The 57,671-nt window shown below is 27.5% G+C and carries 49 protein-coding genes and 1 pseudogene (1 of these 50 cut by a window edge); 6 read left to right on the top strand and 44 right to left on the bottom strand.

Annotated features, from left to right (window positions below):
• Window positions 1-669: 669 nt before the first annotated feature.
• The 3 genes and pseudogenes from AACH12_RS10375 to AACH12_RS10385 form a co-directional block, all read right to left on the bottom strand.
• A complete protein-coding gene (locus tag AACH12_RS10375; protein WP_338535344.1) occupies window positions 670-2,475 on the bottom strand; it encodes a B12-binding domain-containing radical SAM protein in 1,806 nt (601 codons plus the stop codon).
• A gap of 806 nt (window positions 2,476-3,281) precedes the next feature.
• Window positions 3,282-3,553, bottom strand: a pseudogene (locus tag AACH12_RS10380) (cysteine peptidase family C39 domain-containing protein); the annotation flags it as partial.
• Between the two features lie 507 nt (window positions 3,554-4,060).
• Window positions 4,061-4,216: a hypothetical protein gene (locus AACH12_RS10385; RefSeq protein ID WP_338535345.1), complete on the bottom strand. Its 156-nt coding sequence runs from the start codon at window positions 4,214-4,216 to the stop codon at window positions 4,061-4,063.
• A 153-nt stretch (window positions 4,217-4,369) separates the two neighbouring features.
• Between AACH12_RS10385 and AACH12_RS10390 the strand changes: the two genes are divergently transcribed.
• Together AACH12_RS10390 and AACH12_RS10395 are read left to right on the top strand one after the other, a co-directional pair.
• Window positions 4,370-5,818 carry a transposase gene (locus AACH12_RS10390; RefSeq protein ID WP_338535346.1) on the top strand — a complete coding sequence of 483 codons (1,449 nt, stop codon included), beginning with the start codon at window positions 4,370-4,372 and terminating at the stop codon, window positions 5,816-5,818.
• A gap of 205 nt (window positions 5,819-6,023) precedes the next feature.
• Entirely contained in the window at window positions 6,024-6,998 is a 975-nt protein-coding gene (locus AACH12_RS10395; RefSeq protein WP_338535347.1) for a helix-turn-helix domain-containing protein, read from the top strand.
• Window positions 6,999-7,163: 165 nt separating this feature from the next.
• Here AACH12_RS10395 and AACH12_RS10400 read toward each other — a convergent pair whose 3' ends face one another.
• The 19 genes from AACH12_RS10400 to AACH12_RS10490 all read right to left on the bottom strand — a co-directional run bounded on the left by AACH12_RS10400 (window position 7,164) and on the right by AACH12_RS10490 (window position 30,588).
• On the bottom strand, window positions 7,164-7,412 hold the full coding sequence (locus tag AACH12_RS10400; protein WP_338535348.1) for a hypothetical protein: 249 nt from the start codon (window positions 7,410-7,412) through the stop codon (window positions 7,164-7,166).
• A gap of 225 nt (window positions 7,413-7,637) precedes the next feature.
• Window positions 7,638-8,054 (bottom strand): bacteriohemerythrin, encoded by a 417-nt coding sequence (locus AACH12_RS10405; RefSeq protein ID WP_338535349.1) that lies wholly within the window; start codon window positions 8,052-8,054, stop codon window positions 7,638-7,640.
• A 121-nt stretch (window positions 8,055-8,175) separates the two neighbouring features.
• The gene (ptsP, locus tag AACH12_RS10410; RefSeq protein ID WP_338535350.1) at window positions 8,176-9,870 is read right to left on the bottom strand and encodes a phosphoenolpyruvate--protein phosphotransferase; all 1,695 of its coding nucleotides are present in this window, start codon (window positions 9,868-9,870) and stop codon (window positions 8,176-8,178) included.
• 12 nt (window positions 9,871-9,882) lie between these two features.
• Entirely contained in the window at window positions 9,883-10,650 is a 768-nt protein-coding gene (gene nagB / locus AACH12_RS10415) for a glucosamine-6-phosphate deaminase (RefSeq protein WP_338535351.1), read from the bottom strand.
• A 72-nt stretch (window positions 10,651-10,722) separates the two neighbouring features.
• Window positions 10,723-11,871 (bottom strand): N-acetylglucosamine-6-phosphate deacetylase, encoded by a 1,149-nt coding sequence (nagA, locus tag AACH12_RS10420; RefSeq protein WP_338535352.1) that lies wholly within the window; start codon window positions 11,869-11,871, stop codon window positions 10,723-10,725.
• Window positions 11,872-11,887: 16 nt separating this feature from the next.
• Window positions 11,888-12,970 carry a DUF871 domain-containing protein gene (locus AACH12_RS10425; RefSeq protein ID WP_338535353.1) on the bottom strand — a complete coding sequence of 361 codons (1,083 nt, stop codon included), beginning with the start codon at window positions 12,968-12,970 and terminating at the stop codon, window positions 11,888-11,890.
• Between the two features lie 124 nt (window positions 12,971-13,094).
• Window positions 13,095-13,406 (bottom strand): PTS lactose/cellobiose transporter subunit IIA, encoded by a 312-nt coding sequence (locus tag AACH12_RS10430; protein WP_338535354.1) that lies wholly within the window; start codon window positions 13,404-13,406, stop codon window positions 13,095-13,097.
• Window positions 13,407-13,433: 27 nt separating this feature from the next.
• A complete protein-coding gene (gene celB / locus AACH12_RS10435) occupies window positions 13,434-14,759 on the bottom strand; it encodes a PTS cellobiose transporter subunit IIC (protein ID WP_338535355.1) in 1,326 nt (441 codons plus the stop codon).
• 38 nt (window positions 14,760-14,797) lie between these two features.
• Window positions 14,798-15,103 carry a PTS sugar transporter subunit IIB gene (locus AACH12_RS10440; protein WP_338535356.1) on the bottom strand — a complete coding sequence of 102 codons (306 nt, stop codon included), beginning with the start codon at window positions 15,101-15,103 and terminating at the stop codon, window positions 14,798-14,800.
• Between the two features lie 25 nt (window positions 15,104-15,128).
• Window positions 15,129-15,398 carry an HPr family phosphocarrier protein gene (locus AACH12_RS10445; protein ID WP_338535357.1) on the bottom strand — a complete coding sequence of 90 codons (270 nt, stop codon included), beginning with the start codon at window positions 15,396-15,398 and terminating at the stop codon, window positions 15,129-15,131.
• 226 nt (window positions 15,399-15,624) lie between these two features.
• Window positions 15,625-18,297, bottom strand: coding sequence for a sigma-54-dependent transcriptional regulator (locus AACH12_RS10450; protein ID WP_338535358.1), 2,673 nt, complete (start codon window positions 18,295-18,297; stop codon window positions 15,625-15,627).
• A 39-nt stretch (window positions 18,298-18,336) separates the two neighbouring features.
• Window positions 18,337-18,750, bottom strand: a complete 414-nt coding sequence (locus AACH12_RS10455) for an acyl-CoA thioesterase (RefSeq protein ID WP_338535359.1) — start codon at window positions 18,748-18,750, stop codon at window positions 18,337-18,339.
• A gap of 171 nt (window positions 18,751-18,921) precedes the next feature.
• On the bottom strand, window positions 18,922-20,682 hold the full coding sequence (gene pyk, locus AACH12_RS10460; RefSeq protein ID WP_338535360.1) for a pyruvate kinase: 1,761 nt from the start codon (window positions 20,680-20,682) through the stop codon (window positions 18,922-18,924).
• A 34-nt stretch (window positions 20,683-20,716) separates the two neighbouring features.
• Window positions 20,717-21,676 carry a 6-phosphofructokinase gene (gene pfkA / locus AACH12_RS10465; protein WP_338535361.1) on the bottom strand — a complete coding sequence of 320 codons (960 nt, stop codon included), beginning with the start codon at window positions 21,674-21,676 and terminating at the stop codon, window positions 20,717-20,719.
• 343 nt (window positions 21,677-22,019) lie between these two features.
• Entirely contained in the window at window positions 22,020-25,493 is a 3,474-nt protein-coding gene (locus AACH12_RS10470) for a DNA polymerase III subunit alpha (RefSeq protein WP_338535362.1), read from the bottom strand.
• 39 nt (window positions 25,494-25,532) lie between these two features.
• Complete coding sequence (locus AACH12_RS10475; RefSeq protein ID WP_338535363.1) at window positions 25,533-26,756, bottom strand: ABC transporter substrate-binding protein; 1,224 nt, start codon at window positions 26,754-26,756, stop codon at window positions 25,533-25,535.
• Window positions 26,757-26,903: 147 nt separating this feature from the next.
• Complete coding sequence (locus AACH12_RS10480; protein ID WP_338535364.1) at window positions 26,904-28,010, bottom strand: HD-GYP domain-containing protein; 1,107 nt, start codon at window positions 28,008-28,010, stop codon at window positions 26,904-26,906.
• A complete protein-coding gene (gene whiA / locus AACH12_RS10485; protein WP_338535365.1) occupies window positions 27,995-28,972 on the bottom strand; it encodes a DNA-binding protein WhiA in 978 nt (325 codons plus the stop codon). Before whiA ends, AACH12_RS10480 begins: the two co-directional genes overlap by 16 nt.
• Before the next feature lie 233 nt (window positions 28,973-29,205).
• Window positions 29,206-30,588, bottom strand: a complete 1,383-nt coding sequence (locus tag AACH12_RS10490) for a tryptophanase (protein WP_463671021.1) — start codon at window positions 30,586-30,588, stop codon at window positions 29,206-29,208.
• Between the two features lie 195 nt (window positions 30,589-30,783).
• Here AACH12_RS10490 and AACH12_RS10495 point away from each other — a divergent pair, with 195 nt between their 5' ends.
• Complete coding sequence (locus AACH12_RS10495) at window positions 30,784-32,109, top strand: HTH domain-containing protein (RefSeq protein WP_338535367.1); 1,326 nt, start codon at window positions 30,784-30,786, stop codon at window positions 32,107-32,109.
• Between the two features lie 24 nt (window positions 32,110-32,133).
• On the opposite strand, the gene AACH12_RS10500 is transcribed toward AACH12_RS10495, so the two are convergent.
• From AACH12_RS10500 to AACH12_RS10550, 11 genes are all read right to left on the bottom strand, one after another.
• Window positions 32,134-33,132: a gluconeogenesis factor YvcK family protein gene (locus tag AACH12_RS10500; protein ID WP_338535368.1), complete on the bottom strand. Its 999-nt coding sequence runs from the start codon at window positions 33,130-33,132 to the stop codon at window positions 32,134-32,136.
• 10 nt (window positions 33,133-33,142) lie between these two features.
• A complete protein-coding gene (gene rapZ, locus AACH12_RS10505) occupies window positions 33,143-34,006 on the bottom strand; it encodes an RNase adapter RapZ (protein ID WP_338535369.1) in 864 nt (287 codons plus the stop codon).
• Between the two features lie 63 nt (window positions 34,007-34,069).
• Window positions 34,070-34,801 (bottom strand): PHP domain-containing protein, encoded by a 732-nt coding sequence (locus AACH12_RS10510; RefSeq protein ID WP_338535370.1) that lies wholly within the window; start codon window positions 34,799-34,801, stop codon window positions 34,070-34,072.
• 2 nt (window positions 34,802-34,803) lie between these two features.
• The gene (murB, locus tag AACH12_RS10515) at window positions 34,804-35,718 is read right to left on the bottom strand and encodes a UDP-N-acetylmuramate dehydrogenase (RefSeq protein ID WP_338535371.1); all 915 of its coding nucleotides are present in this window, start codon (window positions 35,716-35,718) and stop codon (window positions 34,804-34,806) included.
• Window positions 35,719-35,744: 26 nt separating this feature from the next.
• Window positions 35,745-36,218, bottom strand: a complete 474-nt coding sequence (gene moaC, locus AACH12_RS10520; RefSeq protein WP_338535372.1) for a cyclic pyranopterin monophosphate synthase MoaC — start codon at window positions 36,216-36,218, stop codon at window positions 35,745-35,747.
• Between the two features lies 1 nt (window position 36,219).
• Window positions 36,220-37,182 (bottom strand): GTP 3',8-cyclase MoaA, encoded by a 963-nt coding sequence (moaA, locus tag AACH12_RS10525; protein ID WP_338535373.1) that lies wholly within the window; start codon window positions 37,180-37,182, stop codon window positions 36,220-36,222.
• Window positions 37,179-39,110 (bottom strand): molybdopterin biosynthesis protein, encoded by a 1,932-nt coding sequence (locus tag AACH12_RS10530; protein ID WP_338535374.1) that lies wholly within the window; start codon window positions 39,108-39,110, stop codon window positions 37,179-37,181. The genes moaA and AACH12_RS10530 overlap by 4 nt, the downstream gene beginning before the upstream one ends.
• Before the next feature lie 24 nt (window positions 39,111-39,134).
• On the bottom strand, window positions 39,135-40,361 hold the full coding sequence (locus AACH12_RS10535) for a molybdopterin molybdotransferase MoeA (RefSeq protein ID WP_338535375.1): 1,227 nt from the start codon (window positions 40,359-40,361) through the stop codon (window positions 39,135-39,137).
• Window positions 40,362-40,380: 19 nt separating this feature from the next.
• Complete coding sequence (locus AACH12_RS10540; RefSeq protein ID WP_338535376.1) at window positions 40,381-41,466, bottom strand: NAD(P)H-dependent oxidoreductase; 1,086 nt, start codon at window positions 41,464-41,466, stop codon at window positions 40,381-40,383.
• The gene (locus tag AACH12_RS10545) at window positions 41,459-42,718 is read right to left on the bottom strand and encodes a lactate/malate family dehydrogenase (protein WP_338535377.1); all 1,260 of its coding nucleotides are present in this window, start codon (window positions 42,716-42,718) and stop codon (window positions 41,459-41,461) included. Before AACH12_RS10545 ends, AACH12_RS10540 begins: the two co-directional genes overlap by 8 nt.
• Entirely contained in the window at window positions 42,715-47,616 is a 4,902-nt protein-coding gene (locus tag AACH12_RS10550; protein ID WP_338535378.1) for a nicotinate-nicotinamide nucleotide adenylyltransferase, read from the bottom strand. The genes AACH12_RS10545 and AACH12_RS10550 overlap by 4 nt, the downstream gene beginning before the upstream one ends.
• Before the next feature lie 160 nt (window positions 47,617-47,776).
• On the opposite strand from AACH12_RS10550, the gene AACH12_RS10555 reads away from it, so the two are divergent.
• Both AACH12_RS10555 and AACH12_RS10560 read left to right on the top strand, forming a co-directional pair.
• A complete protein-coding gene (locus tag AACH12_RS10555; RefSeq protein WP_338535379.1) occupies window positions 47,777-48,421 on the top strand; it encodes a hypothetical protein in 645 nt (214 codons plus the stop codon).
• Window positions 48,422-48,506: 85 nt separating this feature from the next.
• Window positions 48,507-48,782: a hypothetical protein gene (locus tag AACH12_RS10560; RefSeq protein WP_338535380.1), complete on the top strand. Its 276-nt coding sequence runs from the start codon at window positions 48,507-48,509 to the stop codon at window positions 48,780-48,782.
• Window positions 48,783-48,827: 45 nt separating this feature from the next.
• Here the strand turns inward: AACH12_RS10560 and AACH12_RS10565 are convergent, their stop codons facing one another.
• The 10 genes from AACH12_RS10565 to AACH12_RS10610 all read right to left on the bottom strand — a co-directional run bounded on the left by AACH12_RS10565 (window position 48,828) and on the right by AACH12_RS10610 (window position 56,428).
• Window positions 48,828-49,655 (bottom strand): YihY/virulence factor BrkB family protein, encoded by an 828-nt coding sequence (locus AACH12_RS10565; protein WP_338535381.1) that lies wholly within the window; start codon window positions 49,653-49,655, stop codon window positions 48,828-48,830.
• A gap of 31 nt (window positions 49,656-49,686) precedes the next feature.
• Window positions 49,687-50,502 (bottom strand): 3-deoxy-7-phosphoheptulonate synthase, encoded by an 816-nt coding sequence (gene aroF / locus AACH12_RS10570; RefSeq protein WP_338535382.1) that lies wholly within the window; start codon window positions 50,500-50,502, stop codon window positions 49,687-49,689.
• A 27-nt stretch (window positions 50,503-50,529) separates the two neighbouring features.
• Complete coding sequence (gene folK / locus AACH12_RS10575) at window positions 50,530-51,009, bottom strand: 2-amino-4-hydroxy-6-hydroxymethyldihydropteridine diphosphokinase (protein ID WP_338535383.1); 480 nt, start codon at window positions 51,007-51,009, stop codon at window positions 50,530-50,532.
• Complete coding sequence (gene folB, locus AACH12_RS10580) at window positions 51,006-51,365, bottom strand: dihydroneopterin aldolase (protein ID WP_338535384.1); 360 nt, start codon at window positions 51,363-51,365, stop codon at window positions 51,006-51,008. Before folB ends, folK begins: the two co-directional genes overlap by 4 nt.
• Window positions 51,358-52,218: a dihydropteroate synthase gene (gene folP / locus AACH12_RS10585; protein ID WP_463670987.1), complete on the bottom strand. Its 861-nt coding sequence runs from the start codon at window positions 52,216-52,218 to the stop codon at window positions 51,358-51,360. The genes folB and folP overlap by 8 nt, the downstream gene beginning before the upstream one ends.
• Window positions 52,219-52,303: 85 nt before the next feature.
• Window positions 52,304-52,870 carry a GTP cyclohydrolase I FolE gene (gene folE, locus AACH12_RS10590; RefSeq protein ID WP_338535385.1) on the bottom strand — a complete coding sequence of 189 codons (567 nt, stop codon included), beginning with the start codon at window positions 52,868-52,870 and terminating at the stop codon, window positions 52,304-52,306.
• A gap of 76 nt (window positions 52,871-52,946) precedes the next feature.
• Window positions 52,947-53,654 (bottom strand): hypothetical protein, encoded by a 708-nt coding sequence (locus AACH12_RS10595; protein ID WP_338535386.1) that lies wholly within the window; start codon window positions 53,652-53,654, stop codon window positions 52,947-52,949.
• A complete protein-coding gene (locus tag AACH12_RS10600) occupies window positions 53,654-54,466 on the bottom strand; it encodes an aminotransferase class IV (RefSeq protein WP_338535387.1) in 813 nt (270 codons plus the stop codon). The genes AACH12_RS10595 and AACH12_RS10600 overlap by 1 nt, the downstream gene beginning before the upstream one ends.
• Window positions 54,459-55,826, bottom strand: coding sequence for an aminodeoxychorismate synthase component I (gene pabB, locus AACH12_RS10605; protein ID WP_338535388.1), 1,368 nt, complete (start codon window positions 55,824-55,826; stop codon window positions 54,459-54,461). Before pabB ends, AACH12_RS10600 begins: the two co-directional genes overlap by 8 nt.
• Window positions 55,823-56,428, bottom strand: a complete 606-nt coding sequence (locus AACH12_RS10610; RefSeq protein ID WP_338537379.1) for an anthranilate synthase component II — start codon at window positions 56,426-56,428, stop codon at window positions 55,823-55,825. The genes pabB and AACH12_RS10610 overlap by 4 nt, the downstream gene beginning before the upstream one ends.
• A gap of 200 nt (window positions 56,429-56,628) precedes the next feature.
• Here AACH12_RS10610 and AACH12_RS10615 point away from each other — a divergent pair, with 200 nt between their 5' ends.
• Window positions 56,629-57,474 carry a TIM barrel protein gene (locus AACH12_RS10615; RefSeq protein ID WP_338535389.1) on the top strand — a complete coding sequence of 282 codons (846 nt, stop codon included), beginning with the start codon at window positions 56,629-56,631 and terminating at the stop codon, window positions 57,472-57,474.
• A gap of 121 nt (window positions 57,475-57,595) precedes the next feature.
• On the opposite strand, the gene AACH12_RS10620 is transcribed toward AACH12_RS10615, so the two are convergent.
• Window positions 57,596-57,671, bottom strand: the 3' end of a protein-coding gene (locus tag AACH12_RS10620; RefSeq protein ID WP_338535390.1) for a DUF2179 domain-containing protein. The gene runs 443 nt beyond the window's last position; only the last 76 of its 519 coding nucleotides appear in the window; its start codon lies beyond the right edge, outside the window; the stop codon is at window positions 57,596-57,598.

Here is a 57,671-nt window from a genome sequence, read left to right on the forward strand (position 1 = left end):
TCTAAGTGATTCTTAAAATTTTATAGTTCCTTTTAATTCCATTAAATTTCTTTGAATATTTTGAACAAAATCATAAGCGATACACAGCATAAGAATAACTATTATCTAATCAGATCATCATTTCCGTTTTGAGCAAGCGTACTTCCGATTGACAGTATAATTGTTTTATAAGTTTCACTTGAATCTCTTTACATTTATCGTTTAATGTTAAATGTACCCCTTGATAATCAAGCTAAATTGTGGACAATTCTATCCACAATAGTGTGAGCATGAAACACTCCACCTAAACTAGTATGGCATGCAACTACGCGAACCTCCTAACTTGTAGTGTAGATGATTCATAAGTCATTCACTATATAGTTTTCAGCATAGTCTTTGATGAACATGTGTAACACATAAAGAGTTTCAATTGATATGCACGAAAATCCTTGTATTTATTCACAGAAACTCTAAGTTACACCTGTATACTTTAATTCAGCATGATTGAAACAGTAATTTGAAAATTCACAGAGCAATTCATCAATTTTGCAGACAAGACATCACCTAATAAATATTGGAACTATTATATTTGAAAGTGTAATAACACAATTTGCCTAATCTATGATTCTCGATTGAATATCAATTTTACTATAAAAACAAAATAACATCTACAAAATTAATTCAATCAATCTACTTTGAGTATTGTATTGAAATCTGATGCTGATTTTTCCTTTTTAACAAGATCTTAATTTCATTTAGTAAAAGTTTGTCCTTATACAATTTTAAATCTTCTAAGGATAAATTAATTTTTTTAATTATGTGTCCATCATGCGATGTGTTAACTATTGTTTCAAAAATATTAATATTAGTTTTGAACTCATACATTTTCATTTCTAAAGTGTATACACTCAAAAAAATATCAGTATATTCTTTGAAATTATATGTTTTCATGAATTTACCAATACTGCTTAGCATAATTTTTTGTAATAGTTTAGATCGATCAAAGTACTCTTCTTCTGTTTTGAATATTGATCCATCAAATATATCATTCGATAAATTTTCAAATGTAATATTAAAAGCATTATAAAATCTTAGTAAATCTCCTCCAAAATAATCAAATAACAACTCTAACGTCTTTTTAAATATCATTTTATTACCAACGATGAAATAATTTATAAACAAGCTCAAATTGTTATACTGAGTTGAAATATCAGTTTTGATATAGTAGAATTGCGAAAACAAACTTGGATATTCTAGTATTTTTTTACTTGCAGCCTCACAAAAATGAGTATAGCTACATGTGTTTTGTGAATTTCTAAGTATTAATTCATCTTTGTGTTCATTGTAAATTTCTGTTCCTACAAATGGCAAGAGTGAATGAATTCGAATATCACTATAACCTATTTTCAAAGAGGTACTAATTAGATCTAAAGTGTCTTTTAAGTCTTCTTCTGTTTCGGCTGGGAAGCAATAAACGAATGACAATTTAATCACCATGTCTTTATACTTACTTAAGTAACATAAGGTATCCTTAACATCATCTAGCTTAAGATTTTTATTTGTGATTTTTTGCATTTTTGCCGAACCAGTTTCTATGCCCAGAAATATCTCTCTGCAACCAGATTCATACATTAGATCTATTAACTCTTCATCAAGTGTGTCTATTCTAGCACTACAACTCCATTGAATTTTCAAATCTTCTTTAAGTAATCTATTACAAAACTCTACTGTTTTAATTCTACTCGCGGTAAATAAATCATGTACAAATTCAAACATATAAATCCCATAATTATGTATTGCGTTTTCAATCTCAAGCAATATACGATCTATACTTTTCAACCGAAATTTTCTTTTCCAAAACTCTTGAGTTGAACAAAATGTGCAATTAAAAGGGCAACCTCTTCCAGCTTCTATACTAAGTTTTAAATAATCCATATTATTTAATAGTTTATAATTCGGCAATAGCAAATCATCAAGTTCTGGTAACAATTCATGCTGCTCATTAACAATAATATTATCCAAACATTTGTATGCAATTCCTTTAATTTGCCTATACTCTTTATTTCCCAACAAGCCTTCTATAATATCAACAATACTCAACTCGCCTTCTCCTATGGCTATTAAATCTATATGTAAGAACGCTTTCAATGTGTCTATAGCGGTTACACTTGCTTGAGGTCCTCCAAAAAATATTTTAACCTTAGGATTTCGGGCTTTGATTATTTCAGAAACCATTATATGAATATGATAATCATTACACATACAGCTAAATCCAATAATTTCAGGTGATTTCGACATTATAAAATTAACAATATTTTCTATACAGTCACTGACTAATTTTGATTTCCTTATTGATCCTGTTTCAATCAAATAATTCAATTCAAGTATTTCTACATCATAATTATCATGGTGTAGTATTGTCGCTAAATTAAGAATCCCATTTGGAATTGTGTGTTCGTTAAAGTCAATAGGTGCTATTAATAGTATTTTTGACATTTTCATCTCCTCCTATAAGGTTGTTCTACTCTTAAACTATCATATGTGCTTTATACTTTTATTCTGGTATGTCAATTTAATATTGATATAAATAAAGAATTTAAAAAGGCTCTAAACCATGCTAACACTAGAGTTTCTAGATTGTAATCAACCAATATTATTTGAAAAACTCATCATCAAAATCTGATTTAAAATTGCTACATAACTATCATACATTGGCTGCTCTTCAAAATTCTAAATTTAACCAACTATTTATCGATATATACCATTTACACTTGTTGACTCTATTATCAACGTCTGTAAGTACATCTTTAATAAACGTTCTATCGTGAATTGTTAAATATTTACCTTTATTTTTTTATTATCTAACATAGTATGCCTCATATTCATTCAGGATAGATATCTACATTAGTATGTATAATTTAAATGCAATAATAACTTCCTTATCGCAATACTAATTTCCGTTATAGAATTAAAAACGGAAATTACAATTTCGTTTAAGATTTTCAAATATATTCGTCCAAAACAGTTGTTGATAATTTGAATAAATTAATTTGTTCAATTGACATTTATACAATACTACGCCCCACGAGTTTGTCAGTAAATAAATGTACTTTTATATATTTTTTCTTCAAAAGGTTATAAATGAAAAAAATTAATTTTTAATCATTTTCACTTTTATTGTTATATGTATTCATTAATCAAGTTATTACATATATTATTTCAAAACAACTCTTTTGTAGCGCTGATAATATTAATTATTTAAAGAAATATGCAAACTTAGTAAAACCTTTTGCAGGTTTACTAACTACAACGTGTACAATAGCCGGAAGTAGAAACTCATAAAAAAAGTTTCTTTATCTCTTTTTACTCCTTTAGCAGAAAGCCCAATTTTTTCAGCCGATTTTTTCATGCCAAATACATTAGTTCCTTTTTTATCAGTTCCTGCTACTTCTCTTATTTTTGTTATTGGAATTTTAAGTCCATATTGTTTTGAAATAGTAGTAAGACACGCTACTCCGCAATCCACTATATCATGTTGTTTTATGCAGTAGTATTTTTTTAAAAATTTTGATATCCTTTCTGTGTACGAAGTTATTAGATATATACTAACTTTATTTTTTTATTTGCTTTTAGCCACTATTCTAGAGTCTTTTATTCTATCTATTAGATTTCTTAATATTGCATGTCGTAAAAATAAACATGTCAACTTTCATGTCAACTTTTGTTGAATCCAACAATACAATAATTACCACAATGATGAAAGTTTCAACAATTTTTCTGGTTTTTCTCTTTCTGTATTTTGGTAGAAAAAAATTATTCTCCAGAAGCTTTTTTATTAGCTTTTATTATTAAAAACGTTCTTGATATTAATTCTATAGGTATTCCCGTTTGCTATTTAATCCCTTATTTAGCAATTAAATACTATAGCATCATTAGAGAAGAGGTCGTGCCGATAGAATTAAATACTTTGTCCTGAAAGTAAAAAAATTAATATTAAAGGTAAAACTTCTTATCTATTTAGTTATAGTTATATTTTATCAAAACAATTGACTTGATTAACAATAATTAAACATATGAAACTTTATTCTAGTAACTTAATTTGATCTTCATTAATTTGAATTCCAACAGAAAAAATTCTTGGAATATCTTCATTTCCAGCAAAAGTTATAACATTATTACAAAAAACAATTGATAAAATCACAATAAATGTAATTATTTTCGCATTATTTTTTTTCATTTCAACTCCTTATTTATACAATATATAGGTGATTGCACAACTCTGAAAACATTGCAATCACTTTGTTTCTAAGCTCTATTTTGAATAGTTTTCTCCATTTTGGGTATATATTTAATGCCAAACCAAACACAAACCCTAAAAAAGGAGAAAACTATGTCAAACTATTATCAACTTTCTTTACTCGATTTAAACAAGGAATTCTCTGATTTCCTCACTGATACTTCTAGTAACTACTTTGAATTATTCAGAAATTACATTTCTTTTTCTGAAATTATTCCTTTCTCTTTTTACAATACTTATTATAAAAATATGGGGCGTACTCGTGAATTCCCACTTGAATCTATGCTTATGTTTTTTATCTATAAAAATTTTAGATCTATTTCTAGAGACACTACGCTTCTAAGGATTCTTCACGATTCTCCCGATTTAAGAAAATCTCTTGGTTTTTACAACTTACCTCATCCTTCTCAGCTTTCTAGATTTAAAATTAATTTTCTAGATCAAATTCATTTAACTTTAGATAAGCTTGTTTCCTTAGTTAATGATGAACTTAAATCAATTTCGCCTTCTACATCTAAAATACTTATTGCTGATACTACTGGTTTTGAATCATATGTCACCGAAAATAATCCCAAATTCTTTGAAGAAAAACTTGCCTCATCTAAAAGGTTTGAAAAGTCTGGTAAGGCTCCTGATAATTTTAATCCCGTTAAACATGCTCAAGGTAACATGCCTAAAAAAGCTAACGCTAATAGTGATATATCTTTAGCTTACCTAAACGGTCATTTTGGTTATTACCTAAAATCAATGATTATTACTGATGGTTTAGGCGTTATTCAAGACATTCAATTTCCCGATGCTATACAAGAATTTTATAACGATAAAATGCCTAAAGAAGTTAAAGATGAATATGATTCAACTACTCTTATTCCATCATTAGAGCTCTTTTTTACTAAGCATTCTTCAATTAATTTTAATTTCTTTTTAGGTGATTCTGGTTTTGATGGTTACGATAATTATAAATATATTTCAAAGAAAAACATTATACCTATTATTCCATTAAACAAAAGAAATAGTGGCTCTAAATGTTCTACTTATCGTTATTCTAGTGATAATGAAAATAATAAATTCTTCTTTAATTCTGATGGTAATTTAATCTGTCGTAGTACTAAGTTAGCAATGAAATCCCTTGGTCCAATCATAAGTAAACACAGAGCTGACAGATTTTCTTATGGATGTCCTTTAATTAAAACTCATATGGTAAAGGGCAAAATTATTTATGCGAATGACTGTAAAAATCCATGCTCTAATGCAATATATGGTCGTAAAGTTAATATTGCTTTAGATGAAGAATATAGGTTTAATTCAACATACTCAAGAGATTCTGATATTTGGAAAAACCTTTATAAAACAAGAACTGTATGTGAACGTTCAATTGGACAACTTAAAGATTTTATAAATATTAGAGGTTCACAAATTCAAAATACAACATCTCTTAAATCAACAATTTTACTTGCTGGTGTTACACAATTAATTGGAGTCCTTATAATGACAAGGTCAAAATTTACAAAAAATTTACGTGCTTTTAAAACAGTAGCTTAAAATATTTAATCATAAATTTTCAACAGAGTATCTTACCTTTATTAAGGTTGCCTTTTTTTTACTTTTGTTTGTCATTTTATTAACAGTTTTTCTTTACTTCATTTCGCAATCATCTATATACAATATATTCTAGTTATAATCTGTTTTCTAGTATATACTAATTATATAAATTGAAAACCCACTTTAAGGTGGGGAAGGAGGAAAAATGTTCTCAGTTTACAATTTAGAGTATTTCGGAGATAATTTAAGAAAAATTAGAAAGAATAACAGATTAACCCAAAAACAAGTAAAAAATATTTCTGGAATAAATGAAGAAACTTTGAGAAGAATTGAAAATGGGTTAGTAATTCCAAAATATGAAACTCTAAAAATATTATCACATGTATATAAAGAAAATTTGCTGCATATTTTAAATGAAAGTATGAAGCAAAATCAGATTTCAATTTTTTATAATCAATTTGACAACTTAATTAATTGTTATAACCTTGAAGATATTAAGACTGCAATGTGTAAACTTGAAAATACGCTTTCTGACTTTACTAGTCTTAATTCTTTAGAACCAACAGATATCGCCCAATTAAAAGCATTTGTAAGTTGTACATCAAAGTATTTTAATAATAATACTAATATAAAAGTACTAATACAATCACTTGAATCGTCAATCAAACTTTCCCTTATAAATTTTGATTTAGCTAATTTTTCAAAATACAATTATAACTCTTTAGAGATAAGATGTTTATTATTAATTGGATTGTTATTAATTAAAGATAAAAATATACTAAAAAGTCTTGAAGTTTTAAAATTTTGTTTAACATATCTAATTAATCAAAATGTAAAGTCGTTAGATTCAAAAAAAGTACTCATAAAACTATATTTTAACATTTCCTACAATTATCATATAATAGATAATCATTATGAAGCACTAAAATATGCAAATATTGGTATACAGTATTCATTATCTCAACATCTCATATATTGTTTATCACATCTATATTTTAGAAAAGGAATTGCTGAGATGTATTCAGATATAAAAACATTCAAAACTTCTTTAATAAAATCTATAGAGTTATTTTTAATTCAAGATGATATTGAATCTGCAAAACTATATTATAAGGTTTTACTTAGTCAATACAAGATTGATCTTGATAGTTCTATTTCATATTCAGATATTCTCAAATAAATTGTAATTCTAAATATTTTTCAAATGAAAATTGAATTTGATAAAGAACGGTGATCATCGCACATGTTTATATCATCATTTGCGCTAGTTATAATTCAACACAAACTCTGTGAATCCATTTTGAAATATTTTGGAATAATTAATTAATTTATTTTGGAATTTAGTTTAGTGGAGTATGAGAGCTAACATTGCTCCCATAAATGTTTCATTGCTGGGTGAACGATTAATATAGTCAAGTTCAATTGCTACTGCAAATACTATAGCATATTCAAATCTATACTCAATTACATCACCATAATTATAATTTTTTTTACTAAACCCTCGAAAAGTATATAGATCTTCCTTTTCAACTCTTGCTATACCAACAACATCAATACCCGATAATCTTAGGAATTCTTTAACCGCTTTTGTCATTGTGTCTTTTGAAATATTTCTAACCTTAGAACTTTTCGTTTGTGGTGTTATTCACACAAATATCAAATGGATTAAAGAGGGTTTTATAGAAAAGCCAGATGTAATTGAAAAAATTCTTAACGATAATATACCTGAGTGCATAAAACATACTTAATCTTTAAATTCAAAAAAGCAATTAAATCTTCACTTAAGATTAATTGCTTTTTTACTTTCTATTTTTTAATTCTAAATCATATTAATTTTCAAAAAATCTACATACTTAAAATCAACAGTACTAATATGTTTAAAAATCCACTTAGAAATATACATCATAATTTCATATAAATATTCCTTTGGATATTTTTCTAATCTTTTGGGATCAATATCTTCAAGATAATTTATAAATAAATCGTGCTGTATCAAATGGTTTTCTAACTCCATATAATTATATTTTTTTAAAAGTTCTTCTTCTGTAGTAAAATGATATACAGTGTACTGCTTTAATTCTTCCAAAACTTTTAATGCTTCTACTAAACATTCATCTTCTTCACAAGAATCTTTAATAATTTTATCGTGAATCTCTTCTCCTATAGCAAAAAGTTTTTTATGCTGCTGATCTATCACTTCAATTCCAACTGAATATTTTTCATCCCAAGTAAACATAGCTTCCTCCATTCTTATATACTATACTGTATCATACCTACCCTATTTATTAAAAGTAATTCAATTTTTTTATTAAATTTGTATAATAAGTACATAAGCGCCATATTAATTTTGGTTAATGTTACAATATATTTTTAAGCGTATTTCTAAGTTCAAATGCATCAGAAATATTTAATATCTCATCAATTTTTTCGTTAATAAATCCTGCATCTGTTTTTGAAATTATCTTTCTTGAATTTAATACTTTTGAAGGATTCATAGAAAATTCATCTAATCCCATGCCTAATAATAATGGAATTAATTCTGGATTTCCTGAAACAGAACCACACATTCCCACCCAAATATTATTTTTATGTCCATTTTCTATAATAAGTTTAATTAATCTTAATACTGCTGGATGAAATGGTGTATATAATTCAGATATAGTTTGATTCATTCTATCAACAGCACTAGTATACTGAATCAAGTCATTTGTTCCAATACTAAAAAAATCTACTTCTTTAGCTAATAAATCCGAAATAATGGCTGCGGATGGGATTTCTATCATTATTCCAACTTCGTATTTATTTTTTAAAATAATACCTTCATTTTCAAGTTCTTTTTTACACTCTTCAATTATTGTTTTAGCTTGTCTTATTTCTCCAATAGAAGATATCATAGGAAACATAATTTTTAAATTTCCATAATTACTTGCTCTTAAAAGTGCTCGTATTTGAACCTTAAAAATATCCGGATTTTTAAGACAGTACCTAATCGCCCTATATCCTAGAAACGGATTATCTTCTTTAGGAATTTTAATATAGGAAATATTTTTATCTCCACCAACATCAAGAGTTCTTATAACCACCGGTTTTCCATTCATTTTTTCAAGAACTGTTTTATAAGATAGAAATTGTTCCTCTTCATTTGGGAATTTTTTTCTATCCATAAATAAAAATTCACTTCTATATAGTCCTATTCCTTCACCGTCATTGTCAAGTACATACTCTAAATCTTTTGGACTTCCTATATTACATCCAATTTCTACCACTTTACCATCTTTTGAAATTGTCTTTTTTCCAATAAAGGTTTTTAATTCTTCCTTTTTCTCTAAGTACTCATCATTTAGCCTTATAAATTTATTTTTAATTTCTTCACTAGGATTTATAAATATTTGACCACTATTTCCATCAAATGCAATTATATCTCCATTTTTTATATTTTCAATATCATCACCTAATCCAACAATTGCAGGTATTCCCTTTGTTCTTGCAACAATTGCCGAATGAGAGGTAACCCCTCCATTTCTTGTAATAAATCCTAAAATTTTATTAATATCCATTTTAGCAGTGTCTGATGGAGCTAAATCATTTGCTACTATTATTACTCCTAATCTATTATATATTTCATTATTTCTGTCTAATAGTTTATCTACTAGTCTCTTTGTAACATCTTTAATATCAATTGCTCTTTCTTTTAAATAAGAATCATCAATTGATTCAAATATTTCAATAAATGATTTTGATACACTAGAAACAGCCCACGCAGAATTAACCTTTTTAGAACTTATTAACTCTTTTGATTTATCAATAAATTCTGGATCTTCAAGCATCATAAGATGTGCTTCAAATATTTTTGATTCTTCTAGACCAATTGTAAGTTTAGTAGTATCAATTAAATCCTTTAAATCAAGCTTACAACTATCTATCGCTTTTTCAAATTTTTCTATTTCTTTTTTTACATTTTTAATAGTTATTTTTTCAATTATATTTTCTTCTTCCAATACAAAAACTTTACCAAGGGCATAGCCAAAAGATGCTCCTAAACCTTTTATCATATGATTATCTCCTTATTCTATTTTAATATATTTACTATCCATTCCTCTTCTACCACTTATTTTTCTAGCTGCATCTTCATCTAATATAACTGTAACATCTTTATGAAGTTGAAGTGCGGATGCTGGAAGATTAGGATTAATTGGGCCAAATATCATATCATATACAGTATCAGCTTTATCAATTCCACTCGCTATTAAAACAATTTTTTTAGAGTGCATAATTGTCTTAATACCCATAGAGATTGCTTTTTTAGGAACTTCATCTATTGAATCAAAAAACCTTGAATTTGCATCAATAGTATCATCATCTAAATCAACCAAATGTGTCATTGCTTCAAATTTAAGGTCTGGTTCATTAAATCCAATATGACCATTTCTACCTATACCAAGTAGTTGTAAATCAATACCGCCTTTTCCTCTTATTTTAGCTTCATAATCATTGCATTCTTTTTCAATATCTTCACACATTCCATTTGGAATATTAATATTGTTTTTATCGATATTCACTTTCTCAAATAAATTCTTATTCATAAAATAATAATAACTTTGTGCATTTTCTGAATCTATACCATAATACTCATCTAAATTAAATGAAACGATTTTTTTAAAATCAATCAAGCCGTCATTATACATTTTAACCAGTACTTTATATGTACCTATCGGCGTAGCTCCAGTTGCGAGTCCTAAACGCGTTTCTGGATTCATAATAAGTTGACCTGCTATTAAATGTGCAGCTTTAGTGCTAAGTTCTTCATAATTTTTAGCTACAATAATCCTCATTTTTACCCTCCAAAATTATCTTTTACAAATCATATCACTAAATAAAGCAATCTTTATGCCAACATAGTGTCATTAAGCGACTGAATAAACAATTTCTCCGCCTATAACCGTCATACAAAGATTTAACTTCTCATCAAGTACTGTAAAATCAGCTAAATTATTTAATTTTATACTCCCATAGCCTTTATCATATATACCGAGAAGTTTAGCTTGATTTGTACTTGAAATTTTAGATAATCCAATTAAATCTATTGAAGTATATTCTTTAAAATTTCTTAAAGCTTGATCAAATTTAAGTACTGAACCAGCTAAAGTACCATTTTTAAGCCTTGCACTAGTTTCATCTACAATTACATCAAATTCACCTAATAAATAAGTGCCTTTTTTTAAACACTGTGCTCTCATTGCATCTGTAATTAACATAATTTTATCATCGCTTTTTTGTTTTAAAATCATTTGGTATAGATTTTGATTCACATGTATATTATCTGCAATAATTTCTGCAAAAGTATCTGTATTAAAACACGCACCTATCATTCCAGGTCTTCTATGATGTAATGGACTCATAGCATTAAAAAGGTGAGTAAAACTTTTAGCTCCTATTTCTATAGCTCTTATTGTTTCTTCGTAAGTTGCATTCGAATGTCCAAGTGATATCACGATATTATTCTCTTTTGCCCATTTTATTAATTTTTCTGACTCATTTTGGTTTGGAGCTAATGTAATTATCTTAATAATATCTTTATGAATTTCAAGCAAGCTTGAATCAGCTTTAATTATCCACCTTTCATTATGTGCACCTTTTTTTTCTTTATCAATAAAAGGTCCTTCTAAATGAACACCCAAAATTCTAGCATATTTTTTCCCATTTTTTTCATTTTCTATAGCTTTTTTCACCTTAAGAATAGCATTATTAATATTATTAAACTCATCTGTAATTGTTGCAACTAGAAATGATGTTACGCCTGATTTAACAATTGATTTTGCAATTTCAATTATTGAATTTTCATCTCTATCCATCACGTCAAATCCATTGGAACCATGAATATGAACATCTATAAAACCAGGAAAAACAAATTTACCATCTAGATTGATTTCCTGTATAATATCATTTTTATTTACATCTTCTATATCAAAAGACAAAATTTGTTCATCAAAGACTAAGTCACTTCTAATAATTTTATCTTCTAAAATCAAATTTGCATTTTTAAATATTTTCATAATTATTACCTTCTTATTACTTATTAAATTTAAATTTTTGCCAGGGTAAAATGCTATCCAATAAATAAATTTCCTCTGCTTTAATCTTTCCAACTACATTAGTTTTTCCACTATTCTTCATATCTTTGAGTGCTATTTGTAATTCTCCTTTATATCTTTTATATAGAGAACTTTCAATTAATATATCTCCTTTTTTTATATCTATATTTGTGTGTGCTTTAAATTCCTTTGACCTATATTTAACTCTACTTTGAGTTGATCTTATTAAATATTCACTAACATCACCTCTGTTAAAGTGAAATTCATCAAATATAATTTTATTCTCAATTTCACTATTTTCTTTACTTGGTGTAACTGTAAGTGACAATATATTAGCACTAATATTTCCAACTTTTTTTAGTTCTTGCTCACAGGCAAATTGATTTGCAATAATTACATCATCAATCAAATTGGTATTAAATAAATCTTTCACAGCAATATCAATATCTAAAACTCTATGTTCTTCAAGCGTACATAGCCCTTCATTAACTGGCCATGGTCCTTCAAGTGCAGTTTTACTAGATACAAATGCAGCTGTTCTTATTCCAAGCTCTTTAAACTGCCTTGATGTTTTAATAAAATGTTTTCTTGATAAACCAGTATATTTATGTGGATAAAAATTATGACATCCAATTATACTATCAGTATTTGGCATATAAGATAAAATGTTATCAATATACTTTGTTCCATTACTCATATTAAGTTCAATTTTCAATCTACTCTTATCAAATGACATTATTGATTCTTCTATACCAGAAAAACCTAAATCTAATCTAATTCCATAAAAACCAATTTCATCAAAAAAACTTAAATCTTGATACGAAATATTAAATTTATCCATAACAGAAGGACTCACATCTGCTATTACTTTCATATTATTTAAACTTGCAGTCTCCGTAATTTTCTTATAAAAATTCTTCACCTCTTCTTTCGAATCATCAGTAGAAATTAAACAAGTAAAAATTCTAGTAAAACCATATTTTGAAGATAATTTAATATATTCTAAAATTCTGCTTATGTTTTCTCGATTTGGATAAATTGAAATTCCAATCTCTCTCATAATAACCTCCATCTAAAATCAATTAATACTACTCTAAATCATATACATTAATATAAATATATTCTAAGCTTTAAAGATTATTAATCTTTAAGCTTAGAATATTATATATACTATATTGATATTTTTACTTTTCCTCTATTTTTTTATAAAGTTCAATAAATTCTTTAGCAATATCTTTAAACATTAAAGTATTCATTAAGTGATCTTGAGCATGAACCATTAAGAGTGATATTTCAGTAGTTTTACCTGATGCCTCATTTTGAATTAATTTAGTTTGTTCATTATGTGCAAGCACAATTTTACTCTCAGCCTCATTAATTTTAATTTCTGCATTTTTAAAATCATTTTTTTTAGCAAAAGCAATTGCCTCAAACAAACTACTTTTTGCATCTCCACTGTGTGTAATTATCTGAAAAATAATCATTTCTAAGTTCATATCTTTTCTCCTATCAATAAGTAATAATTAATTTGCTTTTTTAAGTTTTTCTTTACTTTCTCTTTTTTCTTCTAATTTTTCTCCTGCAATAATAAATGGTATATACATTAATACTGCGAGTACTAAGTTAAATGCTGCAAGAATTCCTCCTCTAATAGAACTTGTAGCAAGTGCTGCACCAATAATTGGTGGGAAAGTCCACGGAACCATGGCAATAGTTTTTGGTACAAGTCCACTAGCCATTGCAAAATATGATATTATTACAAGCACCACTGGTCCAAATAAAAACGGTATAAATAGTAATGGGTTTAATACTATTGGCATTCCAAAAATTACAGGTTCATTAATATTAAATAATCCAGGTCCAATTCCTAACTTTGCAATTTCTTTGTTTTGCTTTCTTTTACCAGAAATAAATATTGCAATAAGTAGCGATAGTGTTGTTCCCGCTCCTCCTAAATAAACAAATGTATCTAAAAATGGCTTAGTTACAATATGCACTGGTGGAAGTCCTGCTGCTACAGCCTCCATATTAGCATTTAATAATGGTAACAAAATTGGCTCAATTACACTACCTATAATATTGGAACCATGTAATCCAAAGAACCATAAAAATTGTGTCATAAACACTATAGTAACTGCTGAACCTAATGAATCTGCTACATTTTGAAGTGGTGTAGATACGAATTTACTAATAAGTGCAAATATATTTGAACCACTTGAGGCAAATCCAATAAAAATAGTTAAAAGTGCAAAAATTGATAGTACTATAATTCCTGGTATTAAAGATGCAAAAGACTTTGAAACTGCTGGTGGAACTGTATCTGGCATTTTTATTGTAAGTTTATCGCTCTTCGATAATTTAACAAAAATTTCAGTTGATACTAAAGCCACAATAATTGCTACAAACATTCCTTGAGCATTGATATAGGTCCAACTAATGTTTCCCCATGCACTAAATGCTTCTCCAGAAGGTGAAGTAACGTTAGCTGCTTGCGGTAAGAGTATTGCAAAATTTGCAAGCGAAATCAAACCTGCAGAAAGTCCATTAGCTTCATATGATTTTGCCAAATTATATGAAATCGAGAATACTAAGAACAAAGAAATTACTGCAAATGTTCCCCACCAAATATTACCACCAAATGATTTCCATGATCCACCAAATATATTATTCATAATATTTTGATATCCTGGAATAGGTAAATTATTTAAAAGTACTGCAAATGATCCAGCAATAATCAATGGCATTAATGCAACAAATCCATCACGAATTGCAACTAGATGTCTTTGCGAACCAAATTTTGCTGCTACTGGTACAACTTTTCTTTCTAAGAAAGAAATAAATCCATTCATATTTTTTCCCCCTAAATCATATTAGAAATATTATATAGTTATTCTTTCATAATTTCATACGCTTGCTTTAATACTGCATCTCCATTCATAGTACCATAATTAACACTCCCTATAACTTCAACAGGAATAGAATTCTTAGCAAGCATATCTGTAATTTTACCTAATAAAAATCTAACTTGTGGACCTAAAAGCACAGCATTTACATCAGTATGATTTTTTACTTCTGATTCTGCTATTGCAAATATTTCAACCTGCTTGCCTTGATCAAGGGCAGCTACTTGCATTTTTTTTACAAGAAGAGAAGTTGACATTCCAGCAGAACAAACTAACATTATTTTCTTCATAATTCACCTCCTAAAATTTTTTTATTTATTTTTCATTAGCTAATGACCTTTTAAATAATTCCTTAATATTTTCCATTGCAATTATTTCATCTTCACCATTTGTTTTTAAAATTAACTCATCTTCAAAAGATGCACCTACACTTAAAATACTCATAATGCTTTTAGCATTTACAACCTTTCCATCTTTTTCAATACAAATATTACTACTGTATTTTTGAGCCTCCATGGCAAGAATACTTGCCGGTCTTGCATGTAATCCAGTTTTATTTGATACTACAATTTTAAAGTTTTGCACATTATCACTCCTCTATTTTTCTTTCACTATATATATGAGCATATTTCATGCCAATTTTTAAAATATAAATTTATTTTTTTTATTTCTTAACTTTGGCTATTTTACTAGCATTTAAAATTTATTTTTACAAAATAAAAGCATCACAGTGTGTGTAATTTTTCCACACACTGTGATGCACACTAATGCACACTCTTTTAGCAAATTAAATAATTCTTCATTTATTAAACTAATTGCTATTTTGTATTATCATATATAATATATATGCTTTCTCGCTTTTAGTTAAACGAATATCATATTTTTGTTCAATAGTCATAATTTCGCCATTTATAACACTATACTTTTCTTTGTTTTCTTCAATAAAATTTCCTACATTTTCAAATTCTTTTGTAATTTCATTTTTTACTTTTTTATCAATTAAAAAACAAATATGAAGCAGTATTCCAGTAAATACCTCAGTAGTTATCGAAATACTAACATGAAATAATAAACTTCCAATGAAACTTTTTACTAATATTACAAGTTCTTTTGCATTAACAACTTCTATATGTTCTTTTAAAGACTCACTTATACTATCAATCATTTCTTCTTTTTTTAGTATTTTATCAAGTTTTTCTTTTCCTTTACCTGCGAAATAATCAATGGCAGGTATAAAAGGAATTTCTTTTGAATCAATATCTATAGTACTTACTACCGCAAGAATTTCATTTTCTCTTTTAATTTTCTCCAAAGAATTTTTAAATTCGTGTTTATCTAAAATATTTAAAGTCATAACTTTTATATTTTTATCTTTAATATTTTTTTCAAGTATTGATTTAATTTTTTTTGATGCTCCTTCACCTGTAAAACAAACTGAAACAATAATTTTAGATTTACTTAAGTGAATTGTTTCTCCATTAGAATTTATATTTTTATATGCACATGTACTATAAATTTCTGTTAATTCTCTTCCAAGCGTAGCTTTTCTAAGCGCTTCTATCACAAGTGGAGTACTCGCTTTATCTATAGTTTTTATATCAATAGAAAGCTCTTCTTTAATCATATCGGCAAAATTTACCAATGAACCCATATCTACTAAAAATAAAATCCCTTTACTAGTACTATTTAAATTAAGTATTTTATTTTTTAATAGTTCATACATGACTTTTACATCCATACTAAGGGGCATATCAATGGCAATACCATGATTAGTTCCAACTAAAGTATTTGCTACATTCATCATACTAGTAGCAGTTGTGCTTCCATGCATCATAAGAATAACACTAACCCTATCATTATTTTCCTTTGTTACTTCGTAAGGATTTGAAGCAATAAACATTGTAATATATCCTATTTCATCTAGGGAAATATCAATTTCAAATTTATCTTCTATATATTTTGCAATCTCCATTGCAACTAAAAATTCTTTTTTAAATTTCTTTCTTACACTATTGAGCTTTGGGTGATATATCTTAGCTCCATTTCTAATTCTTTCTATGGAACTATCTAAATGAAGTGAAAATGCATAAAAAGTTTTTTCATCGTAATCCTTTTCTAATTTTTTTCTAGCATAATTTAGTACATACTCTGCTATTTCTAAAATATCTTTATGTACTATTTTTTCAATTTCTTCTCTTTTTTTCTTTATCGAAAAATCAACAATATAATTCTTAAAATGCTTCTCTATATCAATATCTAATATATTTTTTATCTCATCACTTTTAAGGCCCTTTTGCTTTAAATGATTAACTTTATCTTCAATTTCATTATAATATATGAAATCCTCTTCATCCGAAACAAGTAATTCTTCTGAAAATTCTTTATATGAAAATCTAATAATATCATCTTTGGATTTTAACAGTGAATTTACTTCATTTCTATTTTCTTTAATATTCATAACACCCATTTTTACATGAACAGGTAAATCTGAATTATTAACCAATATATAATCCTTTTCTTTATATTTGTAATTTAAAAAAGCTTTAGCACATGAAAGTTGTATATCACTTTTTAACTGTCCAATATTATTAAGACAATCATAAAGCAATATTGAAATTATCGCATTTTTATTAATATAAATGCTTTTATTAACTCTTTTTGATTCATCAATAATAAATTTTTCAATAAGATTATAACGTTCTTTAACAGTTCTCTCTCTTAGCGGGGGAATAGTAATCGTCATCGGAATTCTTCTAGTAAAAGTCTTAAGTAAATAAGAAGTAGGATCTTCAGTAGTGGCAGCTATTATCTGAACTTTTGCTGTTTCTATTTTTTCAGTTTCTCCTAATTTTCTAAACTCCTCACTATCAATAAAGGTAAATAACATCTCTTGACCTTGTGGTGATAATCTATGCACTTCATCTAAAAACAAAATTCCACCATCTGCTTTTTTTAGAAGACCATTTTTATCTTTATCAGCTCCTGTATATGCACCTTTTTTCACTCCAAAAATTTGAGAAATTAAAAGCTGTGGATTTTCTGAATAATCCGCACAATTAAATCTAATAAAAGAGGCCTCTTTATCTATCATATTAGTTTCTTTTGCATAATCAAACATTAACTTTGCAAACATAGATTTGCCTACACCAGTTTCTCCTAGGATCAAAGTATGAAGTCCTCTAGGCGGATAAAGTATAGCTGCTTTTGCTTTTTGAATTGCAACTTGAAGAGAATATTTTGCTCCTATAAGAAAATCAATATCACTCTTATTATCATCTTTGTTACTATTTTTTAAAGTGTTAGCTTTCAACCTGTAATATACTGGTCTTCCAGAAGTTTTCTCTAATTTTCCTTCAGCGCATAGTTGATTTAGGTATCTACTGGTTGTACTTCTATCAATAGAGAGTTTTACTCCTAGTTCTTTAGCAGAAAGACTAGCATTAGTCTCATGAATTATTTGAATTATTTGTTCTTTTTTAGTCATGATTATCATCCTTTAGGAATAGTACAATTATATTTACTACTAAATAAGGCTATAAAGAATATCCAAAAACTCTTTATTTAGTGTTTTTATTCTCACTGGTTTTAGAGTTTTATCTACAAAAGCATGAAGAGTTTTGCCTTCAGCAAGTACTTCATCAGTATTTTTTCTTATAACAGTATAACTTAACTCTATTTTAATTCCTTTAAACATCGATACTCTTGTTCGTATTAATAGTTCATCATCATAATAAGCCGCTTTTTTATATAGACAGTGTGTTTCAAGTACAGGCATTATAATACCATCTTTTTCTAATCTATCATATGAATATCCTAACTTCCTAAAAAATTCTGCCCTTCCAACTTCAAAATAAACATAATAATTAGAATGATAAATTACTCCCATTTTGTCTGTTTCTTCGTATCTTGTTCTTATTAGTGCATCATTAGATTTCATGATTAACCCTCTTTTCAATATATTTTCAATAATTCATTATATCACAATAAATATTAGTGTGAAATCTTCAAAAAAAAATGGTGAATTTATAAAATAAATTCACCTAAGTAAAGGGTTATACGTTAAAAATGTTTTACTTTGCCTCTTCAGGCTTCCTATCACTAGGATATATTATAATACTCTGGTTTCACCAGCGTATACAATACCTTTAATTGAATCAAGTGTTACAATATCGCCATCTTTCATAATTGAAATAGCATTTTTTGCACCAATTACCGCTGGCTTCTTAAGAGAAAGAGCAACTATAGCCGCATGAGAAGTGTAACCACCTTCTTCAACTATTAGTCCAGAACTTCTTTCAATAAATTTCATCATATCTTTTTCAGTTGAAGTAGCAACCAAAATATCTCCGTCTTTAAATTTTAACTCAGCTTCCTTAGGAGTGCTTGCAATACAAACTCTTCCTATTATAGCTGCATTACCAATTCCAGTTCCTTTGAAAAGTACTTCTCCAACAATATGAACTTTCATTAAGTTAGTCGCTCCCGCTACACCTACTGGAACACCAGCAGTTATAACTGCAAGTTCACCTTTTTTAAGGTATCCAGCATTTTTAGCAGCTTCAACAGATAAATCAAATATTTCATCAGTTGATTTCGCTTCTTTAATTTTTAAAGAGTAAACACCCCAAACAAGAGAAAGCTTTCTTCTTACACTTTCAAAAGAAGTTACAGCTATTACTGGAGATTTTGGTCTAAATTTAGAAACTTTTCTAGCAGTAAAACCTGAAGACGTAGCAGAAATAATTGCTGCCGCTTTTAGGTCATTTGCAGTAGTTACAGTTGCATGAGACACTGCATAAGTAACTCCATCATCTACAAGTTGTCTTGTTTTAGAAGCAAGAATTGCATCATAATCTAAAACTTCTTCCGTTGCACTAATAATTCTACTCATAGTCTTAACTGATTCAACAGGGTATTTTCCTGCTGCAGTTTCTCCTGAAAGCATTACTGCATCAGTACCATCATAGATTGCGTTCGCAACATCTGTAGCTTCTGCTCTAGTTGGTCTTGGATTTCTAATCATAGAATCAAGCATTTGTGTTGCTGTAATTACTGGTTTACCAGCTTTATTACATTTTTTTATCATCATTTTTTGTACAATAGGTACTTGTTCAGTTGGAATTTCAACTCCAAGATCCCCTCTGGCTACCATTAAACCATCAGAAACTTCTAATATTTCATCAAGATTATCTACACCTTCTTGATTTTCAATTTTTGAAATAATATGAATATCAAATGCATCATTTCTTTCCAAAATTCTTCTTATTTCTAAAACGTCACTAGCTTTTCTAATAAATGAAGCTGCAACAAAATCTATTCCTTGCTCAATACCAAATTCAATATCAGCAATATCTTTTTCAGTTATTGCAGGAAGCTTAATACTTACTCCAGGTACATTAACACCTTTATGATTTTTAACAGGTCCTGCATTTAATACCTTACATTTAATATCTTTTCCATTAATCCCAACTACTTCAAGACCAACTAATCCATCGTCAAGAAGAATAGTATCACCAAGAACTACATCATTATTAAGTCCTTCATAAGTAATTGAACATCTATTTTGATCTCCAATTACACTTTGGTCTGTTGTTAATGTAAAATCTTGACCTTCAACAAGATTAACAACATCAACACTAAACTTACCCGTTCTAATTTCAGGTCCTTTAGTATCTAATAAAAGAGCAACAGGAACACCAAGTTCAGCCCTAACTTCTTTTACCATATTCATTCTACCAAGTTGTTCTTCGTGGTCTCCGTGTGAAAAGTTAAATCTAGCAACATTAAGTCCACTATTAACTAGATCTGCAAATAATTCTTTTTCACTACTAGCAGGTCCAAGTGTACATACAATCTTAGTTTTTTTCATTATTATCTCCCTTTTATATACTAAAATATTAATACTATATAGATAACATATCAGCTAAATCATACATGCAATGATCCATTTCTTTTTTCATGGTAATTGCTTCAGTAATATCCATATCAAATACTTTATTTCCATTTGTTCCAAGCGCCCTACTTTTTTTACCTTCAATTAGAAGTTCTACTGCTTTAGATCCAAATTTGCTTGCAAGAATTCTATCAAATGCAGTTGGGCTTCCACCTCTTTGAAGATATCCAATTACAGATACTCTAACATCAATTCCTGTCTTATTTTTAATAGCCTCTGCAAATTCATATGGCTTACCTACTCCTTCAGCTAATAAAATAATGCTATGAACTTTCCCCCTATTTTGTCCTTGAATTAGTTTTTTACATATATCGTCATAAGTAAAATCTATTTCAGGAACAATTATTGTTTCAGCGCCTCCAGCTATACCAGAATAAAGAGCAATATCCCCGCAACTTCTACCCATTACTTCGATAATTGACGCTCTTTGATGCGATGACGATGTATCACGTATATTACCTACTGCATTAACTACAGTGTTAATAGCAGTATCAAAACCAACTGTATAATCAGTATAAGCAAGGTCGTTATCAATCGTTCCAGGTATTCCGATTGTTGGTATTCCAGCATCAGACAACCTTTTCGCTCCCATAAACGAACCATCACCACCTATTACAACAAGTCCATCTATATTGAACATTTTAAGAACTTCTACGCCTCTTTTTATACCTTCATCTTTTTTAAATTCTAAACATCTAGCACTTTGAAGAATAGTTCCACCTCTTTGAATAATATCTCCTACTGAAGATACATCCATTTCAAAAATGTCGCCTTCAATAAGCCCTTGGTAACCTCTCCTAATACCAGACACCTTTAAACCTTTGTAAATAGCAACTCTAACCACAGCTCTAAGAGCAGCATTCATGCCAGGAGCATCTCCACCACTAGTTAAAACACCTATTCTTTTCATATTCCACCTCAATTTCAAATATATAATAATAAACCCAAAAGAGTTAAAATTCATCAGAATCAATAAACCAACAAAACTTCTAAAATTTAGATGAATATTAAGTATTCATCTAAAAATAGAAACTGCGCTCTGCGCTACTAAAAACATTATCCAATACCTTTTTAAGTTACTTATCTCAAAACTTTTAAAAGTTAGAGTATAAAACTATTAGAATTGGATAAATATTTTCAGCTGTCCGTTTTTCGTCCATATGGTTTTTCTACGTCCCAGTAAATAAAAACATAATTAATTTTACTGCATTTTACTCTAAAATTCAATGTTTTTGTGAAAAAAAACTGGATTTTTATTTTAAAACCACATTTTCTTCTCCTAAATATTTTTTTAACTCTTTAATCATCCCTATTTCACTTGATACCCATAATTTTTTATCAACTATCATTTTCTTTTTTTCATTTGCTAAATAAATTACAACTTTATTTTCTCCTTTATAATTTTTTAATATACTATATATTCTCTTTATTACAATCTCATCATATGAATCTATTTTTATAAATATTCGCTTTCTATTTAACTCTTTTCTAATATATTTTTTTGAATTTTCTTCGTTTAATATTTCAATATCATCTAATATCATCTTTATATCATTTTCATCTTTTACATTAATTCGTCCTCTAGCGACGATAAATTCGCCGATATTAATAATATTTCTTCTTCTAATAAATAGTCGTGGGAAAACTATCGCTTCAATTACACCATTGTAATCTTCAATATTTATAAATGACATCATTTCATTTTTTCTTGTATTTTTATTTGTAATTTTACTAATTACTCCCGCTATAACAATTGATTTTCCTTCAACATTCATTATATTTTCTTCATTAATATTCACTAAATCAAAAGTATCCATTTTATCAATCAGTTCTCTATATGTTTCAAGCGGATGTGAACTTAAATAAACACCTATCATTTCCTTTTCAAAATTCAATTTTTCCATAAGTGGAAATTCTTTTATATTTGGATACTTGAATTTTGAAATATCACCCATATCAATATCCATATTGGAGTCAAAAAGTGAAAATTGTCCTTTAACATTATTCCTACTTTTAATATGAATACTCTCAATTATACTTTCATACATACTTATTAATTGAGATCTCTTTAATCTAAAAGAATCAAATGTTCCAGATTTTATCATACTTTCAACTGCTTTTTTATTTAATTCTTTAGGATCAACTCTTTCACAAAAATTATTAAAATCACTAAATTCACCGTTTTTTCTTTCCTCTAAAACACTTTCAATCATGCCATTTCCAACATTTTTTATGGCTTTAAATGAATATCTAATTGCTCCATTTTCAACAGAAAAATTTTTAAATGATTTATTAATATCAGGAGGCAATATTTCAATACTATTTTTTCTACAATCATCAATATAGAGTGCAATTTTATTTTGATTTCCCATAAAACTACTCATTAAAGAAGCTCTATATTCAAGTGGATAATGTGTTTTTAAAAATGCAGTTCTATAAATTATAATAGAATAACCTGCTGCATGTGACTTATTGAATGCATATTTGGCAAAATCAATCATATCATCAAATATTTCATTTGCTTTTTTCTCATCAATTCCACGCCTAATACATCCATCTATAAGTATATTTCCATTAGCATCTTTTTTTCCAAAAACGAAATTATTTCTTTCTTCCTCCATAACTTTCATTTTTTTCTTACTCATTGCACGCCTAACTAGGTCACTTCTACCAAAAGTATATCCGCCAAGATCCCTAACGATTTGCATTACCTGCTCTTGATAAACTAGACAACCGTATGTTACAGAAAGTATGGGCTTTAATTTATCAGTAATAAAATAATCTTGATTTAAAGCATTTTTGTTTTTTAAATATTTCGGAATTGAATCCATCGGTCCAGGTCTATATAAGGAAGTAGCTGCAATTATATCTTCAAGTGATGAAGGTTTTAGTTCTCGTAAAAATTTACGCATACCCGTACTTTCAAGTTGAAAAATACCAAGTGTATCTCCCTTTCCTATTAATTTATATACAGATTGATCATCAAGTGGTATTTTTTCAATATCAATATCTATATTCCTACTTTTCTTAAGTAATTTTGTAGTATTTTTTATAACAGATAAAGTTCTAAGTCCTAAAAAATCCATTTTTAATAATCCAAGTTCTTCAAGTAAAATCATATTGAACTGAGTAGAAACATTCCCATCTTGAAGATATAAAGGTACGTATTCATCAATTGATTTTTTTGATATTACTATTCCAGCTGCATGTGTAGAAGTATGCCTAGGAACGCCTTCAATTTTTCTTGCTGTATCAATTAATTTCTTAATCATTTGATTTGATTCATAAATATCTTTTAACTTTTTATTTTGTTTTATTGCTTTTTCAATTGTAATGCCAATTTGAAAAGGTATCTCCTTAGCAATTTTGTCTACCTCTGAATATGGAATATTAAGGACTCTTCCCACATCTCTTATTGCAGCTTTTGCTCCAAAAGTACCAAATGTAATTATTTGCGCTACTTTATCTTTACCATATTTTTTGATAACATAATCAATTACTTCACTTCTTCTATCATCTTCAAAATCTATGTCAATATCAGGCATAGTAACTCTTTCAGGATTTAAAAACCTCTCAAAAATTAAATCATATTCTAATGGATCAACTGTAGTTATATTTAAAACATATGAAACAATACTTCCATTACAAGAACCTCTACCTGGTCCAACAACAATACCATTGTCTTTTGCAAACTTAATAAAATCCCATACAATTAAAAAATAATCATTATATCCCATAGAATCAATTGTTTTAAGTTCAAATTCCAGTCTTTTAATATGCTTATCATTAACATCATAAAGTTTATTTAACCCCTTATAGCAAAGTTCTCTAAGTAACTCCTTAGCATTTTGATTTTCCTCTAATTCATACTCAGGTAAATGCATTTCATTAAAATTAAAATCAAAATTACATTTTTCAGCTATTTTCACTGTATTTTCGATAGCAACTTTTGCATAAGGCATGGCACTTAGCATTTCTTCATATGATTTAAAATAAAACTCATCCGAAGGAAATTTAAGCCTTTTTTCATCATCCACATGTTTTCCAGTTTGAATACAGAGTAAAACATCATGTGCATCACTATCATGCTTATCAATATAATGGACATCATTAGTTGCTACAAGTTCAATTTCAGTATCTTTTGATAAACTTAATATATAAGGATTTATTTTTTTTTGTAAATTTAAACCTTGGTCTTGAATCTCTAAATAAAAATTACCTTTTCCCATAATACTATTTATTTTTAAAGCCATATTTTTTGCGTCTTCATATCTATTATCAATTAATAGCTTTTGTACATCTCCAGCTAAACAAGCACTAAGTGCAATTAACCCCTTCGAGTATTTAGAGAGCACTTTATAATCAATTCTTGGTTTATAATAAAAACCTTTTGTAAACCCTAAAGAAACAAGTTTGATAAGATTTTTATAACCCACTTCATTTTTAGCTAGAAGAACCAAATGACCTCTTTTCTTATCTTCATTTCCATTTTTACTACTTAAATCATTTTCAGAAACATATACCTCACAGCCTATTATTGGCTTAATGCCATATTCTTTAGCTTTTTTATAAAAATCAACAACTCCATACATAACACCATGGTCAGTAATAGCCACAGAAGTCATTCCTAACTTCTTTGCTTTTTCAAATAGCCTATCAGTACGGCAAAAACCGTCTAATAGGCTATATTCTGTATGAAGGTGTAAATGAACAAATTTACTTTCCATTTTTACACATCCTCTATAATGAACATTATATATTTTTTTCTATTTATTAAAAATTTCATTTTGCCATAATTCATATAATTTATCACTAAGATCCTTTGGAACCTCTGGAATTCTTACAGAAAGTAAATCAGCTTCCTTAATGTCACTTCGTTTAATAGTAGCTTTTGTTAGTATTTTTGCATCTTCTGCTTTCATAAAAACACTGTCAAGCGAAGGCAAATTACCCCATTTTTTAGGGTCATATTTGTTGTTTTGCGCATGTAGACTTAACATATAATTTATCGAAAGAATTGCAGATGCCTTATTACTCGAATTAAACGGAATAGCCGCATAAAAATCATATCCTGTAGTACCTGTATCAAATACAAACGCTTTCGCACCAATAGGATACAAATCAAGTTTTGAAACTGTTGAAGCGTGATCTATATCAAAGGTCATTGAAAACATAATTTCTTTTTTATAAAACATCTCATCAATTTCATCCTGAGTCATTGGGAGTTTACCATCTTTATACGCCATATAAGGTTTTAACTTTTTAAAATAATCAAGCGCTGGTTTCATCTTAGTTTTTAGTTCTTCATAAGATAAATCTTCACCATAAACATCTTCATACTTTACAAATGAAAAGAAAATCGAATTAATATACGCTCTTCCAATTTTAGTAGAAGGATCTAAATAAGTAAATTTTCCTTTTTTATCTTTTAATGCATTAATAATTTCCTCAGGCGTAGATGGAGCGTTTTCTAGAAAATCTTCATCATATATAAATAGAAGTTGATTTCTTCCAAGTAAAGTCTCATATCCTTCAATAGGAATACCTTGATTAAAGTGTATTTCATAACTTTCTTGATCTTGATACTTATAAGAATTATCAACTTTTTTTAAGAATGGACCATATAGAAGTTTTTCGTTTTTTAATTGTTTAAAAGAATTATCATCATATAAGAGTAAATCGAATTTTCCATTACTGTCTTCCTCTAAATACTGTTTATTTAATTTCTTATAATACTCTTCATAAGGCTTATATACAAATTTAACATCTATATCATATTCACTTTTTATACCCTTAGAAACGTAAGATTCTAACCATTTTAATTTCAATTTATCTTTAATGTTATGGTATGCAATTATAGTCGTACCTTTTGAACTATCTAACATAAGTTCCATGTCTTTTTTTGTTATATTAGGATTACCAGTATCAGTTGATGTGCATCCAGTAAAAATAATTATAAATATCACACCAATTATTAACAGTTTTTTCATATAACCTCCATCTATAATAAATAACTACTTCAATATCATTCAAGCAAGCATTAAAAACAATACAATACTTTCTACTTTCATTATATAAAAAATATCCAAAAAAAGCGAAAAAATTATATAAGAAAATATTATATAATTTTTTAACCTTTAATTATTTTTTATAATGGATTTATTTGGATCAATATTCACTATATTTACCGATGGATTTTTTGATAAATCAATTTCAAAATATCCCTGAATTTTCTGTTTATTTTTATCAAGCAACACTCTAACTAAGGGTCTATCCATATTTCGTTTTACAATAATACCATACTCTCCAGTATTTAAAATTACATTGAGTCCTATTGGATAACAACTTATTGCTTTTAAAAATATATTTACTATACTAATATCAAACTTTTTTCCCACATCATTAAGCATAATTTGAACGGCTGAATACTTATCAATTTTTTTACTATAAACTCTATCAGAAGTAAGCGCATCAAAGACATCCGCTATAGATACTATTTTTGCAAACACATGAATTTCTTTGCTTTTTTTCCCATTTGGATATCCTGTTCCATCAATATTTTCGTGATGAGAAAGTATCGCTTCACCAGCACCATATGAAACTTTTTTAGAAAACGACATATGCCCAAGTTTTGAATGTTTTTTAATTTCTTCAAATTCTTTATCAGTAAGTTTAGATGGTTTGCTCAATATATCTTGCGGTACAAATGCTTTTCCTACATCGTGAAGCATTGCTCCAATTCCAAGTTCCTTAAGTTCATCTTTATCACTACGCATAAAAATTCCTATAATAAGAGAAAACACACATACATTAACTGAATGATCAAATAAATAATCATCTAAAATTTTAATTTTGGCTAAATTTAATGTGATATCCTCACTCATAAAAATATCTTCAATCATTTGAGAAACTATCATTTCAATTTTTTCAAAATCTACACTTGAATCTTCAAGTATTGATTTTACAGTAGATTTAACAACTTTTTTAGCGTATTCTTTAGTAGCAATAAACACTTTATCCATTTTTACTACACTTTCAAACTTCTTCTTTTTTTCTATAAGATGATTGCTATCAACTATTTTAATAGTTATAATATTTAAGTCTTTAATTTTTTCAATATATTTTTCTCTTAAGATTATTCCTTCCGACAAAAGAATATTATCTTCATTATCTAATATATCTTCGGCAAGCATCATTCCTTCAACAATACTCGAAGTAGATATTTCTCTTATACTCTTTTGCATTTGTCCTCCATTTTTATTACACTTTCCTCTCTTATTTCGTTTGCAATACTTTCAATTTTCTTAAACCTATGATTAACACCTGATTTTCCAAGTGGTTTAGACAACATATTTCCAATTTCGCTTAAATTTGATTCTCTGTTTTCAAGTCTTATAAATGCTAATTCTCTTAAAGAATCCGGTAAAACTTCAAGTCCTCTTCTGTCTCTAATTAATTCTATATTTTTAACTTGCCTAAAAGCTGCATTAATTGTTTTATTTAAATTTGCTGTTTCACAGTTAACAATTCTATTAACTTGATTCCTCATTTGTTTTACAATTCTTACATTTTCAAAATCAAGTAGTGCTTTATGAGCACCAATAATATTTAGTAAGTCAACTACTTGATTGCCCTCTTTTAGATAGACAATATGTGTATTTTTTCTTTCAATTAATTTAGCATCTAAATCATATTCTTCATTTATAAGTTTAATAAAATCTTCAGAAAAATCTTTACTATGTGTTACAAATTCAAGATGATATCCTTTTTCTGGATCACTAACAGATCCACCACCTAAAAATATACCTCTAATATATGCCCTTTTACAACATTCTTTATCAATAATTTTATCTTGAATTGTATGAATTATTTCAAAATAACCTTTTTCAAAACTAATAATACCTAAAGTAACTAAATTATCTTTAGCATCATCAATATTAATAATATATGTATTAATTTTTTTAAATACTTTACTCTTTTTCACAAGAATTTCTGTATGTTTTCTTAAACCTTTCTTAAACAATGTAAATACTAGCCTAGCAATGGCAGGATTTTCAGTAAGAATCGATAAACTAATTTGATTTTTTCCTTTTAAACTCACACTTCCGCTAACTCTAATAATAGCACTAAGTTCAGCAATCATGCAGCACTTATCTTCAGATTTAATTCTACACAATTCATTTTTTGTTTTTGAAGAAAAAGACATGTAAGCACCCTTCTTTTAAATAAAGCATAATCAGACAAATTGCAATTTTTTGCAACTTATATGAAGTTTGTAAAGTACAACCTACTAAAGGATACACTATATACATGAAAAATTCAAATTTTTTCGACAAATTTTACGAAAATTTATTATGAATAATCTTAATAAAAATAGCACATTCCTAAGAATGCGCTATTTTACTTAAACCTATTTATTATTTATTTTTCTATTCAATTCTATTTATCAAGTGGAACTAAATGTGCTGTGAAATGTCTAAGTACTTTTGGCTCCCAAACAATTTTATAACCTTTAATCTCACTTGCTCTTTCTTTAATAGCAATAATCGCGTCAGCAACAACATCTAAATGCGATTGTGTATAAACTCTTCTTGGAATTGCAAGTCTTGTAAATTCAAATTCTGATTCAATTTGAACTCCATCTGGATCATTACCCATCATATAAGAACCAATATCACATGCACGGATTCCAGCTTCAAGATATAATTCAAGAGCTAATGCTTGTCCTGGGAATTCATTGTAAGGAATATGTGGAAGTAATGCTTTTGCATCTAGGAACATTGCATGTCCACCAACAGGGAATTGGAAAGGAACTCCTGCTTCTTTTAATTTTGATCCAAGATACTCCATTTGACCGATTCTATATTTAAGATAATCATCGTCAATACCTTCATAAAGTCCTATTGCAAGTGCTTCTAAATCTCTACCAGCAAGTCCACCATAAGTAATGAAACCTTCGTATGGAATAGTCATTGCTTTAACATTTTCATACATTTCAGCATTATCTTTAATTCCAACAATACCACCCATATTTACAATAGCATCTTTTTTTGCACTCATTGTAAATGCATCTGCATATGAAAATACTTCTTTAACTATATCAGCAATTTTCTTATCTTGATATCCTTCTTCTCTTTGTTTAATAAAATAAGCATTTTCAGCATATCTTGCAGCATCAATTACAAAAGTAATACCATATTTTTTAGCTACAGCTGCAGTTTCCTTAATATTTTTTACTGATACTGGCTGTCCACCTGCACTATTATTAGTAATAGTCATAAGAACTGCACCAACATTTTCTTTACCATATTCATTAATTAATTTTTCTAGTTTTTCAACATCCATATTTCCCTTAAAATCATCGTATATTGCAGGATTCTTTGCAGCTTCACACACACAGTCAATTGGTGTTCCACCTGAAAGTTCTACATGAGCACGAGTTGTATCAAAATGCATATTAGCAATACAATATTGACCTTTTTTTAGTAATGTAGGAAATAATACCTTTTCAGCAGCTCTACCTTGGTGAACTGGTTGTGCATATTTATAGCCAAAAATGTCTTTTACGGCATCTAATAATTTAAAATAACTCTTACCACCTGAATATGCTTCATCGCCTCTCATGATACCAGCCCACTGCTCATGACTCATTGCACCAGTTCCACTATCAGTTAGTAAATCTACATAAACATCATCAGCAGCTAGATAAAAAACATTATAGTTTGCTGCTTTAAGTTTTTCTACTCTTTCTTCTCTTGTTGTCATTCTAATCGGTTCAACCATCTTAATTTTAAAAGGTTCTGCAACATACTTTTTCACAATATCATCCTCCCTAAAAATAGTAATCCATGTTCTTCTCAATATAATAATACTATTTAAAGCTACGACTGTATATTGTCTTTAATATGTCTTTAATTGTTTTTTAAACTTTGATATAATATATTAAAGAAAAATTATATGATTTTTAAATCGTTTCAAATAATTCACCTATTAAATTATGCAGCTAGGAAGGTATTTATGAAAATTAAACTTGGAGTAGTAGGTCATAGACGAAGTATAGCAAAGATAAAAGAAGTAATTTATGCAAATTTTACTGATATTGAGATAATAGAAATTCGTTTTGAAGAATACTCAGAAACTAAAAATTTAGTTAACTATATTAAAATACAAGAAAAAAATGTAGATGGTATTCTATTTACTGGTAAAATACCTTATGAAATTCTTAATAGTCAAATGATTTCTATTAAGCCTTGGACCTATATTAAAAGAGAAAACAACCAACTTATTAGAACTCTTCTTGAAGCAAATTTAATATATAACTATGACGTTCGAAATGTAAGCATTGATTCTTATTCAAAAGAATCTATTGATAATATTTATAGTGAATTAAAAATAGAAAAAGAAAAATATAAGGCTTTTGTATCAACTACAAATATTTTAAATACTAATTTACTTGAGATTCTTAAAAAATTTCATAGTGATAATTATTATAAGAACCACGTTTCTGTTTGTATTACTGGTATATCAAGTATTTACGAATATTTACTTAGTAAAAATATTCCTACAATAATGATAGAACCAACAATTGATACAATTAAGCAATCTATTCAACATTTTAGACTTAAACATGAATTTGGAATTATGGAAGACAGGCAAATAGTTGTAATATCAATTGAAATTGACCTTCCAAATGAGTATTCACTTATTAACGAAAATGAATATCAACTTATGCTTAATAAAATGAAAGTTTCCGAAGAAATATATTTATTTGCTCAAAAAATTCAAGCTGCAGTTGTTGAAGTTGGCTTTAGCGGATATTTACTTTTTTCTACTAAAAAAATATTAGAAATCGAAACTGAAAATATGAACAATCTTAAAATACTTGCCACAGTTTCAAAGAAAACAAACAATACGCTTAGTATGGGGATTGGTTATGGTGTGACTGCAAGAGAAGCTAAATACAACGCTAATCAAGGTATGATAAAAGCTAGAAATAGTGGTGGCAACAAGGGTTATCTTGTTTACTACAATAAAACAATTGGACCTATTACTTCTAATAAATCTAGTGAAAAAGAAAATAGTATTATTGATGAAATGTATTTAAAAATAGCAGAAAAATCAGATTTAAGTGTAAATATTATTTATAAACTTCACTGTGTTATAGAGCAAAATAAGAAAAACAATTTTACGTCCGCCGAGCTCTCTGACGAACTTGGACTTTCTAAAAGAAGTGTTAATAGAATTATTAGTAAACTTGAATTAAATAATTTTGCTACTATTGTTGGAAAGAAAGTTATTTCAAAAGCCGGAAGACCAAGCCGAATCATAAAATTACTTTTTTAAAAAGTAAAAATAGAAATATTAAAATTATTTTAATATTTCTATTTTTGTTTCAACAACATTTACTAAATAATCACATATTAATTTAGACATTTTTTTTGAATCATGCCTTAAATAACCTTTTTTTTCTTCTACAACATCGCCTTCTAATAATTCTATTTCAAACTTTTTTAAATAGTCAATATCTTTTTTCCCAACTTTTACTGGCAAAGATCCCTCTTCTTTATATTTTTTTATAACTTGGTCTGAAATATTGCCATTATTCACAAATATATAATCAATATATTTGTATTTAGAATGTTTGTAAAAAGCACTTATATGTTCTTTTACTCCAAATGAATCTGTTTCACCTGGTTGAGTCATAAGATTTGCTATAAAAATTTTTTTAGCCTTCGTTTTACTTAAAGCTAAATCAATTTCTTCAATCAAGATATTTGCTAGTAAGCTTGTATATAGACTTCCAGGGCCTAAAAATACAATATCAGCTTTCATAATTTCATCTATTGCAGATTTAAGAGGTTTTATCGTATTATCACTTAAGTATACTTTTTTAATTGAAGAACCTTGTTTTAAAACCTCTCTAGGGATTGCTGATTCTCCAATAATTTTTCTCCCATTTTCAAGCTCACAGCATAAATGCATTTCTTCAGTTGTAACCGGAATAACCTTTCCAGTAATTGCAAAAATTTCACTTGCGTTTTTTATTGCCTCTTCAAAATTTCCTGAAATACCTAAAAGTGCAGCAATAAGTAAGTTGCCGAAATTTTGACCCTGCAGTTTTCCAGAATCAAACCTATATTTTAACAATTCTTCCATTATAGGTTCAGTATTTGCAAGTGCTAATATATTACTTCTAATGTCCCCTGGTGGTAACATTCCAAGGTCTTCTCTAAGAACGCCTGAACCACCACCATCATCTGCTACCGAGACTATCGCAGTTATATTCTCCGTAATTTCTTTAAGACCACGTAGTAAAATTGATATACCAGTTCCACCACCAATTGCAACTATTTTTAAATTTTCCATATCTTCCTCATCATACTTTTTTATTAGCTAATTCTCTATGCAATAAATTTGCTTCTCTATTATTGCTTCTTAAATAATCATATAATTTATTTGCGAAAGTAACTGATCTATGCTGACCGCCAGTACATCCAATTGCAATTACAAATTGAGTCCTACCTTCAACAAGGCACTGTGGTATTAAAAAATCAACCATATTTACAATTCTTTCAAAATACTTTATACTTTCGGGAAATTTCATAACGTAATTTTGTACTTTTTTATCATTTCCTGTTAAATACTTTAGTTCTTCAATATAATATGGATTTTGAAGCATTCTTACATCAAAAACCATATCTGAATCAAGTGGAATTCCTTTTTTAAATCCAAATGAAACTACACTTATACTCATATTGTCTTTCTTTTCGCCTTTTAAATAATACTTATAAAGTTCCTTTTTAAAATTACTAATATTAAGATTACTTGTATCTATTATTATATGTGACATTTCTCTAAGTAAATAAAGTTTTTCCTTTTCCTTTTCTATACCTTCTTCAATACTTCCTTCTGGAAGAAGGGGATGAGTTCTTCTAGCTTCTTTAAATCTCTTCAAAAGAACTTTATTATTAGCCTCTAAAAATATAATATCAAAACCAATATTATTATTTTTTAAATAATCTAATGAATTATAGAGCTCATCAAAAAATTTACCACCACGAATATCTATTACTAGAGCAACCTTAGAAAATTCTCTTATATTTTTACTTATTAAATCCATGAATTTTGGTATAAATATTGGAGGCAAATTATCAATACAATAATAGCCGATGTCTTCCATAGCTTTCATTGCTTGACTTCTACCCGCTCCTGATAAACCAGTTATAATTGTAAGTTTCACTTTTCCTCCTTTTTACTAGAAAATTACTATTTTTAAGTTTACTAAAATTATTTGTTTTCTTATTTATTCTGCATTTCTAATCCTTGAAATATCCAAACTTGATAACTCAGCTCTTTCAATTGCTTTAGAGAAATTACCAACATCAGTCGGAATATGGGCATCACTGCTAATTATATATTCTAGCCCTTTAACATTCATTGATAATTTAATTTCATCAACTGTTAAATGACCATGACTTGAATTTATTTCTAGAGCAGTATTATTATTTTTAGCATTAGTTGATACTTCAAACAAATCAATAGGCCCTTTTGCACCTGGATGAGTTATTAAGTCAATACTATATTTATTAATTGCATTGACCAAAGAAATTGTATTTATTTCTTTCACTTTTTTATAACTATAATCACTTTTCGAACTTCTATAATTATGAAAATGCATAAGTAAATCTCTATAAAGCTTTGTTGGTTTGCTTCCAAAATGATAGCCAACTAAGAGAATATCATTATATTCCATCATTTCTTCATCTATATCAATATTTCCTTCAATATCCAAAACATTTGCTTCAAGTCCAAGTAAAATATTTATATTGTTATATTTTACATTTAGTTGGTCAATAACATTGCGCATTTCCTTATATTTTTTTCTTTTTATTCCAAATCCCATATGGCCCGGACCATGATCACTAATTGCAATTTCTCTTAATCCCTTTTCAATAGCAACTTTAACATTGTCTTCAATAGAACCTTTGCCGTGACTATAAGTAGTATGAGTATGGTAATCTGCAAATACAAACATATTTACTCCTTCCCAAGTATTCTAACTTCCCTTTCAAGATTTACATCAAATGTATCTTTTACTGTTTTTTTCACAACGTCAATTAAGGTAAATACATCATATGAAGTGGCATTATCCACATTAACAACAAATCCTGAGTGAAGAGAACTAATCATCGCTCCTCTAAACTTTACACCACGAAGTCCAGCATCATCAATCAGTTTACCTGCATAATAACCACTTGGCCTTTTAAAAGTACTTCCAGCACTAGGCAAATGAAGTGGTTGTTTTGTAGTCCTTTTAATAGTTAATTCATTTATTTTTTCAATAATTTCACTTTTTATACCTTTTTCTAGTTTTATATTAACTTTTAAAACTATATATCCTTTTTTTTGAACTACACTATTTCTATATTCAAATTTCATCTCATCATTAGAAAGCACTTTTACCTTACCAATTTCATCAATGACAGTTACGTTTTCTACAACGTTTTTCATCTCAGAGTCATAAGCACCTGCATTCATATATATAGCTCCACCTAGAGTTCCAGGTATTCCTGATGCAAACTCAAATCCTTTTAGAGATTTTTCTACTATCATTTTAGATAAAGTCGATAAAAGCACTCCGCTTTCACAAATGACATTTTCGCCTATAAATTCTACATTACTTAGCTTATTTGAAATTTTAATTATTACACCATCATAGCCTTGGTCAAGTGCAATAATATTACTACCATTTCCAAGTATAAAAAATCTTATATTATTTTCTCTGCATTTGTCTACTACTTTAATTAATTCCTCTATATTTGTTGGTTCAATTAATAACTTTGCTGGTCCACCAATTTTAAAAGAAGTATGTTTTGAAAGTAGTTCATTTTCATAAACGTTTTCACTTGCTACTATATTTAAAATCAGTGTCTTAAAACTTTCGATTTCCATTATGTTCTCCCTAAAAGTAACTATTATTATACTAAATTATATTCACCTGATTTACCACCTGATTTATGAATCAACTTAATTTCACTCAATATCATTCCCTTATCTACCGCTTTACACATATCATAAATTGTAAGTAGTGCAATCGATACTGCTGTTAGTGCTTCCATTTCTACTCCTGTTTTACCAGTAGTTTTTACTGTAGACTCTGCAATTATTAAAGAGTTTTTTTCATCCACTATAAACTGCAAATCAGCACCCGTTAAAAATATATTATGGCACATAGGTATTATGTCAGATGTTTTTTTAGCACCCATAATGCCAGCAATTTGAGCAACTGATAAAACATCGCCTTTTTTCATAGACTTGTTTGTTATTTTTTCAATAATATCTCTAGAAACTTTTATATTTCCTCTAGCAACTGCAAGCCTTTTTGTATTTTCTTTATCTTCAACAGATACCATCTTCGCTCTGCCAAAATCATTAAAATGAGTAAATTCCATTCTACCCTCCTATGCTGTTCATATTCCTAATAATCGGAATAAATCCATTTTCATTTAATTCATGTTCCTTAGGTTTATTTAAAATCGTATTTACTATAATTGATCTAATATCTTCACCACGCCTTAGTGAAGTAAGTATATCAATTTCTTCGTTAGTGTGAAGACAAGGTTTTATTTTACCATCAGAAGTAAGTCTTATCCTATTGCAGTTTGAACAAAAGTTACATGACACTGGGTTAATAAATCCTATTTTTCCTTTTGAAACTGGTAATTTATAATATTTTGCTGGACTACTTATATCTTCACTTTTTACAGGTATTAACTCTTTAAATTTATCTAAAACAATTTGATTTGAAATAAATTTTTCTTTATGCCAATCACTTGCCTGACCTATTGGCATAAGTTCAATAAATCTTACATCAACTTCGTTTTCTAATGTGTAATTAACAAAAGTGTCAATTTCATCATCATTAAATCCACCAATAAGTACTGTATTTAATTTAATTGGAGTAAGTCCAATTTCCTTACATTTTTCGATTCCTTTAAGTACTTTTTCAAGATTTCCACCTCTTGTTACATCAAAGTATTTTTCTTTATCAAAAGTATCAATTGAAATATTCACTCTACTAAGGCCTGCTCTTTTTAAATTTTCAGCCATTTCATAAAGCAAAATGCCATTTGTAGTCATAGTAATTTCATTAATTTCTTTAATTTTATTTAACTCCTCAATTAAATAAATAATACCTTTTTTAACTAAAGGCTCTCCACCTGTTAATCTAATTTTATCAATTCCAAGTTTCACCATAACTTTTACTATTTTAATTACCTCTTCTATTTTCATAATAGAGTCATGTTCTATCTTTCCTACGCCATTTTCAGGCATACAATACTTACATCTAAGATTACATAAATCTGTTAATGAAATTCTTAAGTAATTTATTTTTCTTCCATATTTATCATTCATTTTTCACCAACTTCAATACATTTCACTCTGAATTCACCCAGACTATATCCACCAAGTTTTTCTAATTTTTCTTTAAAATCATCCGAACTTATTACATTCCAAAACACTTTGTAATTATTAGAATTATAAAAATCATCTGAAACAATAAAATCATAATCTTCTGATGCAATTGGTATAAAATCTAAATTCATAATATTGGCAACCGATTTTATTCCCATGCCAACTTTTGCACTTCCTGAAAGAACTGCAGTTGCAACAGTCATATGAGTATTCATTTCTCTATCATATCCAATTATATCATTTTTATTTAATTTTTCTTTTTTTAATATATAATCAAGTAATACTCTTGTTCCCGATCCATTTTGTCTATTCACAAATAGTAATTTTTTTTCTATTATATCTTTTACGCATGTAATTTTATCTTTATTTCCTTTTAAAACAAATAAACCTTGTTCTCTTTTTATAGCTTTTATTAAATAAATTTTTTTATTTTTTAGAAATTTGGATATATATGATTCATTGTATATACCTGTATTAAAATCTAATAAATGTGATGTAGCAATATGTGATTCACCTTTTCTAAGTGCCATAATACCGCCTAAACTTCCAACATGAGCTGATGAAAGTGAAACTAAACTATTTTTCTTAGCAAGTATATCTGAGACAATATCTAAAAGTATATCATGACTACCAATAGAAACAATAGTATTTTCTATATCAGAAATATCTCTAAAAAGACGAATATCAACTTTTTCTCCAGCTTCTACTACTTCTTTTGACTTTGGAATTATAAACATTCCATCAGCCTTTACTAAGGACATAGTTACTCCTGCACCCCTTTTTAAAGGAGTTGCAATTAACTTATTATCAACTTTTCCAAGTTTAATTCTAATATATTCATCATGTTTTAAACTAGAGAATATTTTTTTTGATAGAATAGCTTTAACAGTACTTCTTTTTTCATTATTTTGAAGCATTTTATCTATAATATTTTTTACAAAAATATCAAATACGACATATGCTGAAACAGGAAAACCTGGAACACCAACTATTGGTTTATTATTAATTTTACCAACCATAGCTGGTTTTCCTGGTTTTATAGCTACTCCATGAAAAATAAGTTCTCCTAAATCTTCTATTATTTGAGATGTATAATCCTCAGTTCCTGCGGACGAACCTGCATTTATCACCACTATATCATTTTCTTTATTTGCTTTTAAAATTGCATCTTTAATTAATTCATAATCATCAATAACTGGTTTATATCTTTTAGGATTGCCACCATATTCTCTTACTAAATTTTCAAACATTCTAGAATTAGTCTCAATTATTTGGTCAGTTTTTGGTGTGGAAGTTGGTTCAATTATCTCGGTACCAGTCGGAATAATTCCAACACTAGGAACTTTATAGCACTCAATTTCTATTACTCCACCAGCTAGCATAGCACCTATATCAAAAGGTTTTACTTTATGATTAGAGGGGATAATCATCTCGCTCTTTACAATGTCCTCTCCGACAGGTCTTATATTTTGCCATGGCACTGAAGCACTTCTTATTTCAACAGTATTCTCATCAACTTCAACAATATCTTCTATCATTATAACTGAATTAAATGGTTCTGTTATAGAATCTCCAGTGTCAACAATAATATAATCTTCATTTTTTAAAAGTTTAATTGGATTTCTTTCATTTGCTGTAATTGTTTTTATACTCTTTACAGCAATTCCATCAACTGCAGAAGAATTATAATGGGGCGATGAAATTTTAGCTATTACACTTTTAGCCACTATTCTATTATAAGAGTCAATTACCTTTACTTTCTCTACTTCTTCATTTCCAAAAAAATCTTTAAAAGAATTTTCTATTAAACTCAGTGCTTTTTCTAGTGGTATATTACTTAAATAATAATCTCTTTTATTTTTTTTCATTTTATTCCTCCGAAATGAATACTACTAATAAAAATAATTAACTCTTACTTTCTCACCTTTTACAATCCCTTCTTTATCGATTGGTATAATGGTATAACCATTTGACGTTGTAAGTAGTGTAATCATTCCAGATTCTCCATAAGATGGAGCAAATACGAATTCATTATTAATTTCTTCTATTTTAATCATTTTATAAGTTGTTCTTCCTGGAGCTGCATGAATATTACTTAAAGCAGTAGCTTCTAAACTTCTTTTCTTTTCAATTTCAAAATTAAAACATTTTTCAAGTAAAGTTTCAATAAGCACTTTATAAACAATTATTGAGGAAACAGGGTGGCCTGGTAGTCCAATAATAGGTTTTCCACCACAACTTGCTACTATAGTTGGTTTACCAGGTTTTATGGCCATACCATGAACAAGAACGCCTGGATCACCTAATGAATCAATAATTTCTGCAGTCATATCTTTTTCACCCATAGAACTTCCACCAGAAACTATCACAATATCACTTTCACTATAGGCTTTTTTAGCACTTTTTGTTATTTTTTCTTTTATATCTTTTATCACTTTCGTTTCAACAACTTCTAAGCCATATGAAATAGAAATTGCTTTAAGCGTATGGGTATTTATATCTCTAATTTGACCCATTTTAAGATTTTCTTCGATATCCACAAGTTCATCACCGGTAGATATAATTGTAATTTTAGGCTTTTTAAATACCTTTATTTTTTTTATACCAAGTGATACTAACACTCCAATACTTTCAGGTCTTAATATAATGCCCTTTTTAAGCACTACATCACCTTTTTTTACATCATCAGCCTTTAAAATAACATTTTTATTAAAAGTTATATCTGTGTAAAATGCTATAGTTTCTTTATCTATTTCTTCAACTTTTTCTATCATAACAACTGCATCAGTACCATTTGGTAGCATTCCACCTGTAGGAACATAAACACACTCACCTTCATTAACAATTATTTTAGCATCAGTGCCCATTTCTACTTTTCCAATCATATTAAGTAGTATTGGCATACTATCACTTGCGCCTAAAATATCTTTATATTTTACTGCATATCCATCAACTGTTGATTTATTAAACTGAGGAACATTTTCCACGCTCTTAATATCTTCATATAAAATTCTGTTAAGAGAATCGACTGAATCTATTAGTTCAAATTTATTATAACTATCCTTAAAATTTTCTACTAAAATTTCCTTTACTTCTTCAATTGATTTAACATTAAACATATATATTCTCTCCATTATATTAATTATTTTGTATATAGTTACATATATTTTTTGCATTTTCATATGAAATTTTTTCTATATTTTTAATTTCATATATTTGACCAGGATCATTTGCTGTTTCTTTAAAAGAAAATTTTCCTGGAAGAAAAAAACCTTTATTAATATTAAGTGAATTTACTACCTGCATTGCGACAGTATCACTACCGGAATTTCCTGAAACTACAACATTAAATATCGCTTTTTCATGAAAACTTATTCTTCTATAAAGAACCGTTAATCTATTTATAACCGCTACAAGCATTGCACTTATTGAATCATTATAGTTAGGAGTTATCCAAACAATAATGTCAGCATCTTCTACAGCAGGCAATATTTCTTTTACAATAGGTCCACCATAAAAGCAACTTTTCTCTTTAGAAAAATGCATACATGTTGTAAATTCACACCCCTTACAATCAGTAACTGTACCATTTTCAACATGAAGTTCTTTAATATTATAATTAATTTCATCCTTTTCAAGAATTTCTTTCATACTTTTTTTTATCATATTCCAATATGATAATGTATTTGAAGTAGCATTGCTACTTGCATGAAGTACCAATATATTTTTTTTATTAAAATTCTTTACTTCCAATGTTTTAATACGTTCGATTAACCTAGCTGACATATCAATACAAATTTCTTCTTTAGATTTATTAATAGTCTTTTGCCATGTTTTAAAATTATTTAAAGTGCTTGTAGCTTCTACTAGAGAATGGCCAATAAATGACATTCCAAGCTCATTCATTTCAAAGATAAACTTTTTAGAGAAGTTTTTTGTAGAAAGTTCTCCTAAACTTTTAACTAAAACACCACCATAAAATCCACTAAAGTCAATATTATTTATTTTACAGTACTCTAAAAATTCAAGTGCGTAATAGTTTATTCCAATTACATTTAAATCAAAAGCAAAAATTATTTTATTATAATGAAAATTTTTAAAAAAAAGCTTAAAATCAGTATTTGAATCTACCTTTAAAAAATCAATCTCATCTATATATGAATGCAACATTTTTTTTAATAATCTTGAAGAATCACCAAATTCAATTACACTTGTATTATTCATTTGAAAGCTCCATATATGAATGTTTAATTCTATTATAAAGTTTATCGTCAACTTTTAACCTTTCAATTTCAAGACCATATTGAGTTTCTCTATTTTTAATTCCAAAATAACATCCACCTGCAAAAATAGCAGAATAATGCCAATTACCACTTAAAGTATTAATTATTGATAAAGCACCACTTGAAATTGCAGGCGCTATAAAAGGTTTATATCCGTATTCTCTAATATCCATATTTGCTTTTATGGTTTTATTTGTTAACTTGTATGATAATTCTTCATCATAATTTAATATATCATTTGCTACTATTAAGTTTTTCCCATGCGGACCATAAACTCTAATATTTGTACTATTTACACCCATTTTGTCAGCGTAATAAAGACTTCTACCATGCATAACACCAAGTCCATATCCTCTAATTTTTTCTGCAAGTAATCCTTTATAATCAAAAACGTTATTTTCATCTTTATTACTTTCCCTATAAACCACTTTACAAAGCTCATCCACAGGGTCAGAAACTACTGCAAAAATTCCACTGAAATTTCTTTTTCTTGCCATTTTTGCATATATACTTATTATTTTGCTATTAGCTTCTCTTTGAAATTCTCTAACATCCTTAATATCAGAACCGACCTCAGGCACGCTTTTACTAGCACTAAAAACAAACATATGGCAGTTAAATAGGTCTTTTTCCTCTAAAACTTTTATTTTTGGCATAGCCAAATTATTAAAATCTATTATTTGATTTAATTCAGCTTCCCATCTATTTAATTTATTTTTATCTAAATCAAATATTCCAATTTCTTCTATGGAGTCCGACCCTAGAAGCCTTAAACCAACTAAGAGTATTCCACCAACATCTCCAAGTCCTAATACATTAACTTTTTTCTTTTTAGATAAAGTATTATTATAATAATTTTCTGCTTTTTCTAAATGTTCCGCGCCATATGCTAAATTATAAATACTAACAATTCCAAGTTCTATTTTTTCATTTAGCCATTTTGGTAATTCCTCACTATTTTCTAATAACTCATTATCAAACAAATACTCTAAACCATCGTTGTTAGTTTTTATTAATTTACTTGAAAGAAGCTTATAATATGATTTTGTATTTTTATTTTTTTTATTTATACAAATTATAAACTTTTCCCCTAATTTTGCTTGATCTTCATTTATTTCATTAAATTTTTTAAAATACTCATTTTTTTCTTCTACATCAACTAAAACTGAATTCATTAATTTATAGTATTTCATTTATATTCTCCCATTAAAAACATAGATTTTAATCTTCTAAGATGTTCAAGATCTGTTTTTAAGTATTCAGAAGCTTTAACATCAAAATCTAAAGAAATATTCTCACCTTTATCCGGAAATCTTGGTGTGATAACAACTTCACCAAGTTGACCAAGAGTTAACATTTTATTATTAATATCTTGATATTCTTCTTCAAGTGCATTTAGTATATCGATTGCATTTTCAAGTGCCACTTCGCTAAGTTTAAATATCGATTCTTTTGAAGCCCCTTTAATATATGCTGGAAATGAATATGGTAAAAGTAAATTGATTGATGGAATAATATTTCTATTAGGTAGAACCTTCTTCATAACTCCATCTCCACCAATAAACGGATATACTTTAGCTTCATTAAACCAAACTTTTAATCTAGGAATGTAGTATGCACTGTCTACCTCTATATTTTCCTTTTCCATTAGCGCTTTTCCGCGTCCTGACATTATTCCTACAAAAAACTTTTTAAAATCAACATCGTACTTTTTAAATAGTGGATTTAGCGCTTTTATTCTATATCCCTTATTTAAAATATCGTCAACTAGCATAATTGGTTTATTAAAAGATTTTAGAGTTTTTACTTGATTTTCTATATCTAAATAATAAGGATATGAATCAATTTTATATTTTGTTAAATCTGGTTTAAAATATTTTTCTGCATGAAAAGCTTTTGTTGCAGTATTTGGAAGAATCCATCTTTTAAATATTGCGCCAAATGGTACACACATTGCCTCACCAACTATTTTAGGTTTTAATGGTGTAGTTGGCATTTTATTTTCATCACATATTTTCTTAATTAAATTTTCATAAAGCATAGTTCGCTCGAAGCTTATAACAAGATTACCTGCATATAAATTAGTTAGAGCTTCCTGAAGTCTATTTCTTGTTTTTGTAACAACTTTGAGCATTCTACTTGAATTTCTATAGGGTTCCTTTATTGCTGATTTAAGATCCAAATTAAGTGTACAGGGTGCACTCATATCAACAACAAAAATATCTTCTTTAGTTTTTACACCTTTTTTCTCTATAAAGCCCTGGTTTTTCATTATATTTATAAGACTTCTTTTAGTTTTATAAGAAAACTTATTCTTAAAAACTGCATAAGTATAATCTTTTGCAAGTGCATAAGCTAATGTTTCCGTTAATACTATTTGTTCACTACTGTAATCATCCGAACTTTCACTTGAATATATACCATCAATTACTAGTATTCGACCAACTGAGTTATCTCTAATATAATTTTCAATATACTCATCTTCAAATTCAGAATAAATTTCGCTTGAACGAAGCCAATGAAATCCAGAAAATCCAATAACTTTTCTATTATTTAAAATACTTCTTATAACAATCATTCTATAATCGCTAAATTCAGTCAGTTCTTTTAATTTCGAAAAATCTTTAGAAAAGTCATTACCAAGAAGAGTAGCAAGTTCCTCAAGCAAACTCAAACTAGGTCTTTTTACAATTTCAATTGTTACCGATTTTATAGTCATAACTTGCTTAAATAGTGGTTCTCTCTGATACAAACCCCTTTCATAAATATATCTTTGTGCTAAAGGATCAACTAATTCTGAAATATCTCTATTTTCATCAATATAATTTCTAATTTGAGTTGAACTAATATTCTCATATTTTGAAGAAAGTTTTAATTTAATTGAGTTTTTAGGGAGTTTACTAAAAATTGATTGATAATTTTCAATTTCCTCTTTACTTTTTTCAAAATTATTTCTATCAAATACTATATGTGCAAAAGATTTAATAGCTTTTTCTTCATCGTTTTTATAGGCTGAAGCATTTACTATTACATCACTTCCAACAACAATATATACTTCATCATTTTTAAAAGTATTACGCAAATTATCTAAATCTGTTTTATTTGAAATATTAACAATTAAATCTCTTGGATAAGTATATATATTAAGTTCATCTGCTACTGACATTTTTATAATATCTCGTCTCCGTAAATTAGGATGAGTTCTTTTTGACCATGAAAATTCATCAACTGCAAGATAAACAACATATCCCAAATCTCTTATTTCAGTTGCTATCTGCTTATGACTTAATGAAAATGGGTCAAAAGCCCCTGGGAAAAACGCAATTTTATCATGCTTAGTTAATTTAAGTTTGCCAGATTTAATATTATATTCAGAAATAAAACTATAAATATGTTTAAGTCCAGCAGAGTTATTAAAAAACACAAGATCAATTTTTTCATTTGTAGTTATTATTAATGAAAGTAATTTTTTCTCAATCAAATCAAATATCTTTCTTTTAAATTCAATATCAATATTAGCATTTGCAAATATATCACTTCCAATTACATCAAATGCAGTTTGTGTTACACTTGGAAGAAAACTTACGAATCCATTTAATAGTATACCTAGCATTTTTTTTAATCTTAGTTCATTCTTCTCGTTACTTTCATTAAATTCTGCAGAATAGCCATTATAATTTTGAACTGCAACTCCAATTGTTTTTAAAACCAACATACCTGTTTGGGCATTAGATTTCTTGATTTTAATAGAGAAATCATCTATTATTTCATTTAATTCTTTTGGCTTAGTAAAGAGCATCAATTTACCCAAATAATCTGGAATATATCTTGAAACTTGATAACTTTCCATTTCAATAGCCCTTAAAAGCTCTACAACAATATCATTTTTTTGTTCAACTGATAATATTGGAAGTAGTTCAATAAGTCCACGACCTGCCAAATTTCTTACAGATTCTTTAGAAGAAACTTTTAATAAATTACAAAAATGAAGAGCTGTATAAAATGCATCACGAGTCTTATATTTGATAGTAGTTTTTAATAAAATTTCCACTTGGATTTTTTTAACTATTTCTAAGGTTACAGTTTTTAAATTACTTAAATAGAGTTCAGAAAATGATTTGATATTAGAATATATTTCATTTTCAAAATCCTTATAATCATCATATAAGCACCTATATGATTTAAAAATTGAATACAATTCAACTGAAGATTTTTTCTTTAGTCTATTTTTATCAAATACAATATCTAAATAAACATAATCAAATATATCTTTTCCAAAAGTATTAGCATATATATATAATTTTTCAAGCGCTAATAGCCTAATTTCATAGTTTCCACCTATTACCTTTTGCACAATAAAATCCAGTATAATTTTTCTTTGATCTTTATCTAGATTTTTAATTGGAAAATAAGATACGGAATTTAAAAGATGACGTCCAAGTTTTTTATTATCCATTTCAACATCATAAATATTTGAAAGCAGTTCTAAGGAAGTATTAATCTTACTTTCATCTGTTAGTTCAACAAAATAAGATTTAAGCATTCTCTTCGCACTAGACATTATTCTTACCCTATGTTTATCAACAATTTTATGATCTGGAAACAAAAATTTTGAAATATATATTTCAAATAGACCTAAACTTGTCATCTCTAAAAGTTCAGGAATTGCACCTTTTGGTACTTCTTTTCGTAATTCCTCGTCAAAATTTGCTATTAGTTTTCCTATTAAATTTGAAGCACTTTCTCTAATATCCTCTTCTACAGTAACAATAATGTCATACAAATAATTAATCGCAATAAGTTTTTGTTTGTGAGTTAGATATGTTGAATACTCCCTAAGGATTTTTATATAGCCCCTTTGTGCTATTAAATTTTTAACATCTCTAGCTTTTTCTAATAATTTATTTAATGATTCTTCATCACGAAGTCTAAACATAACTTTTATATTATGTTCAATTGAAGCAAATTTAGTTTGTATTGGAATATCTTCACTTTCAATAAGAGAATAATATTTTCTTCTTTTTTTTGTATCTTCCTTTACATCATTATCATTAAACACATCAATATTAACGTCAAAAAACAAAAGAAATTCTTCAAAGTCCTTTAATCTATTATAAACTTTTCTATAGCGTAGCTCTTTTGCTTCATCAACATTATCAAGCTTAGTTAATATTACATCAAACGCTTCATCCAGCGTGTAAAATTTCATTTTTCTGTCACTATCTGCTTTTACTCTAAAATCAGCATATATTAAAAGAAGCGCTTCTATTTGTAAATTATCAAGTTCTAAATCCCATGTAGAATGATTGATTGCAATATTTCTTATATAAGTAATGTTATGCCTCTTAAACCATTCGCCAGTATAATAATAATGATAATACGCAACTCTACTTAATTCGTCTTTCTTACATCCATACTTGCCTATATCATGCCCAGCAGCTGCTCCTGATACTTTTCCTAAATCTATTGGAAATTTTAACGTTTTAAGCTGTCTAGCAACTTTCATAGACAAATAATGAACTCCACTAACATGATCAAGTGTTGTTCTTCCATGTAGATCTTGGCTTAATTTCATCATTTCATTTACATAATCACTACAATAATATTTTTTAAATCTAACATATTCGAGACTTGATTCTAGTTGTTCTTCTTCCTCAATTGATAAAAATTTTATTGAAAATTTTGTACTCCAATTTTCTTCGCCATATATTTTTTCAAGCTCACTAAAACTCTTTAATATTTTTAAAAGTAAATTAATATAACTTAATTCGCTTGAAGAAAAATTTATTTCTATAGTTCCTGGAAAAGATAAATTAACAGCAAATTTGTAAGTTGATTCTAAAATATCAAAGGAATCTTCGTAACCTAAAGTTACAAATAAATCATAAAACAAATCAAAAATTTTACTCGAATGAAAATCTTTTTTTTCTAAAAATTCTGTAAATTTATCAATAAAAATATCATCATGTATAAAATCAGTTATAGTAAGTGCTCTAATATCATACTCTTTAATAAATTTTGAAAATGTAATTTTTTTATTTATTTTTGATACAATTTTAAAAACTTGTTTTTTATTAATCTTATTATCCATTCGCACCTCCAATGTATACTATTATTGTAACATATGTATCTAAAAAAATTACTATATATATGCTCTAAATTTATTAATATATTACTAGAACAATTCAATATATTTAATAACTTACCGATAGATATTATGAAACAAAATATTAAAAAAAGAATGTGATTTTATGCTTAATATTAAAAAGATTGAAAAAACGAACTCTAATATTACAAAATACAAAAAGAAAAACACTATTTCTTATCAAGGAGCAACTAGTGTAGAAAAAGTTACGCCTATCAAACCTGCATTTAATAACAATAAAATGCCAAATAATGAATTGATTAATCAAATATATAGCAACTTTAAAAAACTAAAAAAAGAATATAAAGATTTTTTTAATAACGAACAAATTCTTGAGTCAAATATTAAAATGCTATTCGACAATAGTAACGAAGAAGAATTTATAAAAATATTATGTAGATTATTAAATACCTATAATGATTCAGTTGATTCTCTATATGCATTTGATAAAATTTTTGAAACTGAATATAATTTAACTATAAAAGAAATTGTATATAAATATGAAGATGATTTTATAAAATTATCAATTTTTATAGAACCAGATGCAAAACTAAGATACTATAAATCTAAACTAAAAAAAATATATACTACTAATAATAGCTTATTTAATTTTCTTTGCTTAGATAATAATAGCTTTTTTCAAAAACTTTATCTTGCTTTTTCAACCATAAAATCTGTTATACCACTTGATACAGATAATAAAATATTTGATAAAAACATCAATGGATTTCTAGTAGATGAAAAATGTTAAATGTTTTACTTAATTTTATACCCATATGATATAATGTAACAGTGATTAAGCAGAAACAATAAATAATTTTTCAAAAGGAGTTAATATGGGTAAAGTTAAAAGATTTAATTTATTCGAAATAAAACAAAATATAGATAAAGAAAGATATGAAAAAAATAAAAATAGGAAAGAAACTCTAGGCGAAAAGTTAGTTAAACTTTTTGTAGTATTAATTACATCATCAATGTTTTTATCTTTAACTTGGAGTTTTACACAGGGTTCACCCATTTTTTATGCACTTTTATTAATTAATATCTTAATATTTATATATGCAGTATATAAAATTCTTTTACCACCGAAAGCTAATCATAAATTAAAGTAAGACATAAATAAAACTCACAAATAATATTGATTTATTACTTGTGAGTTATTTTATTTCCATAAATTCTTTTTTAAAATCTATAGCATTAATTTCTCCACCTACCATAAGAATCATGGAAGAAATATATAACCAAATCATAAGAATTATAATTGCTGTTAAAGACCCATATATTAATGAAAAGTTATGAAAGTTAGTAGCAAATAATGAAAAACCTTTTGATATTATAAACCATCCTAATATTGCAAATATAGTCCCTGGCATAACACTTTTAAAAGTAACTTTTTTATTTGGAAGTAGTACATATAGTGAACTAATTACAAAGTTTATAGATACTATATAAAAAGACCATTTTATAATAACAAGCAAAAAATTTGGAATTTCAAGAATGCTTTCAAATATATCTAAAACACTTTTCCCTATGCTTGGAATTACAATTGCTATTACAAGGGAAATTGAAATCATCGCAGTATAAGCCATTCCTAGTAATTTAATCTTAATAAAACTTCTTGTTTCTTTAACATCATATGCAATATTAAGAGATCTCATCAAGGAATTTACACCCTTAGATGCTGACCAAAGTGCAAATATTATGGTTAGAGGCACAAGAGTAGTTGTATTTACTAGAAACAAATCACTTATGTAATTTCTAATAATTTCTGAAGCTTCTTTAGGTACAACATTAAAAATAAAATCTAATTTAAAATAATATTTCATTGATAATTTTCCAAACAATGAGATAATAACGATCAAAAACGGAAATATAGAAAGTGTAAAAAAATATGCCATTTGAGCGCTAAAAGCTGTAATATGGTGCTCTTTATACTTTTTACTTAGCGCTAAACTAAATTTAAATAACTTTTTAAAATAATCCATATAACCACCCAGTTTTTTAGCTTATTCTACTTTAATATAAAGTTTTTATTGAATTAATAACGTCTAGGTATTCATCTGGTGTAAGTGACTGAAAACCATCTGAAAGTGCATTTTCAGGCTTAAAATGTACTTCTATCATAAGTCCATCTGCACCAGATGCGATAGAAGCTCTTGACATTGGTTTTATAAGTGATTTTATACCCGTTCCGTGACTTGGATCAACTATTACTGGTAATCCCGTTTCTTGTTTCATAATCGGTACAGCCGAGATATCTAAAGTGTTTCTAGTATATGAATCAAAAGATCTTATACCTCTTTCACAAAGTATAATATTTTTATTTCCATATGCAGCTATATATTCAGCAGCGTATGCCCATTCTCTAATTGTTGCACTCATTCCTCTTTTTAATAAAACGGGTTTATTAACTCCACCTACAACTTTTAGTAAAGAGTAATTATACATATTTCTTGAACCAATTTGAATTATATCAGCATATTCAAGTATCATATCTAAACTTGTTTCATCCATAAGTTCTGTAACTATAGGAAGATTTGTAATTTCACTTGCTTCTTTTAAATATTTTAAACCTTCTTCACCAAGTCCTTGAAAATCATAAGGGCTTGTTCTAGGTTTAAAAGCACCTCCACGAAGTACATCACATCCTCTTTCCTTTAATTGAATTGCTGTCTCAATTACTTGTTCTCTGCTTTCTACAGAACAAGGTCCAGCAATAAAAATCGGCTTATTATTACCACCAATTTTCAAATCATTTACTTCTACTACTACCTTATCGCCCGTTAATATCTTTTTATATTTCATTTTTATTTCCTTTTTTATTTCTTGCAAAACAAGCTAATTTCAACACTTTAAGTGTCATTGATAAATCTTATTTATATCTTCTTTATCCAAATATTTATAAATCTCTTTTATATGTTTACCCGAGATAATTAACTCCGAATTAAGTTCAATAAGAGGAACAATTACAAAGGCTCTTTCAATCATTCTTGGGTGAGGTATTGTTAGTTTTTCTGAGGAATTAATGGTATCACCATAAAGTAAAATGTCAACATCTATTATTCTAGGTCCCCATCTGATAATTCTTTCCCTTTTAAGTTCTTTTTCAATACCTTGACAAACATCTAAAAGTTCATATGACGTTAAATCTGTTTCAATTTCAACTGCAATATTAACAAAAATATCTTGATCTAAATAGCCTACTGGATTAGTTTCATAAAATGACGATACCTTCATATTATTAATTTTTTTATTAGAGTTAAGTATATTTAAAGCGTCATGTAAATTTTTAAGCTTATCTCCTATATTACTTCCAAGACTCAAATATGCCCTTATCATTTTTTTCTCCTAATTTCTACTGCAAAATAGTCAAAAATGCCTTTAACTGGCGCTTCAGGTTTCTTTAGTCTAACAAGAACTTCTTTTGCTAAAGAATATCTACTAAGAATATTTGAAGCAATCCTCTCTGAAAGAGCCTCTATTAAATTAAATCTCTCGGATTCCACTAGATACTTTATATCATCATAAACATCAGCATAACTTATAGTATTTTCAACACTATCAGATTTACCTGCGCTTTCAAGATCTAGCATTATTTCTACATCCACTATAAATTTTTGACCAATTGTTTTTTCAGCTTCAAGAACTCCATGGTATCCGTAAAAATACATATTATGCATTATTATTTTATCCATTAAAATCACCCCTTAGAATTACATCTGCTACTCTAACTGCTCTTAAATTCTCCCTTATATCATGAACTCTTATAATTTCGGTTCCATTTACAATACCTATAACATTAGTTGCAATTGTCCCTTCAACTCTTTCATTTGGTGGCAAATCTAAAGTTTTACCAATAATTGATTTTCTTGAAGTTCCAAGTAATATAGGAAAACCTAGTGTATTTAACTCACTCAGCCTATTCATAACAATTAAATTTTGTTTATAAGTTTTACCAAAACCAATTCCTGGATCGAGTAAAATATTTTCTTTTTTAATTCCAGCTTTTTTGGCAATATCAAGTGATTTTACAAAGAAATCTTTCATAGATTCAATAATATCCTTATCATACTTTGTTCCTTCTTGATTATGCATAATACAAATCGGAACATCATATTTTGCAACCACATTAGCTAGTTTTTCGTCCCTTTGAAGTCCCCATACATCATTTATCATATGAGCGCCATTTTTAAGCGCTTCTAAAGCAACTTCTGATTTATATGTGTCTACTGATATAGGCACATTTAGATTATCCACCAATTTTTTTAATGTTGGAATTACTCTAGAAAGTTCTTCCTTAGCATCAACTATTTTGCTACCTGGCCTAGTAGATTCTCCACCTATATCTATAATATCTGCACCATCTTCAATCATTTTTTTTGCATGCCTAAGAGCAATTTCCCCGTCAGTAAATTTTCCACCATCCGAGAAAGAATCTGGAGTTACATTTAATATACCCATAATAAAAGTTCTTTCACCAATATTTAAATTATGTTCTTTTAATTTTAAAGTATAATTATTATAGTTCTTTTTTATAATCTTATCCATTTTTCCTCCGAATCACAATTTACCTCCATATAAAACTTCATTTATATTAACATTGAAATTAATTTTTTGAAGGAATCAAAATATACTATCTTCCAAATTCTATCAATGATAAGGCTTCTGCTCTCGATTTAGCTTCAGTTTTCATAATGCCGCGAACCGCAGAAGTAATTGTTTTAGAACCTGGTTTTTTTATGCCACGCATAGTCATACACATATGTTCAGCTTCTATAACAACAATAACACCGTAGGGATTAAGTTTTTCCATAATTATATCTGCTACCGTAGTAGTAATTCTTTCTTGTAGTTGCGGTCTTTTAGCTACAGTATCTACAACTCTAGCTAATTTACTTAAGCCAGTTAACTTGCCACCTCTTGGAATATAACCAATATGAGCTTTTCCAAAAAACGGAACTAAATGATGCTCACACATAGAGTAAAAAGGAATATCTTTTACAATAACTAATTCTTCATGCTTTTCATCTTGGAAAAAAACTTCTAAATGCTTACTAGGGTCTTCCTTAAGTCCTGCAAAAATTTCATTATACATTCTTGCAATCCTGTCAGGTGTACCAACAAGACCTTCTCTATCTGGATCTTCTCCAATAGCAGCAAGTAATTCTCTAACAGCACTTTCAATTCTTTTATTATCCATAATCTTACCTCATCTTTCTTTTATAAATATTTTAACTTTTAGTTTAGACTTATACACTCCAAACAAAAATTTTAGTTCATTTGTCAATAGGATATAGACCTTTTTTCCAAAACTTAAGGTAACCACCATATTCTTTTAATATAGTTTGAAAAAAATCATCTAAATATTCAATCTTTATCAATATATTTCCTTCTTTTAAAACCAATTCAACTTTTTCAAATAACTTTTCATCTATTTTTTTTAATTCATTATATAACTTTTTATCACTTGGAATATTTTTACTATTAAGTTCGAAAATATACTTAATTGCTCTATATAAATACACATTAATTAGAAATTCTTTTTCAAATACATCAGCTTTTCTGCCGTATAATATAGATATAAATTCATGTAATTTATATCTAATATAGTCTACATCACATTCTTTTATATTATAAGAAACTATTTTTAAATTTTCTATTTTTTCATATAAAAAATCAAATAAGCTAGATTTTTTTGAGAAAATCAACTTATTTCTTAAGCAGATATTAATCCAAAGAGAATTATTCTCACTTAACCTATTCATTATATCACTATAATTAATAAATGAAACATCAAAATTAATATTATTTTTAACGATTATTTCTCTTTCAAATTCACGATTATCCTTATAAACCGCTAGAATATCAACATCATTTGTCTTTGTTAAATCCATACATACAGAGTATTTTCCAACGAAAAATAATGCTAATAAATTACTATCAATTTTTAGATTATCAATTACTTTTTCAACCGTTTTCTCCATTATATCTCCATATAGTTGTTAAATATACTCATAATTTTATTTGTTATTCTAAATTTTTTTATATTAAAATTATAATTATCTACTCTAGCAATCGGCATTACTTCAAGTAGAGAGTTAGTAATAAATATTTCATCAGCATTTACTAATTCATAAAATCCAAAGTCTTTTTCAATTACTTGAACATCAAATTTATTAGATGATTTAATTATATTTTTTCTTATTACACCATTTAAAATTCCAGAACTAAGAGGAGGTGTTATTACTAATCCATTCTTCACAATAAATATATTTGATAAAGTTCCCTCAGAAATATTACCCTTTGAATTAGTATAAATGCTTTCGTCATATCCACTTAAAAGAGCATCTCTTTTTTCAATTATATTTTCCATATAATTAAGTGTCTTATGATAGGCTAAAATAGATTTTTCATTTTTACTAAATTTTGATACTCTTATTTTAAAACCTATATCATATTTCTCTTTAATATAAGTTCTGTTATTATATTTAATTATCCAGTCAAATTCATTATTATTTTTAAACAAAATTATTTTCAGTGCGCCAAATTCTAATTCGTTTTTTTTTGTAAAGACCTCTGCATCATTTTTAATCCTATCTATATCTAGCTTTAAATGAGAAAAAACTACTTTAGATGAATCAAATAATCTATTTAAATGCTCATCAATATATTCTAAATTACCCTTAAAAATTTTAATAGTTTCAAATAGACCATATCCAAAATTCAAAAAATCTGATTCTAATTTAATATCTTTTTCTATTAAATTTATATCATTTTTTATATTTAAATTACTCATTTAATGCCTCCATCAAAGCTTTGGCCTTATCAAGCGACTCTTGATACTCCATTTTTTCAATTGAACCCCAAGTAATTCCACCACCTACTTGAAAATATGCTTTATCGTCCTTTGTAACAATTGTTCTTATAACAATATTTAAGTCCGTCTCTCCATTAAATCCAATATATCCAATTGAACCTGTATAAATATTTCTACTTGTCGGTTCAAGTTCATCTATAATTTCCATTGATCTAATTTTAGGTGCTCCCGTTATTGATCCACCTGGAAAAGTATATTTTAAACAATCAATTGGTGTTAAATTGTCCTTTACCAAAGCTCGAACAGTAGCTACAAGGTGAAATACAGTTGCGTATTCTTCAACTTTAAATAACTCTGGTACTTTTACACTTCCAGTTTTTGCAACTCTACTTAAATCATTCCTCTCTAAATCAACTATCATAAGTAATTCTGCTTTATCTTTTTCACTATTTATAAGTATATTTCTATTTTTTTCATCTTCTTTTTTATTTTTTCCTCTTGGCATAGTACCTTTTATCGGTCTAGTTTCAATCATGCCTTCGCGTATACTAATAAATCTTTCCGGAGAACTTGATATAATTTTACCTTCTTCAAAATCAAAATAACATGCAAATGGTGCTGGATTTTTCTCCCTTAATTTTTTATAAAGTTCAATTGGTTCATCTCTTAGCACTGTTGTGAATCTTTGTGTCATATTTGCCTGATAAATATCGCCCATACGAATATATTCCCTAATACTTTTAATTGCATTTATATATTCTTCTTTTGTAAAATTAGAATTAAAAATAGCCTTATCTCTATGCTTTTTAGGATTTATACTAATAGGATTTTCTTCAAAATCTTTTATTCTTTTTTCAATCCATTTAACTCTGTCATTTTCGCCTTCATTTATACCAGCATCTGTAATATAAGTTTTTTTCTTTATATGGTCAATTACAATACCACCATCATAAAAACCAAAAATCAAATCTGGTGTATTTGTGTCATCAATAGCTCTTCTAGGAAGTTTTTCAAGGTGATGACATAAATCATAAGAAAAGAAACCTACTCCTCCGCCTATAAATGGTAAATCTATTTCATAATTTTTGTAATACTTTTTATATAAAGTATTTAATTCATCAAAAGGATTTCCTGAAATATGTTCATTTTTTAAGCTATCTTCTATGCATATAGCCTTATCTTTACTTTTAAAAATCAGAAATGGATTGCAACTAATAAATGAGTACCTTCCTAATTCATTTATTAATGAACTATCTAAAAAATAAGGATACTTTTCATCTTTAAAAGCGCTAAACAACTCAAAAGAGGTTAAATCTGTACTTATTTCTTTAATTATCATTTTGCACCACCCAATTTTTTTACCTTATTAAATTCCCTTGCTTCAATTAAAAAATTATTTAGAAGTTCAAGCCCTTGTTCTGTTAGTATTGCTTCTGGATGAAATTGAACTCCCTCTATTAAATATTCTTTATGCCTTATCCCCATAATCTGACCATCACTAAGTCTTGCGGTAACCTCCAAACTTTCAGGAACATTTTCACTATCAATAACTAGCGAATGATATCTAGTCACTTTTAAAGGATTATTTAAACCTTTAAATACACCTTTTCCGTCATGAGTAATTTCAAATACTCTTCCGTGTACAGGTTCAATTGCTTTTATTATATTTGCTCCAAATTCTTGACCTATTGCCTGATGTCCCAAACATATACCTAGAATCGGATATTCACCTTTTAATTCACGTATAATATCTAAGCTTATACCCGACTCCATCGGAGTACATGGCCCAGGAGAAAGTACTATCATTTCAGGGTCTAGTTTTCTTATTTTATCAATAGTAAGTTCATCGTTTCTTATAACTTTTACTTCTTCTTTTAACATCATTAAGTACTGGACTAAATTATAAACAAAAGAATCATAATTATCTATCATTAATATCAAAGAAACACCTCTTTCAATTTTTTTAATATATATCATTATATTACACAGAAATTTAAGTATTACTTCATTTATTTCACTATTTACTGTGATTATACATTTATTCTTTATAAATAGTCAACAATAAATATTACAATTATCTAGCTATGAATATATTTCTATTATATACTATCTATAGATTATTCTAAAAAGGAAGTGATGCTTTGAACACTTTTATTACACTAGATGAAAAAATATTTAATGGAATTGAATTTTCAAATTTCCTGAGTATTTTTGACTTAAGAATCATTAAAGGCTTTGAAATTGCACCTCATAATTCTTTGCTTGAAGAAAAAAAATATTTATCCTTAGCAAAAAAAATATATACTAATAAACAAAATATCAACTTTCACGTACCAAATTTTCTTAAAAGCTATAATTTTGAACTATGTGATTTTATAAAAGACACAACTATTAAAGATAACTATAAAACCTTATTTAAACTCATTTACAATATGATAGAAAGCTCAAACAAAGTACCTACACTTACTTTTCATGGTGCTAAAAGCATTGTAGAAAGTGAACAAGGTCATTTAAAAGATGATACATATTTTTTTATTGACTGGGCTCTAAATTACTTTGAAAAAAATAAAATTAAAATTGATTTATCTTTTGAATTAACAAGTAAAAAAGACATTTCTTTTGGATCAAATAGAGAAGATATTCTTAGTACAATAAATGATTTTGATACTTCAAGTTTTGGAATTTGCTGGGATTTGACTCATGATTATTTAAATAACTATGATACATATCTAAATCCAAGCAAAAATTTCGTTGAAAAAATAAATAATGTCCATATACATGGTTTTGGAAAAGCACCTGACTCTGAAATAAAAACTAAACATATTCCACTTAATAAAAGCGAAATTAACTTTGATTCTCAAATAAAACTATTAAAAGATTACAATTATAGTAATGCCATTTGCAATGAGCTACTTTATGGTAAAACAAATAACTTTATTGAAGATAATTTAAAAGATATTGCTTTAATTAATAAACTTCTAAGATAGTAAGTATCTTGTAATATAAATTAAAGCTATATTTTCTAATCAATATAAGGAAAAAGGAGTGACTCTCAAATGAAATTCACTCCTTTTCTGATTGCTATAATTTAACTTCCAATATTTTTATTTATTTTCTAAGCGTTCCATAACCACCGTAAATTGGTTTAGTATCTGATACCGTTATAACCGAATTTTCCTGAAAT

The sequence above is a fragment of the Helicovermis profundi genome (assembly GCF_033097505.1).
GTDB classification, from domain to species: Bacteria; Bacillota; Clostridia; order Peptostreptococcales; family Acidaminobacteraceae; genus Helicovermis; species Helicovermis profundi.

What these genes read in the sequence shown, in the direction of transcription:
- AACH12_RS10375 (WP_338535344.1), bottom strand. Translation starts at nt 2,475, where the DNA reads ATGTCAAAAATACTATTAATAGCACCTATTGACTTTAACGAACACACA.
- AACH12_RS10385 (WP_338535345.1), bottom strand. Translation starts at nt 4,216, where the DNA reads ATGAAAAAAAATAATGCGAAAATAATTACATTTATTGTGATTTTATCA.
- AACH12_RS10390 (WP_338535346.1), top strand. Translation starts at nt 4,370, where the DNA reads ATGTCAAACTATTATCAACTTTCTTTACTCGATTTAAACAAGGAATTC.
- AACH12_RS10395 (WP_338535347.1), top strand. Translation starts at nt 6,024, where the DNA reads ATGTTCTCAGTTTACAATTTAGAGTATTTCGGAGATAATTTAAGAAAA.
- AACH12_RS10400 (WP_338535348.1), bottom strand. Translation starts at nt 7,412, where the DNA reads ATGACAAAAGCGGTTAAAGAATTCCTAAGATTATCGGGTATTGATGTT.
- AACH12_RS10405 (WP_338535349.1), bottom strand. Translation starts at nt 8,054, where the DNA reads ATGTTTACTTGGGATGAAAAATATTCAGTTGGAATTGAAGTGATAGAT.
- ptsP (WP_338535350.1), bottom strand. Translation starts at nt 9,870, where the DNA reads ATGATAAAAGGTTTAGGAGCATCTTTTGGCTATGCCCTTGGTAAAGTT.
- nagB (WP_338535351.1), bottom strand. Translation starts at nt 10,650, where the DNA reads ATGAGGATTATTGTAGCTAAAAATTATGAAGAACTTAGCACTAAAGCT.
- nagA (WP_338535352.1), bottom strand. Translation starts at nt 11,871, where the DNA reads ATGAAAATATTTAAAAATGCAAATTTGATTTTAGAAGATAAAATTATT.
- AACH12_RS10425 (WP_338535353.1), bottom strand. Translation starts at nt 12,970, where the DNA reads ATGAGAGAGATTGGAATTTCAATTTATCCAAATCGAGAAAACATAAGC.
- AACH12_RS10430 (WP_338535354.1), bottom strand. Translation starts at nt 13,406, where the DNA reads ATGAACTTAGAAATGATTATTTTTCAGATAATTACACACAGTGGAGAT.
- celB (WP_338535355.1), bottom strand. Translation starts at nt 14,759, where the DNA reads ATGAATGGATTTATTTCTTTCTTAGAAAGAAAAGTTGTACCAGTAGCA.
- AACH12_RS10440 (WP_338535356.1), bottom strand. Translation starts at nt 15,103, where the DNA reads ATGAAGAAAATAATGTTAGTTTGTTCTGCTGGAATGTCAACTTCTCTT.
- AACH12_RS10450 (WP_338535358.1), bottom strand. Translation starts at nt 18,297, where the DNA reads ATGACTAAAAAAGAACAAATAATTCAAATAATTCATGAGACTAATGCT.
- AACH12_RS10455 (WP_338535359.1), bottom strand. Translation starts at nt 18,750, where the DNA reads ATGAAATCTAATGATGCACTAATAAGAACAAGATACGAAGAAACAGAC.
- pyk (WP_338535360.1), bottom strand. Translation starts at nt 20,682, where the DNA reads ATGAAAAAAACTAAGATTGTATGTACACTTGGACCTGCTAGTAGTGAA.
- pfkA (WP_338535361.1), bottom strand. Translation starts at nt 21,676, where the DNA reads ATGAAAAGAATAGGTGTTTTAACTAGTGGTGGAGATGCTCCTGGCATG.
- AACH12_RS10470 (WP_338535362.1), bottom strand. Translation starts at nt 25,493, where the DNA reads ATGGAAAGTAAATTTGTTCATTTACACCTTCATACAGAATATAGCCTA.
- AACH12_RS10475 (WP_338535363.1), bottom strand. Translation starts at nt 26,756, where the DNA reads ATGAAAAAACTGTTAATAATTGGTGTGATATTTATAATTATTTTTACT.
- AACH12_RS10480 (WP_338535364.1), bottom strand. Translation starts at nt 28,010, where the DNA reads ATGCAAAAGAGTATAAGAGAAATATCTACTTCGAGTATTGTTGAAGGA.
- whiA (WP_338535365.1), bottom strand. Translation starts at nt 28,972, where the DNA reads ATGTCTTTTTCTTCAAAAACAAAAAATGAATTGTGTAGAATTAAATCT.
- AACH12_RS10495 (WP_338535367.1), top strand. Translation starts at nt 30,784, where the DNA reads ATGAAAATTAAACTTGGAGTAGTAGGTCATAGACGAAGTATAGCAAAG.
- AACH12_RS10500 (WP_338535368.1), bottom strand. Translation starts at nt 33,132, where the DNA reads ATGGAAAATTTAAAAATAGTTGCAATTGGTGGTGGAACTGGTATATCA.
- AACH12_RS10510 (WP_338535370.1), bottom strand. Translation starts at nt 34,801, where the DNA reads ATGTTTGTATTTGCAGATTACCATACTCATACTACTTATAGTCACGGC.
- murB (WP_338535371.1), bottom strand. Translation starts at nt 35,718, where the DNA reads ATGGAAATCGAAAGTTTTAAGACACTGATTTTAAATATAGTAGCAAGT.
- moaC (WP_338535372.1), bottom strand. Translation starts at nt 36,218, where the DNA reads ATGGAATTTACTCATTTTAATGATTTTGGCAGAGCGAAGATGGTATCT.
- moaA (WP_338535373.1), bottom strand. Translation starts at nt 37,182, where the DNA reads ATGAATGATAAATATGGAAGAAAAATAAATTACTTAAGAATTTCATTA.
- AACH12_RS10530 (WP_338535374.1), bottom strand. Translation starts at nt 39,110, where the DNA reads ATGAAAAAAAATAAAAGAGATTATTATTTAAGTAATATACCACTAGAA.
- AACH12_RS10535 (WP_338535375.1), bottom strand. Translation starts at nt 40,361, where the DNA reads ATGTTTAATGTTAAATCAATTGAAGAAGTAAAGGAAATTTTAGTAGAA.
- AACH12_RS10540 (WP_338535376.1), bottom strand. Translation starts at nt 41,466, where the DNA reads ATGAATAATACAAGTGTAATTGAATTTGGTGATTCTTCAAGATTATTA.
- AACH12_RS10545 (WP_338535377.1), bottom strand. Translation starts at nt 42,718, where the DNA reads ATGAAATACTATAAATTAATGAATTCAGTTTTAGTTGATGTAGAAGAA.
- AACH12_RS10550 (WP_338535378.1), bottom strand. Translation starts at nt 47,616, where the DNA reads ATGGATAATAAGATTAATAAAAAACAAGTTTTTAAAATTGTATCAAAA.
- AACH12_RS10555 (WP_338535379.1), top strand. Translation starts at nt 47,777, where the DNA reads ATGCTTAATATTAAAAAGATTGAAAAAACGAACTCTAATATTACAAAA.
- AACH12_RS10560 (WP_338535380.1), top strand. Translation starts at nt 48,507, where the DNA reads ATGGGTAAAGTTAAAAGATTTAATTTATTCGAAATAAAACAAAATATA.
- AACH12_RS10565 (WP_338535381.1), bottom strand. Translation starts at nt 49,655, where the DNA reads ATGGATTATTTTAAAAAGTTATTTAAATTTAGTTTAGCGCTAAGTAAA.
- folK (WP_338535383.1), bottom strand. Translation starts at nt 51,009, where the DNA reads ATGATAAGGGCATATTTGAGTCTTGGAAGTAATATAGGAGATAAGCTT.
- folB (WP_338535384.1), bottom strand. Translation starts at nt 51,365, where the DNA reads ATGGATAAAATAATAATGCATAATATGTATTTTTACGGATACCATGGA.
- folP (WP_463670987.1), bottom strand. Translation starts at nt 52,218, where the DNA reads ATGGATAAGATTATAAAAAAGAACTATAATAATTATACTTTAAAATTA.
- folE (WP_338535385.1), bottom strand. Translation starts at nt 52,870, where the DNA reads ATGGATAATAAAAGAATTGAAAGTGCTGTTAGAGAATTACTTGCTGCT.
- AACH12_RS10595 (WP_338535386.1), bottom strand. Translation starts at nt 53,654, where the DNA reads ATGGAGAAAACGGTTGAAAAAGTAATTGATAATCTAAAAATTGATAGT.
- AACH12_RS10600 (WP_338535387.1), bottom strand. Translation starts at nt 54,466, where the DNA reads ATGAGTAATTTAAATATAAAAAATGATATAAATTTAATAGAAAAAGAT.
- pabB (WP_338535388.1), bottom strand. Translation starts at nt 55,826, where the DNA reads ATGATAATTAAAGAAATAAGTACAGATTTAACCTCTTTTGAGTTGTTT.